General features: G+C 46.6%; 57 protein-coding genes, 1 riboswitch and 1 other annotated feature (1 of these 59 running past the window's edge). Of the genes, 2 read left to right on the top strand and 55 right to left on the bottom strand.

From position 1 onward, the window contains the following. The 23 genes from PAEAM_RS08630 to PAEAM_RS08525 all read right to left on the bottom strand — a co-directional run. On the bottom strand, window positions 1-196 hold the 5' portion of the coding sequence (locus PAEAM_RS08630; protein ID WP_024630670.1) for an HU family DNA-binding protein. 77 nt of this gene lie to the left of the window's left edge; 196 of the gene's 273 nt are visible here — the first part of the coding sequence; it begins with the start codon at window positions 194-196; the stop codon falls past the left edge of the window. Between the two features lie 217 nt (window positions 197-413). Then, on the bottom strand, window positions 414-1,400 hold the full coding sequence (locus PAEAM_RS08625; protein ID WP_100527223.1) for an ABC transporter permease: 987 nt from the start codon (window positions 1,398-1,400) through the stop codon (window positions 414-416). Beyond that, on the bottom strand, window positions 1,397-2,914 hold the full coding sequence (locus PAEAM_RS08620) for a sugar ABC transporter ATP-binding protein (protein WP_100527646.1): 1,518 nt from the start codon (window positions 2,912-2,914) through the stop codon (window positions 1,397-1,399). Before PAEAM_RS08620 ends, PAEAM_RS08625 begins: the two co-directional genes overlap by 4 nt. A 112-nt stretch (window positions 2,915-3,026) precedes the next feature. Continuing rightward, complete coding sequence (locus PAEAM_RS08615) at window positions 3,027-4,124, bottom strand: sugar ABC transporter substrate-binding protein (RefSeq protein WP_074095648.1); 1,098 nt, start codon at window positions 4,122-4,124, stop codon at window positions 3,027-3,029. A 217-nt stretch (window positions 4,125-4,341) separates the two neighbouring features. Then, window positions 4,342-5,820 carry a stage IV sporulation protein A gene (gene spoIVA / locus PAEAM_RS08610; protein ID WP_036607700.1) on the bottom strand — a complete coding sequence of 493 codons (1,479 nt, stop codon included), beginning with the start codon at window positions 5,818-5,820 and terminating at the stop codon, window positions 4,342-4,344. 455 nt (window positions 5,821-6,275) lie between these two features. Then, window positions 6,276-7,055, bottom strand: a complete 780-nt coding sequence (locus PAEAM_RS08605) for a hypothetical protein (RefSeq protein WP_100527222.1) — start codon at window positions 7,053-7,055, stop codon at window positions 6,276-6,278. A 46-nt stretch (window positions 7,056-7,101) separates the two neighbouring features. Further along, complete coding sequence (locus PAEAM_RS08600; RefSeq protein WP_076328301.1) at window positions 7,102-7,452, bottom strand: 2Fe-2S iron-sulfur cluster-binding protein; 351 nt, start codon at window positions 7,450-7,452, stop codon at window positions 7,102-7,104. A gap of 17 nt (window positions 7,453-7,469) precedes the next feature. Next, window positions 7,470-8,087 carry a hypothetical protein gene (locus PAEAM_RS08595; protein ID WP_100527221.1) on the bottom strand — a complete coding sequence of 206 codons (618 nt, stop codon included), beginning with the start codon at window positions 8,085-8,087 and terminating at the stop codon, window positions 7,470-7,472. Between the two features lie 83 nt (window positions 8,088-8,170). Next, a complete protein-coding gene (locus PAEAM_RS08590) occupies window positions 8,171-8,350 on the bottom strand; it encodes a DUF2768 family protein (RefSeq protein ID WP_017687688.1) in 180 nt (59 codons plus the stop codon). Between the two features lie 173 nt (window positions 8,351-8,523). After that, window positions 8,524-8,799: a stage VI sporulation protein F gene (locus PAEAM_RS08585; protein ID WP_017687687.1), complete on the bottom strand. Its 276-nt coding sequence runs from the start codon at window positions 8,797-8,799 to the stop codon at window positions 8,524-8,526. A 103-nt stretch (window positions 8,800-8,902) separates the two neighbouring features. Continuing rightward, window positions 8,903-9,943 (bottom strand): NAD(P)H-dependent glycerol-3-phosphate dehydrogenase, encoded by a 1,041-nt coding sequence (locus PAEAM_RS08580; protein WP_036607707.1) that lies wholly within the window; start codon window positions 9,941-9,943, stop codon window positions 8,903-8,905. Further along, on the bottom strand, window positions 9,936-10,559 hold the full coding sequence (plsY, locus tag PAEAM_RS08575; RefSeq protein WP_074095653.1) for a glycerol-3-phosphate 1-O-acyltransferase PlsY: 624 nt from the start codon (window positions 10,557-10,559) through the stop codon (window positions 9,936-9,938). The genes PAEAM_RS08580 and plsY overlap by 8 nt, the downstream gene beginning before the upstream one ends. Window positions 10,560-10,570: 11 nt before the next feature. Beyond that, window positions 10,571-11,893 carry a ribosome biogenesis GTPase Der gene (der, locus tag PAEAM_RS08570; protein WP_017687684.1) on the bottom strand — a complete coding sequence of 441 codons (1,323 nt, stop codon included), beginning with the start codon at window positions 11,891-11,893 and terminating at the stop codon, window positions 10,571-10,573. Between the two features lie 185 nt (window positions 11,894-12,078). After that, window positions 12,079-13,293, bottom strand: a complete 1,215-nt coding sequence (rpsA, locus tag PAEAM_RS08565; protein WP_036607712.1) for a 30S ribosomal protein S1 — start codon at window positions 13,291-13,293, stop codon at window positions 12,079-12,081. A gap of 142 nt (window positions 13,294-13,435) precedes the next feature. After that, the gene (locus PAEAM_RS08560) at window positions 13,436-14,023 is read right to left on the bottom strand and encodes a lysophospholipid acyltransferase family protein (RefSeq protein WP_036607713.1); all 588 of its coding nucleotides are present in this window, start codon (window positions 14,021-14,023) and stop codon (window positions 13,436-13,438) included. After that, window positions 14,020-14,724, bottom strand: a complete 705-nt coding sequence (gene cmk / locus PAEAM_RS08555; protein WP_036607714.1) for a (d)CMP kinase — start codon at window positions 14,722-14,724, stop codon at window positions 14,020-14,022. Before cmk ends, PAEAM_RS08560 begins: the two co-directional genes overlap by 4 nt. Window positions 14,725-14,827: 103 nt before the next feature. Further along, window positions 14,828-15,052, bottom strand: coding sequence for a hypothetical protein (locus tag PAEAM_RS08550; protein ID WP_100527220.1), 225 nt, complete (start codon window positions 15,050-15,052; stop codon window positions 14,828-14,830). A 63-nt stretch (window positions 15,053-15,115) separates the two neighbouring features. Continuing rightward, complete coding sequence (locus PAEAM_RS08545) at window positions 15,116-15,769, bottom strand: flagellar brake protein (protein WP_017687679.1); 654 nt, start codon at window positions 15,767-15,769, stop codon at window positions 15,116-15,118. Window positions 15,770-15,916: 147 nt separating this feature from the next. Beyond that, on the bottom strand, window positions 15,917-17,263 hold the full coding sequence (gene ypeB, locus PAEAM_RS08540) for a germination protein YpeB (protein WP_100527219.1): 1,347 nt from the start codon (window positions 17,261-17,263) through the stop codon (window positions 15,917-15,919). Between the two features lie 121 nt (window positions 17,264-17,384). Continuing rightward, on the bottom strand, window positions 17,385-17,555 hold the full coding sequence (locus PAEAM_RS31750; RefSeq protein WP_164783335.1) for a hypothetical protein: 171 nt from the start codon (window positions 17,553-17,555) through the stop codon (window positions 17,385-17,387). 114 nt (window positions 17,556-17,669) lie between these two features. Next, entirely contained in the window at window positions 17,670-18,365 is a 696-nt protein-coding gene (prsW, locus tag PAEAM_RS08535) for a glutamic-type intramembrane protease PrsW (protein ID WP_017687676.1), read from the bottom strand. Window positions 18,366-18,408: 43 nt separating this feature from the next. Further along, a complete protein-coding gene (locus PAEAM_RS08530) occupies window positions 18,409-19,023 on the bottom strand; it encodes a genetic competence negative regulator (protein ID WP_017687675.1) in 615 nt (204 codons plus the stop codon). 187 nt (window positions 19,024-19,210) lie between these two features. Next, window positions 19,211-19,564, bottom strand: coding sequence for a hypothetical protein (locus PAEAM_RS08525; protein WP_036607724.1), 354 nt, complete (start codon window positions 19,562-19,564; stop codon window positions 19,211-19,213). 94 nt (window positions 19,565-19,658) lie between these two features. Here PAEAM_RS08525 and PAEAM_RS08520 point away from each other — a divergent pair, with 94 nt between their 5' ends. Continuing rightward, on the top strand, window positions 19,659-20,555 hold the full coding sequence (locus PAEAM_RS08520; protein ID WP_100527218.1) for a polysaccharide deacetylase family protein: 897 nt from the start codon (window positions 19,659-19,661) through the stop codon (window positions 20,553-20,555). A 45-nt stretch (window positions 20,556-20,600) separates the two neighbouring features. On the opposite strand, the gene PAEAM_RS08515 is transcribed toward PAEAM_RS08520, so the two are convergent. From PAEAM_RS08515 to PAEAM_RS08505, 3 genes are read right to left on the bottom strand one after another with little or no spacing between them, the layout of a single operon-like run. After that, entirely contained in the window at window positions 20,601-21,374 is a 774-nt protein-coding gene (locus tag PAEAM_RS08515; RefSeq protein WP_165789862.1) for a metallophosphoesterase, read from the bottom strand. A gap of 53 nt (window positions 21,375-21,427) precedes the next feature. Next, on the bottom strand, window positions 21,428-21,880 hold the full coding sequence (locus PAEAM_RS08510; RefSeq protein ID WP_100527216.1) for a hypothetical protein: 453 nt from the start codon (window positions 21,878-21,880) through the stop codon (window positions 21,428-21,430). Then, entirely contained in the window at window positions 21,877-22,470 is a 594-nt protein-coding gene (locus tag PAEAM_RS08505; RefSeq protein WP_036607728.1) for a CPBP family intramembrane glutamic endopeptidase, read from the bottom strand. The genes PAEAM_RS08510 and PAEAM_RS08505 overlap by 4 nt, the downstream gene beginning before the upstream one ends. A 335-nt stretch (window positions 22,471-22,805) precedes the next feature. Beyond that, window positions 22,806-23,036, top strand: a binding site (T-box leader). 199 nt (window positions 23,037-23,235) lie between these two features. On the opposite strand from PAEAM_RS08505, the gene serA reads away from it, so the two are divergent. Beyond that, window positions 23,236-24,831, top strand: a complete 1,596-nt coding sequence (serA, locus tag PAEAM_RS08500) for a phosphoglycerate dehydrogenase (RefSeq protein WP_017687669.1) — start codon at window positions 23,236-23,238, stop codon at window positions 24,829-24,831. A 195-nt stretch (window positions 24,832-25,026) separates the two neighbouring features. On the opposite strand, the gene PAEAM_RS32470 is transcribed toward serA, so the two are convergent. The 29 genes from PAEAM_RS32470 to PAEAM_RS08355 all read right to left on the bottom strand — a co-directional run bounded on the left by PAEAM_RS32470 (window position 25,027) and on the right by PAEAM_RS08355 (window position 57,507). Then, window positions 25,027-29,685, bottom strand: coding sequence for a BclA C-terminal domain-containing protein (locus PAEAM_RS32470; RefSeq protein WP_100527215.1), 4,659 nt, complete (start codon window positions 29,683-29,685; stop codon window positions 25,027-25,029). 194 nt (window positions 29,686-29,879) lie between these two features. Then, a complete protein-coding gene (locus PAEAM_RS08490; RefSeq protein ID WP_017687665.1) occupies window positions 29,880-31,277 on the bottom strand; it encodes a HAMP domain-containing histidine kinase in 1,398 nt (465 codons plus the stop codon). Window positions 31,278-31,332: 55 nt separating this feature from the next. Further along, entirely contained in the window at window positions 31,333-32,049 is a 717-nt protein-coding gene (locus PAEAM_RS08485; RefSeq protein ID WP_036607918.1) for a response regulator transcription factor, read from the bottom strand. 139 nt (window positions 32,050-32,188) lie between these two features. Continuing rightward, the gene (gene ccsA / locus PAEAM_RS08480) at window positions 32,189-33,451 is read right to left on the bottom strand and encodes a cytochrome c biogenesis protein CcsA (RefSeq protein ID WP_100527214.1); all 1,263 of its coding nucleotides are present in this window, start codon (window positions 33,449-33,451) and stop codon (window positions 32,189-32,191) included. After that, the gene (gene resB / locus PAEAM_RS08475; RefSeq protein WP_100527213.1) at window positions 33,448-35,121 is read right to left on the bottom strand and encodes a cytochrome c biogenesis protein ResB; all 1,674 of its coding nucleotides are present in this window, start codon (window positions 35,119-35,121) and stop codon (window positions 33,448-33,450) included. The genes ccsA and resB overlap by 4 nt, the downstream gene beginning before the upstream one ends. Window positions 35,122-35,135: 14 nt before the next feature. Next, window positions 35,136-35,663, bottom strand: a complete 528-nt coding sequence (locus PAEAM_RS08470; protein ID WP_036607739.1) for a redoxin family protein — start codon at window positions 35,661-35,663, stop codon at window positions 35,136-35,138. A gap of 134 nt (window positions 35,664-35,797) precedes the next feature. Further along, window positions 35,798-36,547: a pseudouridine synthase gene (locus PAEAM_RS08465; protein WP_036607741.1), complete on the bottom strand. Its 750-nt coding sequence runs from the start codon at window positions 36,545-36,547 to the stop codon at window positions 35,798-35,800. A gap of 196 nt (window positions 36,548-36,743) precedes the next feature. Continuing rightward, entirely contained in the window at window positions 36,744-37,562 is an 819-nt protein-coding gene (locus PAEAM_RS08460) for a S1 family peptidase (protein ID WP_100527212.1), read from the bottom strand. A gap of 63 nt (window positions 37,563-37,625) precedes the next feature. After that, window positions 37,626-38,159 carry a spore maturation protein gene (locus PAEAM_RS08455; RefSeq protein ID WP_017687658.1) on the bottom strand — a complete coding sequence of 178 codons (534 nt, stop codon included), beginning with the start codon at window positions 38,157-38,159 and terminating at the stop codon, window positions 37,626-37,628. 6 nt (window positions 38,160-38,165) lie between these two features. Continuing rightward, entirely contained in the window at window positions 38,166-38,792 is a 627-nt protein-coding gene (locus PAEAM_RS08450) for a nucleoside recognition domain-containing protein (protein ID WP_100527211.1), read from the bottom strand. A gap of 31 nt (window positions 38,793-38,823) precedes the next feature. After that, window positions 38,824-40,011 carry a D-alanyl-D-alanine carboxypeptidase family protein gene (locus PAEAM_RS08445; RefSeq protein WP_100527210.1) on the bottom strand — a complete coding sequence of 396 codons (1,188 nt, stop codon included), beginning with the start codon at window positions 40,009-40,011 and terminating at the stop codon, window positions 38,824-38,826. Between the two features lie 130 nt (window positions 40,012-40,141). Next, window positions 40,142-40,624: a GerW family sporulation protein gene (gene ytfJ, locus PAEAM_RS08440; RefSeq protein ID WP_036607830.1), complete on the bottom strand. Its 483-nt coding sequence runs from the start codon at window positions 40,622-40,624 to the stop codon at window positions 40,142-40,144. 147 nt (window positions 40,625-40,771) lie between these two features. Continuing rightward, a complete protein-coding gene (locus PAEAM_RS08435) occupies window positions 40,772-41,503 on the bottom strand; it encodes a DUF2953 domain-containing protein (protein WP_076251141.1) in 732 nt (243 codons plus the stop codon). A gap of 188 nt (window positions 41,504-41,691) precedes the next feature. Continuing rightward, entirely contained in the window at window positions 41,692-42,348 is a 657-nt protein-coding gene (gene scpB, locus PAEAM_RS08430; protein ID WP_100527209.1) for an SMC-Scp complex subunit ScpB, read from the bottom strand. Then, complete coding sequence (locus PAEAM_RS08425) at window positions 42,317-43,117, bottom strand: segregation and condensation protein A (RefSeq protein ID WP_076328266.1); 801 nt, start codon at window positions 43,115-43,117, stop codon at window positions 42,317-42,319. Before PAEAM_RS08425 ends, scpB begins: the two co-directional genes overlap by 32 nt. Before the next feature lie 104 nt (window positions 43,118-43,221). After that, window positions 43,222-43,689, bottom strand: coding sequence for a 6,7-dimethyl-8-ribityllumazine synthase (ribH, locus tag PAEAM_RS08420; protein ID WP_017687651.1), 468 nt, complete (start codon window positions 43,687-43,689; stop codon window positions 43,222-43,224). A gap of 102 nt (window positions 43,690-43,791) precedes the next feature. Beyond that, window positions 43,792-45,024: a bifunctional 3,4-dihydroxy-2-butanone-4-phosphate synthase/GTP cyclohydrolase II gene (locus tag PAEAM_RS08415; protein WP_076318983.1), complete on the bottom strand. Its 1,233-nt coding sequence runs from the start codon at window positions 45,022-45,024 to the stop codon at window positions 43,792-43,794. 32 nt (window positions 45,025-45,056) lie between these two features. Beyond that, a complete protein-coding gene (gene ribE / locus PAEAM_RS08410) occupies window positions 45,057-45,725 on the bottom strand; it encodes a riboflavin synthase (protein ID WP_100527208.1) in 669 nt (222 codons plus the stop codon). A gap of 61 nt (window positions 45,726-45,786) precedes the next feature. Beyond that, window positions 45,787-46,890, bottom strand: a complete 1,104-nt coding sequence (gene ribD, locus PAEAM_RS08405) for a bifunctional diaminohydroxyphosphoribosylaminopyrimidine deaminase/5-amino-6-(5-phosphoribosylamino)uracil reductase RibD (RefSeq protein WP_036672313.1) — start codon at window positions 46,888-46,890, stop codon at window positions 45,787-45,789. Window positions 46,891-47,214: 324 nt separating this feature from the next. Continuing rightward, window positions 47,215-47,383, bottom strand: a riboswitch (FMN riboswitch). A gap of 166 nt (window positions 47,384-47,549) precedes the next feature. After that, entirely contained in the window at window positions 47,550-48,857 is a 1,308-nt protein-coding gene (locus PAEAM_RS08400) for a hypothetical protein (protein ID WP_243391320.1), read from the bottom strand. A gap of 119 nt (window positions 48,858-48,976) precedes the next feature. Further along, entirely contained in the window at window positions 48,977-49,408 is a 432-nt protein-coding gene (locus PAEAM_RS08395; RefSeq protein ID WP_017687646.1) for a peptidylprolyl isomerase, read from the bottom strand. 248 nt (window positions 49,409-49,656) lie between these two features. Beyond that, complete coding sequence (lysA, locus tag PAEAM_RS08390; RefSeq protein ID WP_100527206.1) at window positions 49,657-50,988, bottom strand: diaminopimelate decarboxylase; 1,332 nt, start codon at window positions 50,986-50,988, stop codon at window positions 49,657-49,659. Window positions 50,989-51,091: 103 nt separating this feature from the next. Continuing rightward, window positions 51,092-52,759, bottom strand: a complete 1,668-nt coding sequence (locus tag PAEAM_RS08385) for a spore germination protein (protein ID WP_017687644.1) — start codon at window positions 52,757-52,759, stop codon at window positions 51,092-51,094. Window positions 52,760-52,783: 24 nt separating this feature from the next. Beyond that, complete coding sequence (locus tag PAEAM_RS08380; RefSeq protein ID WP_026080996.1) at window positions 52,784-53,212, bottom strand: stage V sporulation protein AB; 429 nt, start codon at window positions 53,210-53,212, stop codon at window positions 52,784-52,786. Next, on the bottom strand, window positions 53,193-53,849 hold the full coding sequence (locus PAEAM_RS08375) for a stage V sporulation protein AA (RefSeq protein ID WP_076328261.1): 657 nt from the start codon (window positions 53,847-53,849) through the stop codon (window positions 53,193-53,195). The genes PAEAM_RS08380 and PAEAM_RS08375 overlap by 20 nt, the downstream gene beginning before the upstream one ends. A gap of 816 nt (window positions 53,850-54,665) precedes the next feature. Further along, window positions 54,666-55,421: an RNA polymerase sporulation sigma factor SigF gene (gene sigF, locus PAEAM_RS08370; RefSeq protein ID WP_036607856.1), complete on the bottom strand. Its 756-nt coding sequence runs from the start codon at window positions 55,419-55,421 to the stop codon at window positions 54,666-54,668. A 14-nt stretch (window positions 55,422-55,435) separates the two neighbouring features. Then, on the bottom strand, window positions 55,436-55,891 hold the full coding sequence (gene spoIIAB, locus PAEAM_RS08365) for an anti-sigma F factor (RefSeq protein ID WP_036672324.1): 456 nt from the start codon (window positions 55,889-55,891) through the stop codon (window positions 55,436-55,438). Then, entirely contained in the window at window positions 55,888-56,241 is a 354-nt protein-coding gene (gene spoIIAA / locus PAEAM_RS08360; RefSeq protein ID WP_017687636.1) for an anti-sigma F factor antagonist, read from the bottom strand. The genes spoIIAB and spoIIAA overlap by 4 nt, the downstream gene beginning before the upstream one ends. A gap of 144 nt (window positions 56,242-56,385) precedes the next feature. Beyond that, on the bottom strand, window positions 56,386-57,507 hold the full coding sequence (locus PAEAM_RS08355; protein WP_241230734.1) for a D-alanyl-D-alanine carboxypeptidase family protein: 1,122 nt from the start codon (window positions 57,505-57,507) through the stop codon (window positions 56,386-56,388). Between the last annotated feature and the right edge of the window lie 164 nt (window positions 57,508-57,671).

Raw genomic sequence — 57,671 nt, 5'->3', positions numbered from 1 at the left:
CTGTTTGCGGGTTGCGTCCTTTACGTGCAGAGCGCTCGCGAACTTCGAAGTTCCCAAAACCAACCAATTGTACTTTATCTCCGCTTTGAAGAGCCTCAGAGATTGCTTCGAATACGGCATCAACCGCTTTCGTTACATCTTTCTTGGACAATTCAGTCGCTTCAGATACGTGTGTAATCAAGTCTGATTTGTTCATTTGTTTTTCACCTCCTGTATCAATGTCCTGAATGTTATACTGTGTTTCCGTTTTATAGCGAAATATACGTTCATACGCAAAAAATCTACGTACATCTTGAGCGCTGAACACAAATCTCCGCCTGCGGTCAACAGTCATTTTCGGCAGAATGTCGTCTGAAACCACTGGCATTTCAGACGCCGAACAAATTTCATACTAATACAGACAGCCCACAATTTCAAGTCCGGTTGCGGTTTAAGACGTAAAATGTAACCGCCAGGGCAAGCACGAGAACCCCACCTTTTACAATATCATGTGTGAAATACTGTACGTTCATCATCGTTAAACCGTTCACAAGTACACCAATCAGAACCGAACCAATGAAGGTTCCGATGACATTTGGTTTACCCGCACCAAACACAGAGAAACCGACAAATACTGCAGCTACGGATTCCATTAACAACGGTGATCCCGCATCAATTTGCCCGGATCCTACTTTGGAAGCATAGATGATACCCCCGATTGCTGCAAACACTCCAGCGGCTACATAGGCGAGTGTACGCACCTTTTTCACCTTGATTCCAGACAACCGTGCAGCTTCCTCATTACCACCTGTAATGTACATCTGGCGCCCATATTTCGTATACGTCAAAAAGATATGCACACCTATTACCGCAATAAGTAGCATGATAACCGATATCGGCATACCAAGCCATTTACCCTGCCCTATTAGCAGGAATGTCGGGTCCATCTCTCCCGCAGCTTTGCTCCCATCAGGGAACTGCATGTGATTGTAAATGGTATAGCCCTGTGCATACGTTTTGTGAATACCTCCGATGATGTACATCGTGGCAAGGGTTGCGAGCAAATCCGGAATACGCATTTTTACAATGAGCAAAGCGTTCAGTAAACCAATAACAGCCCCGATAATCAGTGGCACGATAATGACGATCGCCAGTGGTTGTTGATACCAAATCATTAACGAAGCAGTAACAACGGTAGTTAATGAGACAGTCGCACCAACCGAGAGATCAAATCCATCAACAATGAGAGATAACGTAACACCGATCGCTACAAACGTAACGATAGAGATCGAGCCCAAAATATCGGTCAAGTTACTGTACGTAAAGAAATAAGGCAATTTAATGCCGAAAAATGCGATAACACCTATGATGACTATAATCGCCCCGTAACGGAACGCAAAATCCAGTGATTTATCCTTCATGATTGCACCTCTTGTCCACCGCTTGCATAGTATAGCAGCTGTTCTTGGTTAGTCTCGCCTCGTTTGAACTCTTTTACGATAACACCCTCACACATGACAGCGATTCGGTCACCAATTCCCATGCCTTCATCCAGTTCACAGGTGAAATAGATTACACCCTTGCCCGCCAAAGCCAGTTCATTAATGATGCGGAAAATGTCACTTTTTGCCCCAATATCTACGCCTTTGGTTGGCTCATCAAATATAAATACATCCGCATCCGCATTAAGCCATTTACCAATGGCTACCTTTTGCTGATTACCACCGCTTAGATATTTCACTTCCTGTTTCACGGACGATGTTTTAATTCCAAGCTGTTTCACCAATGACTCTGCATTCAGACGTTCCCGCTTGCGGCTTACGAAACCTAATGTACTAAGACGGCTTAGCAAAGGCAGACTTAAATTCCGTTCCACGTTCTCCTGAATCAGGATTCCTTGTTTACGTCGCTCCTCCGGTACAGAAACAATCCCCAGAGCCGCCGCATCCGCAGGCTGAGACAGGCGGAGGTTGCGGTTGTTAAGCCGGATCTCGCCTCCCTCCAGCCGATCTGCACCAATCAGCAAACGAGAGCTTTCCGTTTTACCCGCGCCTACCAGACCCACCACAGCGAGGACTTCACCTCGGCGTACAGAGAGGTTAACACCTTTAACCTTCACTCCACGACGAAGCCCACGTGCCTCCAACAGCAACTCCCCCACGGGCGCTTCCGTCTTTGGAAATTCTTCTTCGAATGGTTTGCCCAGCATCTGTGTAACCAAATCGTTGATCGTCAGTCCTTTTGCTTCACCGGTAAATACATGTTGTCCATCTCTCATGACCGTAACGCGATCACAGTGACCCGTCACTTCAGCAAGACGATGGGTAATGAAAATACAGGCAACGCCCCGATCCTTCAGGAGATGAACAATCCGGAAAAATGCATCCGTTTCTTCCTGGCTCAGCGGTGCAGTCGGTTCATCAAAAATGATGACTTTGGCATCCTGGATCAAAATTCGTGCCAGCAGTATCATCTGTTTTTCTGCAAGTGTCAGATCGGCCACTTTTTGGTGAACGGATATGTCCGCCCCTAATTGCTTCAACGCCTCAACCGCACGCTGTTGCAGTTTTCGTGGACTTTTCCACCAACCTCCAGCAGATGAAGCCAACTGATCCAACATAATGTTCTCCGCAGCCGTCAGCTGTGGCACCAGTGCCGCATCCACTTCCTGATAGACACAGTGAATCCCACTTGCCTTCGCGTCTCCCGGAGAACTTAAATGAAGCGCTTGTCCACTCAACTGAATCGTACCCTGATCCATTGGATAGGCACCGGACAGAATTTTCATTAACGTGCTTTTACCGGCACCATTGGCACCCAGCAGCGCATGAATCTCCCCACCTTTTACAGAGAAATCCACATCCTTCAGTGCAGGAATACCTGAAAACTGCTTGTGGATATGTTCCATTTGAAGCAGAATCGGTGCAGTGCTCATGATGTTAACCTCCAATCGTTCCCATACGGGAGTATCCCATTTCTCATCCATACTCGCACATCTTCATTATGGTAGAAAAAGCGCGCCTTGCGGCGCGCTTCCCATACGCTGCTTATTTAGCAGTAATTCCGTATTCACTCATCCAGTCCTTGATTCCTTGTGTGCTGCCACCCCAACCTTCAACGAACTCTGACAGCTCAGAAGTGGAGATTTGTTTATCTGGCAGAGCTTCACGTTGAACATAGACCGGGTTAAGAACAACTGCATCTTCTGTCTCGTCCCCGTTCAGTTTTTGATAAGCATAACGTACCTGGACGCGACCAATATCCGTTGGATCAACAGCGGCTGAAGCTACCCAAGGATTTTTCGGGTCCTGAATCATTTGCAGGTCCTCATCACTCATATCAATACCATACACTTTGATCTCATCACGTCCAGCTTGTTGAATCGCACGCGCTGCACCTTTGGCGAACTCATCCCATGCAGTCCATACAGCTGTAATCTCACCTTTTGGATACTGCTTGAGAATAGCTTCCATTTTGGCTTGAGTATCCAGCGCCGGGTTCTGTGCAGAACCGAATGTAGCTATTTCCTTGATGTCCGGATTTGCTTTCATGAATTCACCGTATGCAATCTGACGGCGTTCCATCGGTGCGAAACCAGCTACCCATACTTTGACAATATTGCCTTGTCCATTGATATCTTTTTTCATTTGCTCCAGCGTCAGTTCAGCCATCTTCTGGTCATCCTGCGACAGGACTGTAGCTCCTGGAACACTGATAGCTGCGTCAAACACGACCACTGGAATATTCTGTTCTACTGCCTTCTTCACGCCTGGCTCTAATAGGGAATCCCCATGATCCGTGAGAATGGCATCAAATTTCTGGTTAATAGCACTATCAAGCAAGGATACCATCTTTGCCTTGTCATTATCGGCAACAAACGTTGTCAGTTCTCCACCGAATTTTTCGATTTCTTCTTTTACACCTTGTACATATTGCTGCGAGAAAGTACCTGTATTGAATTCCATAATAAGTGCAATCCGCTTGCCGCTAAGTGGGCCTGTGACCGCTTCCGTTTTTGGTGTATCATCTGATGCACCTGAAGCCGGAGTGGCTGCCGGTTCTTTTTTGATTCCGCAAGCGGACAGCGCCAATGTAAATACTAATAACACACTCAACCATAGCCATTTTGTCTCTCTTCTTTTCATCTCTGTATCCCCCTGTCCAATCTCTGTGATCTCGATCACAATAGTTGAATATTAATATAACGGCTAATCCCTAGTATGTAAATGGGTTTTAGCAATTTAAAGCTAAAACTCGCTAAGTTTTTTCGAAAGTACTATTCTTCCTATCCATTTCATCCAAAATAAAGAAATCACGTAAAAAAGACCGCGAGGGGATGCCCCCTTACGGTCTTTTGATGTCTTACAGAATGATAGCGATCAAGCCGCCCGAACCTTCGTTAATGATTCTTCCGAGCGTCTCTTGCAATTTGTATCTTGCATTATCCGGCATCATGGCAATCTTGCCCTGGATCCCTTCTCGCACGATGGAGTGCAGCGAACGACCAAACATGTCTGAATCCCATACCTTGATCGGGTCGTTCTCGAAGTCCTGCATCAGGTATCTCACCAGTTCCTCACTTTGTTTCTCCGTACCGATGATTGGAGCGAACTCCGATTCCACATCAACCCGGATCATGTGAATGGACGGTGCCGTTGCTTTCAGACGTACGCCAAATTTGGTGCCCTGACGAATGAGCTCAGGTTCATCCAGAGCCATCTCGGCGAGAGATGGAGCAGCAATGCCATATCCGGTCGTTTTGACCATCTCCAGCGCTTCTGCGAAGCGGTCGTATTCTCTCTTCGCATGCGAGAATTCCTGCATCAATTGCAGCAGATGATCCTTACCGCGAATCTCGATGCCAACCACTTCCACGAGAATCTGATCATACAGTTCATCCGGCGCGTACAGATCAATTTCGGCTACACCCTGCCCCATATTCATGCCACTCAGGCCTGCGCGATCAATGAATTCATATTCCATGAACTGTGCGACAACCCGATCCACGTCACGAAGTCTGCGAATGTCCTTAACGGTATCCCGTACGGAATTTTCGTAGTTGCTACGCAGCCAGTGAGTCTCATTGAGTACCATAACCCAGCTCGGCAAGTTTACATTCACTTCATGCACAGGGAACTCATAGAGCACTTCACGAAGTACACCCGTCACATCATCTTCCGTCATGGTCGCTGCACTGAGTGTCATCACCGGAATGTCGTATTTGGCAGCAAGCTCACTGCGCAATTGCAGGGCTTCTTCACTGCGAGGACGAGTAGAGTTGATGACCAGGACAAACGGTTTACCCACTTCTTTTAATTCCGCAATGACCCGTTCTTCGGATTCCACATAGGAACTGCGGGCAATTTCGGCGATTGTGCCGTCTGTTGTTACCACAACACCCAGTGTGGAATGCTCCTGAATGACTTTGCGAGTACCAATCTCGGCGGCTTCCTGGAACGGAATTGGTTCCTCGAACCAAGGCGTGGAGATCATGCGTGGACCATTCTCATCCTCGTATCCCTTGGCTCCTTCCACCGCGTAACCTACACAATCCACAAGGCGCACATTGACATCGAGTCCTTCTGCCACCTTAATCTGGACTGCGTTATTTGGTACAAATTTTGGTTCGGTAGTCATGATGGTTTTACCTGCTGCACTCTGTGGAAGTTCATCCACCGCTCGACCACGGTCAGCCTCGTTAGTGATGTTTGGCAACACAATGGTTTCCATGAATCGTTTAATAAATGTTGATTTTCCCGTCCGGACTGCGCCGACAACCCCGAGATAAATATCCCCTCCGGTCCGCTCAGCTATGTCCTTAAAAATGTCCACTTTCTCCAATGAAATCCCCTCCCTAAATTACTCCGAAGGAAAAATGCTAAAGAGCATCCGCTTCGTTTTTTCAATCAGAAGACTGAAATCCCTGCAACGGTAGAGCCGCCTTTGTGAGTGCCCGGAAGTCGTCCGCCGCCGAACGTTGCATTCTGATGAAACCGGCGAGAGCGGCGTTAACTCGTACATGCAATTGGACTAGTATCATCTTATGTATCCGTATGCGGCAATATGACGCGTATTTTTGTTTTTTTTATCTTAAGGTGATGACATTAGGAGAATCCCCCGATCTCGGACTGCGCGTCTTTATTTCAATCTACTTTATGTGATCCGCGAAGCTTTTATGACGGTTATTGCTCATACTGACAAAAGAAAAAAGAGATATCCCTTATTTGGAATATCTCTTTTTGAACCATTAGAGCCATGGTGGTCATACAGCTAAATCATTTGAATTGCAACCATGCTTATTTTATGGGTTGGGCAACCGGCACATTATTTTTCCAAGCGTAGAAAACCGATTTTACAGGTACGAAATAGGAGTGTTCCACCAGCAAATCCCGAACATCTTCAGTCTCTGCTGGAGACATGTCAGACTTTTCCACTGCCTGCATAATGTCAAAAGCATAATCTACATAGACCTTGCCTTCGTCATCCATCATAAAAGGTAACGCCTGACCTGAATATACACTATTCAACGTTATGGAAGGTGTACCCGCCTGAGCAGCCTGCTCCATATCCACAGCATATAACCCCGGATACAGTTCTTCCCCGCTTGGCAGCTTATTGTTATGTACGGATTTATATTGATTAACCATTCGTTGCACATCGTTTACTTTCTGTACGGTCAGAAGATCCATCACTTTAACGGTCGGATTCACTTCTTCGTCCTGAATAAGGAAGTAAGCGCTCCCACCACTTTCAAAAGCAGTCCCTGGTATTTCATCCAGATACCCCAGTTGTTTCAACTTGGGCAGATCCACTCTGAACTTTTCATATTTTGGCGTTTCCATATCTGCATTGATGATTGGCAAAATCCCCTCATCTTGCTGGAATGCCTCGACCGCACTCTGGATACGGCTCACGCTTTCCCGATAGGCTATCTTAGGGTCCGAATTACTCTGGGATGGATACATACAACCAGTTGCTGTAAAAGCAAACAACAGGAATAACAGCAGACCGCCCGTCTGATGTTTCAGACGCTGCCGTCCGCTTCCTTCCACACATTTTGGCTTGTTCCTAATCATTCGTGTCCTCCTTGAATAACTCATTAGAGAATCAATTTCATAACGCTCAGAACCAGTCGTCTTCCTGTTGTTGACGTTCCAGTTGTTTCCGAATAGCTGCCTTCAGCGGGTCCTCTGGAACATGAACCGATAGAGATCCACACACCTTGGCCTGACAGGACAGTCGTGTACCTGCTTCCAACAGTGAACCCAGCTTGCGCTTTTCTGCATCTGTTGGTGGATACAGTTCCGCCCGATATTCTTCATCCACATTCACTTTGCACATCAGGCAAGCCGCTTTACCATCACATCGAGTCGTAATCTTGACTCCAGCACGTCGTGCTGCATGCAGAAGTGTTGCCCCTGGTTTGAGCGCTATCGATTTGTTCATAGGTAAAAAAGTAACTTTATAGTCCATCATTTTCCTCCCTCAACCTACTGGGGCCATGTAAAGCCAACAAGCTCTTCCACTTCGGCTCTGAAGCGGTTTGTCCATACATTCTGTTGACTTAAAAGCTTCATTATAGGTTGATGTGCATCTGGCTGCTCGCGCATCTGTGTCGCAATGGGGACATAACGATCTTCACGACCTCGCAGCAGATTAAACAACAGCTCATGCGCAAGCGGCATCAGTCGCAGGGTATATGAACCCACTTGTGCTACTGGTGCATGCGGAGCAAGTACATGTTCAATCTCAATACGGTACCAACTTTTGCGAGCCCATATTTCGAAACCACCCACCAGTTCCAGCGCACATTCACCCACCTGATAGTGGCTCAGCAGAGAAGCATATGGTCCTGTCTTGTCCACTGTAGGCTCGTCAAGCATTTCCCCCGGAGCGCTACGGTGAAGTTCCTTAGCAGCAGCAACATCCGCATAGATATCAATATCTCTCGGAGCCTGTTGCAACTCCACCCCTTGAAGCAGCAACCCACAACTTCCTCCAAGTAACCATGTCTGCGGCTGTGTGTTCCAGGCTTTGGCCGTTTCCAGCAAAGCCGCGTGTAATTCCGGATAACGCTCTGTCCGACCCTCCGTATCATGCGACCTCATAGGCTCACACTCCCCTCATCCGTGTTCATTGTGTCAGTTCTTATGATGTGCTTATGCGGATGTTATCTTTCAGGCATGGGAAATCAGGTCAGAGAAGCGATTCCACCGAAAAAGCCAATCAGCATAATCAAAAATGCAATCAGAGAAAGAATCCCCCGTACAATACCTTTTGTTTTGGCACGAGCAAACGTAATCAGGAATACAGATAGTCCCATAATGAGGATGGCCACCAATGACAGCCACATCTTGTCCATTGCGCTCATAATCCAGCAGTCTCCCCTTCAGTCCGATATTCATCACTGACACTGTGACAATTGCAACCATTATAACACGAAATTCAGCTCAACTTTCCAAAAAAAAGACAAAAAAGCAAGCCGGCAGAAGCCGACTCGTCTTTTTGTCTTACTGGATCACCTGCACAAGCAGGTGTGATCTATTATTTTTTCATCATCATTTTCATTAACGATTCCATACTGCTCGGATTCAATCCGCTTTTCTTGACCGCACTCACAATATCCTTAACCGTATCCTCAGATACCGGAACTTTCGCCATGGCGGATACTTGTTTGATCAATTGGCGCAACTGAGCTTCATTCTGAATCGTCGTTGGTTTCACCGTGCTTGCCAATTTCTTAACGGCACCTTCCGTTATCGTTTTACCCGTTTTCTTATTGATTGCATTCAGTGCATCTTTGGAAATGTTGTTACCCATTCGTCTCCCCTCCTCCGGCAATACTCATGTGTATAGTATGAGTCTGCTACAGAAAAGGTGAATAAGCTTCTTATTTCACAAGGTACGTTTAAGCTGATTACAATCAGGAATGCCACTGCTCCCAGGTTTCAAGCTTCATGACTTCCATTTCAGTCTTCGGGTCACGTCCCATCAAGGCTTCAACCGCATCACGCGGCTGTCTCTCCTGGAATAAAACGTGATATAACTGATCCGCAATTGGCATTTGTACACCGTATTTTTGTGAGATGAAATAGGCAGCTTGCGTAGTTCGAATGCCTTCTACCACCATGCCCATGGACTTCAGAACATCATCCAGCTTCTGTCCCTGGCCCAACATGGAACCTGCTCTCCAGTTCCGACTGTGCTGACTTGTAGCCGTTACAACCAGATCCCCGATTCCGGCAAGTCCCGAAAACGTTAGCGGATTTGCTCCCATCTCAACACCAATACGTGTGATCTCTGCCAGACCGCGTGTTAGCAAAGCGGCTTTGGCATTATCACCAAATTGAAGACCATCCGACATACCTGCACCAAGAGCAATGATATTTTTGAATGCACCCGCCAGCTCAACACCGATCATATCCCGATTCGTGTAAACCCGGAAATAAGCATTCATAAACAAAGCTTGGGCAGACTCGGCAGATGCCTTATCCAGTGAAGCTACAACCACTGTCGTTGGACAACGCTTCACCACTTCTTCCGCATGGCTTGGGCCAGAAAGAACAACCACACGTCCTTCTTCACATTCAAGCTCTTCTGAAATGACTGTGGACATCCGTTTGAGGCTTTCTGTCTCAAAACCTTTGGTTGCATGAATGACTAACATCTCAGGCTTGTAATAAGCCTTAAGCTGATTCGTAACTGCACGCATGGCTGATGAAGGCGCAACAATTAACACAGCTATAGCACCTTCCACCGCAGCTTCCATATCAGTTGTTGCTTGAATCCGTGGTGAAAGCTCCGCATCCGGAAGATAGCGAGTATTAGTGTGCTTGTTATTGATTTCGTTAGCCTGGTCTTCACCACGTGTCCACATCATCACATCCAACTGATTGGCGGCGAGTACACTGGCCAGAGCTGTTCCCCAGCTCCCAGCGACTAGAACAGCAACTTTTTTAGACAACTCGTTTACCCCCTCCAGGGTTTTTCGATCCCAATTTATTTTCCTGTCCTTTGGCGAGCTTCGCAATATTGGTACGATGTCTCCAGAACGCAAACAGACAAATAATCAGACTCCCCCAGAAGATATTCATTGAATATCCGGGTAATACCATGATAAAGATGGGTGTAAATGCTACAAAAATCAGAGACCCCAATGAAACATAGCGTGTCAATACAATAGACAGAATGGCGATCACCCCAGCACATAACGCAGGCAGGAAAGCAAGACTCACCAGAACACCAATGGCTGTGGCAACGCCTTTTCCTCCACGAAAATGGAAGTAAAGCGGCCAGTTATGTCCTGCAATGGCTGCTATACCACTGAGTGCAGGAATCCAGGCAGAACCGTCGCTCAGCCAGATTCCAATCCATACAGCTGCAACACCCTTAAGTACATCAAGCAACAGAACAGCAATTGCCGGTCCTTTACCCAAAATACGCAATGTATTGGTAGCTCCCGCGTTTCCACTTCCGTGCTGACGAATATCGATCCCCCGTATCGCTTTGGCAAGGAGGACACTAAAGCTGATCGAACCGAGCAGATAACTCAGTACAATCGCTGCGATTTGTAAAATCACACACTTCTCCCCTAACTTTCGTCGGACTTCTTCCGAGTAAATATGCGAATTGGTGTTCCTTCGAAGTCAAACGCTGCACGGATTTTATTCTCCAGGTAGCGCTCATATGAGAAGTGCATCAATTCCGGATCGTTCACAAAAACAACCATGGTCGGTGGCTTAACGGCAACCTGAGTCACATAGTTAATTCTCATTCTCCGTCCTTTATCCGTTGGCGGAGGGTTAATTGCAACCGCATCAGACACCACATCGTTAAGTAGATGTGTTTGTACACGTAACGAGTGTTGATCTGCTACCCTTTTCACAACCGGTAACAATTTTTGTAAGCGTTGTTTTGTGAGGGCTGACAAGAATACGACTGGAGCATAAGTCATAAACAGGAAGTGATCCCGAATTTTTCTCTCAAACTCTTTCATCGTTTTGTCATGCTTCTCTACCACGTCCCATTTGTTCACAACAAACAATGACGCTTTACCAGCTTCGAATGCATATCCTGCAATATGCTTGTCCTGTTCAATAATGCCTTCTTCACCATTAATGACAATCAGAACAACATCTGCACGCTCAATCGCACGCATCGCACGCATTACACTGTATTTCTCAGTTGTTTCATATACTTTACCACGCTTACGCATACCTGCTGTATCAATCAGCACGTAACGTTGGCCGTCTTTTTCAAAAGGTGTATCAATTGCATCCCGGGTCGTTCCAGCCACGTCACTTACAATGACACGCTCTTCACCCAGAATAGCGTTCACCAGTGAAGATTTACCCACATTAGGACGTCCGATCAGAGCTACACGAATGACATCTTCATCGTAAGTCTCTTCCTCAAGTTCTGGCAACTTCTCCACTATTGCATCAAGCAAATCACCTACACCTGTACCGTGACTTCCGGATACGCCAATAGGATCACCGAAACCAAATCCATAAAACTCATAAATGAGCTCACTTCGTCCGATATTATCCACTTTGTTAACGGCTACAACAATAGGCTTGCCTGAGCGGTAGAGCATCTCTGCTACCTCTTCATCCGATTGCGTAATACCTGCTTTTGCATCACACATGAATACAATAACATCCGCTTCTTCAATAGCGAGCTCTGCTTGCATCCGAATCGATTTTAAGATTACATCTTCACCATCAATTTCGATACCACCTGTATCAATGATACTAAATGGTTTACCGTTCCATTCACCGATTCCATATATACGGTCACGGGTAATGCCCGGCTTGTCTTCCACAATGGCCAGTCTGTCGCCGATGATCCGATTGAAAATGGTGGATTTACCCACGTTCGGTCGTCCGACAATTGCCACAACGGGTCTTGCCATACATTCCACTCCTCCTGTCCATACTTACGATACTCATCATAGCAAAAAAGATATATCTTGGCTAACGTTTCATGCCAAATTACTCGCAATAAAAACAATCGGCGAACCCGCCTTGGGCTCGCCGATCTTGCTCTTGTTATTCAGCAAAATATGCAGTATATAACTTAGAACCATGCATTGTTAACTTATTTGAATTTGCTGAGTTTGTCTCCAAACAGTTCGCCAAGCGTAGTGCTCATACCTTGATTGTTCAAGGAAACGTTTGGATTGTTGATTTCTTCACGCGGAGCGTTGTTTCTTGAAGGTCTTTCTGATTTTTGTGGTTGAGCTGGAGCTTCTTCTGTTTCTTTGATGCTCAAGCTTACACGTTGCTCAGAAGGGTTCATGTCCAAGATTTTAACTTGAACTTCTTGTCCTTCTTTCAGCACTTCATGAGGAGTGCCGATGTGTTTGTGGGAGATTTGCGAGATATGCACAAGTCCCTCAACACCAGGAGCGATTTCAACAAATGCACCGAAGTCTACCAGACGTTTTACAACACCTGTTACGATATCGCTGGAATTGAATTTTTCGCTTGCTGTTTCCCAAGGACCTGGTTGAACAGCTTTCATGCTCAGGCTGATTTTGCCTTTTTCAGGGTCAACTTTCAGCACTTTCACACTAACTTTATCACCTTCAGACAGTACGTCAGATGGTTTTTCAACGTGTGTCCAAGCCAGCTCGGATACGTGAACCAAACCGTCAACTCCGCCCACATCAACAAATGCACCGAATTGAGTCAAACGTTGTACTGTACCTTCGATCACTTGACCTTCTTGCAAACCAGCCATTACTGTAGCTTTGTTTGCTTCGAATTCTTGCTCCAGTACGTCTTTTTGGGAAAGGATCACTTTGTTGTTCTCACGGTCGATCTCTTTCACTTTAACACGCAGTGTGCGTCCTTTGTAGTCGCTGAAGTCTTCAACGAAATGGCGTTCAACCATGGAAGCCGGGATAAATCCACGTACGCCCACGTCTGCTACCAGACCGCCTTTAACAACATCACCTACAACAACTTCGAATACGTCTTGGTCTTCAAAATGCTTTTGCAATTGATCCCATGCGTTTTCGCTGTCGATTGCACGTTTGGACAGAACGAGTTTTTCTTTCTCGTCGTCGATGCTAAGAACTTTAGCTTCAACTTCTTGTCCAACTTCTACTGCGTCAGACGCGCTGTCAACATGTAATGAAGACAGTTCACGAATTGGAATGACACCGTCATATTTATATCCAATGCTCACATAGGCTTGGTTATCTTCCAATTTGACGATGGTTCCTTTTACGGTATCTCCTTTTTTCAAGGAAACGAATTGATCCAACTCATCTTGGGTTGCTTCTTGATTTTTCATTTCTTCCGACATGTCAAATACCCTCCTCAATTCAAAAACCCCATTATATTCAAACCTGCCTGTAGCAGAGTTCAAAACACTTTCATCACTGAGTGCTCAAACTTTAGTCTCCCTCAAAAATATGGAAACATGCACTCAGCTACCGACGAAGCCATTACTTGCTTGGCACGCCCGTTTGCACCATCTCGTTAATCTTGGACATAATCTTTTCAGTCGCCTTCTCCAGAGCTTCTCCAGATGGGTCTTCCTTGAACTCGTCCAAACTTACTGGTGCTCCATATACAACTTTCATCTTACGAAAAACTTTGTAGTTACCGATAATAGCAGTAGGAATAACTGTAGCGCCACTGCGGAGAGCAAAACTCGCTGCCCCTTTTTTGCCGATACCTCCATCATTGTGACGGCTTCCCGAGGGGAAGATTCCAAGCACTTGACCATCACGCAAAATATTGAGTGAGGTTTTGATGGATTCCTTGCTGACACCTCCACGTTTAACGGGGAAAGCGCCCACGGCTTTAATAATTCGGCCGAGTACCGGAATTTCAAACAATTCGCTTTTGGCCATGAAACGTACCTGACGGCGAAGTTTGATACCAACGGTTGGAGGATCGAAGTTACTAATATGATTGGAACATAAAAGTACGCCGCCTTCTTTCGGAATATTCTCCCGTCCAACGGCCTCCAAGCGGAAAAGAATGGTATAAATGATCCGCAGTAATGTGCTGCAAAATGTGTAAATCATAGACCGATCTCTCCTCTGACCATTGTGCAATAAGATACGATTTTGTCAACCACTTCATGAATGTTCATCTCCGTTGTATCAAGGACAATAGCATCCTCAGCACAACGCAATGGGGAAATTTCCCGATTCTCATCCAATCTGTCACGGGTGGCAATGTCTCGCTCCAGCTGTTGCAACGTCAGTCCTTCAGAGGGGTCCAGTTCTTTGAAGCGGCGAAGCGCACGCTCTTCCACACTGGCAGTCATGAAGATTTTCACTTCCGCATCGGGCAGTACTGTCGTTCCGATATCGCGTCCATCCATGACGACGCCCTTGCGCAAAGCCATTTGCCGCTGAGTATCCACTAATTGCGTACGCAGCCCCTCGATTTGCGCATATCGGGACACGATTCCCGTCACTTCACGGGAGCGGATTTCCGAGGTTACTTCTTCCCCATTACAGAACACTTTCTGTCCGTCGGGATCCGGTTGTAAATCAATGACCAGCTTTTGGGCTTCCTGAAGTACCTGTGTCACATCTTCCGGTGTAATACCTTTCCGAAGCATATGCAAGGTTACCGCACGGTACATTGCGCCTGTGTCGACGTATACATACGCGAGCGCCTCTGCAACCAATCGGGCCACCGTGCTTTTCCCGGCACCGGCAGGTCCGTCAATTGCAACGTTCATTTTCCCGTTCTCTGATGTGTTCTGGCTTGCCAACGGGGCATTCCTCCTCAAACGATAAACCTCAATAAAAAAACAGGCATTGCCTGCATCGTGAAAATTATACCACACTCTACACATGGATGCAAAAACAGACAAATCAACGACGTTTGTAATCATTCATCGTTTGGACTTCAATTGGCGTTCCTTCCAGGCGGTCAATGGTGGTCAAATTCTTTTTGAAGCCTGGTACCAACAGCAGCAATTGATATACTACAAGCAGGATTAGAAGGACTGTAATCAGAGTCGTAACCTTTCGTTCCATTCGCCTGGAGAAAACATAATAAAGTCGTTCATATCTGCGGGTTGCATGACGACGATTCAAGGCAATACCTCCGTTTTTTTCATTACGGTACCCGCAGTTTCTTCTTTTTATGCCACAACATTCCTATTTCGTGCGATAGTCAAGTTGCCGTTCAAAACAAAACTTGATAATTTTCTGGCGCTCCGAATCTGAAATCTGCACAAATTTCAGCATGCATAGCTGTCTGCCGGTTTCCAGGGTTTTGATCCGCACAACTTCAGCTTCAAAATTCACATGTTCGATGGTTGAATTCCGATAGGGAACCAGCAACCAGCATTTCAATTTTTGACCTTCAGCTATTGAAAAACCTGTTTCGCCGTAGATGGACAATCCACCGCCACCAATATCTTCAGTCAATCCGACGGCACGGGTCAGGTCTTCACTCTGGATGGCCAATTCAAGGTTTGCATGAACACGAAGAAAGCTGCGCCGTTGTATTTTGGATATATCGCTCGGAAGCGGTTTGCGGATACGGACAAGACGGACCACATCTTCCTCAAATCCCGTGACATAGGTATTAAAATAATGCCGGACCCCATCCTCCGTAATATATGAAATGGACAATTCCTCTCCGAAAAAGAGCCTTTTCAGACGGCTGCTTCCTTGTTGCATCGGGACCTCAATCAGAAAACTGCTGTCATCCATATCTGCAATGCGTGATTTGTACTCTTTGTGTTCCTCTTTTTCATCTGCAGAAGCAATCTGGATGTATAAAATTTCATTTATTTTCGGAAACAAGCTGTTCACCGCCACTTTATGTATTTATCTTCGTATGTACAAGGACTATTATACCATGACCTTTCTCACATTGAACAAGAAAAAACAGACCACATCGTGGTCTGCCGCAGTTATTCGCTCAACTTCAAATTCAAATTATCCATCTTTTTATGAGGTTGCATTGACCGGTTTGATCTCTTCAACCGCTTCTTCTATTCCTGTATTCGCATTAATGTATATCCGGTAACGAGAACCGTTAATTTTCCCTCCGAATTCATAACACAATACTTCTTTGCTGTAATCATTCTCAATCAGAGATTTGCGAACATAATTTTCTTCGAACTCCGAATTAAGCTTTTTCCGCGCCTGTTGCTCCGTAAGAGTTGCTTTCGGAATTTTGCGCATGTCATTATGTTCGTAAACAAAGTCACTCGCCTGGAAGCCGGTTACTTCGCCTGTATCCAAACCTACACGAACTGACATTTTCTCGGGATAGATCAAGGTGTCCCCTTGCTTACGCACATAAGTAAGGTTACCCAGATTACCATATTCATCATAGTTTACAGCTTTCATATCCTTATAGCCTTTGTTCATTAGAAATTGATCTGCTTTAGCCATGGCATTCTGACGAGACACTTTTTTGGTTCCGATTGGACGCGTATCACTGTAAGAGATCAGCATTCCGCCATTACGGGTGAAATCCATCATCAGTTTGCCATTGTTGGCATGATCAATCGTGGCAGTGTAGGACTCCCAGTCTGTTCCTTTGCCGTTCTCCTGCACTTGGATTTTGCTACGATCCGCATCAGAGAATTTTGCAGCCTTGCTCTGGATCTGTTCTTTGGTCACCGGCAAGCCGCCCAGTTTCTTGACTGATCGTTTGGCATAGATATTGGATACGGAAGGACCCCAATCAAGCTCCGGGTATTCCTGTACCTTTTTGTTCACTGTACGAAAACCATCAACGATCGTGTTGTCCATGGTTTGCTCTTGTGTTGCCATGGCAGTCTCTGCATCCATCCAGCGCAATCGGTCCGTCAGCACTTTCTGCTGCACATCCTGCAGATTCTTGGTAATCTCGGATGAATTCTGATACAGCTTTTTCAGGTTGCCCATTTCCTTTTCACTTAGCGGTTCGTTCGTCAAGTCACGCATCGACGCCCGATAGGCAAAGTTGGAAATACGCGAGAGAAACTCCTCTGTCTCGTTAAATGGCAGCATGGTGAGTGGCAGTTGGTTGATCTCATTCTGCGCTTCACTGGTGAGTCGCCATACATTCATCAAACCTTTGCGATGCATCCCCTGTGATGTAGAGTGAACCGCCAAGGTGTTCCCAATCTCCGAATGCAATTTGTCCATATGAAAAGATAAATCGTGAAATGCACGCTGATATTGATTCTCTGCCTTGATCAGAATTGCATTCTTCTCCTGATTCTCCTGATAGCCCCACACGAGCGCACCGACCAGCAGAACTGCAAATAGCGGAAACATAACTGAACTTAATCGTTTATACATCGGTAGAGTCTCCTTTCTTCTAAACCACTACCTCTATTGTGGATCGAAGAAAGATCTCTTATGCATGCGATTTCCAGTCCTTACACAAGCAGTCTGCTAAAGTAGCGTTTGGGTCCTCCTTTTAATTCAGCTGAATCCCAGTTGCCATGCCCTCTTCTTCAATTTCGAACTGGTCTCTGTTATCACATAGGCACTGCTTGAATCCCGTCTCAATCCGGCCCCGATCTTTCTTGCCTCGTAATGTAAATCGTTCACCGCATTGTTTGCATCTGATTTTAATTTTAATTCTCATCACAACGATCTCCGTTTCTGTCGGTCATTCCCCGGGAGTTTATCTGTAAAAATAAAAACACACCGGAGTCATAGGCGCAATATGCGCTTTATGTCCACCAGTGTGTCCGTATTTTTATAATTTAACCTCTTCCTCCCGCTTCACAAAACGAAAAGGAGAACGGTTATTAGCTCGTGTGATTTTACCCATTGCCCCATACCACAGGCCCGCCATTAGCGGCGCTATAAACCACAACCAATGATTCACCATGGTGTTCATGATGACATCGTACAATGCATGCCAGAAAAAAGGTAACACCAGAGAAAGAACCAGATACCACCGCTTTTTCTTACCACCGATAAACTTGGCTTTACCCATATAATAACCCATGATTACCGCAAACATAGCGTGCCCTGAAACAGGGAGCAGTGCCCGAAGGAACATGGCTGAGACGGATGCATTCCCCGCAAAGGCATACAACACATTCTCAACAGTGGCAAATCCAAGTGAAACAGCGACTGCATATAAGATCCCGTCATACGGCTCATCAAATTCGGTGTGATTATAGATGATATGATAAAGTACGAACCATTTAACGAATTCCTCCACACCACCTGAGATCATAATGGCCTCAAGATAAGGATTATCCCCGAGCCACATCATCATGCCACGCTGAATAATCATCACAGGCAGTACCATCAGAATCCCCATGAGGAAAACCCGCAATACCATATGAAGTGGCTCATAATCATAACGGTCTTTCAGGTAAAAGTATGTTAACAAGGCGAGACCCGGAGCAACTGCTGCCGCTAAGACCGAAAACAAAAGCACCGAAATTCCCTCCTCTGACTAAAGACGCGATTACAACTAGAGATTAATCCTGGCGTTTGAAGTGGGTGCAGATAACATCAATCGCTTGTGCAGGAATAACAACCTTACCATACTCTTCCATGACTGCTGGAGTAACTGAGGAGCCTTCGCCAAATTCAGCAAGCAAGGCAATCAATGCCGCATGTTTGGTGGAATCTACCTCATCTGGCTCCAAATGCAAGAACCACTTGTCTTTATAGGAATAAAGTCTCCCAGCATCCGTAACATGCTGACGCAACATATGTGCAGCTTCAATGAGCACTTCAAAGTCCTTGAATGCATAAACAATGGAATCGCTTTGCTCGAGTGTAACTTCCATTTCATATACTTCTTCAGGAAGATCATCTTCATGACCTAAACCATATTGTTGCGGATCATATTTTCCACGTGTGACAATGACAACCATCCCTTGAGCGGGAAGTGCGAATACTTCGACAGCGAGTGGACCTGTGGCATCAAATCCAAGTTCGGAATAGGCCTGATCCATCATTTCAGTGAACAGTTCATGAACCTTAGGTATTTCCTGCCACATATCTTCTTTTTGTATTCCGCGCTCGCTCAGATCGTCAAAGGTCAGGAAAATCCGTATCTTATCGTGACTTAGTCGTTCTATTTTCATACAGGATCTCCCCTTTATAAGCAAGTCTTATAACAGATTATGAAGCACAAAACAATATGTGCTGAAAATAAATCTATGTAGTTATGTTATCATTTTATACCTCTAAATGCACGAAGTAAAATCGACAAAAAAAGAATCATTCCACAGCAAATCAAGACTGTGGATGATTCTAATTGGAGGTTTTGGTTTATAAACCCGGTACTGTTGTGTTTGTTTGGCTTAAAATTTGCTCAACTTCATGCTTCACATCGGGATTGGTGCGAATAAAATCTTTGAGCATGCTCATATTCGCTTCTTTTTCCTGCGGTGTGATTGCTCTTGCGGTCTTTGCTGCCGGATTTTTGTGGGATTCACCATGTTGATTTTGCTTGCTTGTGAACCCGTCCATACCCGGGAAAGTCATTTCCATCATCTTATGTTTTGCCTGATCCATCATATTTCTTGATGAACCCGATGACATCATGGGCAATTTGCCTTTGGACAGCCATGAACTGGCTGCAACACCAATGACAATGCCCCAAAAAAAGGATGAAGCCTTCATTACACCAACCTCCTTCAAGTGTTAAAATCATATTTAGTGTTTGCGGTAGTGAGCGATCTCATTCCGTATAATTACAGGAAAGCGAGTTGAAATCATGTTTAGACATACCGCCGCATTGATCATTGCTGCAAGTTTGCTGTTGTCAGCTTGTGGGACAGCGGAAGAAAAAACATCTGATAATTCCACACCAGCGGGCGAATCAACTACCACGGTTCAAGAAGAGCAAGGTAACTCTAACCCAACTGAAACAGGAGAACCCGGAACTGGTGTGCCCGAGTCTTCAACGGAAGATTCAACTGTGACAGAAGAAGAACCTGAATCTTCGGAGAAGGTTTCTACAGAAGAGAAAGTGGAAAAGACGTATCATATGAATGAAAATTATTATATTAAACCAAACGATGAAGCGAGCCCAAGCAAAGTGGTCTTGTTAACTTTTGATGATGGACCCAAAGAAGAAAAAATGATTACTTCACTGATCGACACTTTAGATAAACATAACGCTAAAGCGATATTTTTCGTCAATGGATATCGGGTGAAAAGTCATCCGGAATTACTCAAACTCATACATGATCGGGGTCAGATTGTAGGCAATCATGCCTGGGATCATGAGGATCTCAAAAAAATGTCCACCGCTGAGGCGGCAAAACAGGTTACAGATGTCCAAAAAATAGTGAAGGATACCATTGGTGAGGAACCGCAATTCTTCCGTCCACCTTTTGGTTCGGGAAATGATGCACTGAAGGCTGCTGTGAAGAAAAATGGCATGTTATATATGACTTGGTCTAATGGTTCTCTCGATTGGGATAAAAGCACCAAAGACAACCCGGAAAAAGTCATCCAAAATGTACTCGATCAGTTAAATCCCGGAAGCAATATTTTGATGCATGAGTTGCCATGGACGGTTGAAGCATTGGATGAGTTGCTGACCAAGCTCGAAAAGAAAGGTTATTCCTTTGTTGATCCGCGTGCAATTGAATTGGAAGCTCGTTAAATTGTAATTTTGCGCATTAAAATAAAACAGCCTTGATCCAATGGATCAAGGCTGTTTCTCTGTGAGTGCTTTTTCCGCGGGCACTCTTAACGTGATGATATGCATCTCCGCAGGACAACTTAGTCGGAGAGGAAGATGATTTGTACCGTATCCTCTGCTAACAAGCATTTTGCCTTCTTGGTGAATGTCCTCCGGACTTCGCTTCAGGGAGTACCACCCGTTCGATACGGGACGATACGCTTTGCTCAGGAACACAGGTCCGAAAAATGGTAAAACCAATTGTCCGCCATGTGTATGACCGCTTAAAATAAGATCTGCATTTTCTTCCAAGCGAAGGGCCTGCAAAGGATCATGAACGATAGCAATTTTGCAAAAACGGTTACCGATCTGCTGTAGTAATACATCGCCCTGTTTGGAACGATAGTCTATGCCGATCAGGCTCAATCTGTCGTTGCCCCTTTGCAGATATTCTACATTATCCTGCAGGAGCCTAACGTCCGATTCCCGAAGGATTCGCGCAAGTTGAGCGGTACCAGCCCTCTTGTCATGGTTGCCATACACCGTAAATGAAGGAGCAATGTTCGATAAAATTTTCATGTTATGTCTAACTAAAGACCATGAGATTCCTTTTTCCGCAACATCCCCGCCGATGAGAACCCAGTCCACCTTGTTTTTAACGTTTGCCAGATCCTTCTGCTTCAGCTTGCGCTTGTGCGTGTCGGATACATACAAAATCATGGCCCCGTCAAAGGATATTGGCAGATGAGGCACTTCAACCTCTTCTTCAATCATTTGATGAATATGGGCTTCACGCCACATATGAAAAAGTAGTAAAACTCCCATCAAAATGATTAAACCTGCGAGTAAAAGCATTACCACGGCAAGGGAAGGAACGTATTCAGAGCGGGTGCCCCTTCAACCCCCCACCAAACCAAACTAATCGTTAACATGACAAAAATAAAAATGAGTGAATTGACAAACCTCTTGCTCAATTTTAACCGACGTGAAGGATGTAATTCTGTCCGTGTAGGAAGCGAACCCGCTTCGGGGATCGATTCTTCCGTTGAATTTGGCGTTTTTTTGGAGCGTGATGGTGCCCTTTGAGGAAGTACTGGACTTTCCAGTTTTTCTGTATAAGGCTTGGGCTGTGATCTAGGTAAAGAAACGGAAGTAATTGGTGTGATTCCGCCAACCTCAGCAGCTGCTGCCGTTTCAGCAACGATGCTTACTTGAGAAGCCACCTGACGCTCGGATTTCTCTTTTTTATCCGATTGACGATGGCGCTGACTGCCATATGTCTTCATTCTACTTAATGGCTGATTCATGATCCCCTCCGAAAACGTATCGCTAATCCGGACACCAAATCAATTATAAAGTGACATAATATTGGCGCCCATAATGTGCCGGACTGCAAGTAAATCCAACCTAATCCATAACTTGAGACAAACACCCAGCCTGTTGGAATCCAGTGGCGCAAATAACGAATATGGATAACTGCAAATAAAATACTTGTCCAGTAAGGACCGATGGCATGTTGGATGGCTCCACGGAATAATAATTCCTCACACACAGCAACAATGGCTGCTATACATACAATGTGCCAGATCGGACGCCCACGGAACAGCATCTCGTTAATTCCACCGTCATCCATGCTTTCCTGAGGTATAACATACGACAGTACCAAGTCCATAACAAGCATTATTCCTGCAAGACCAAGACCCCACCATATAAATTGGTAATTGTCAGGCCATGCGAGTACATCTAACAAGTTTCGTTTCTGCAATAAGATCCATACAACTCCGATAATCAGTGTCAGACCTTGTGTAAAGTATAGATTGATTAAAAGCAAACGCTCGGTAAGCTGCTGTGGCTCAGCCTTCTGAATCTTGAACTTGGGAAACTTGAATTTTTTCATCGGATGCGTCTGTCCTCTTGAGTTAAATTTGATGGATAACAATTACGTTGTCCAATCGGATAGTATACTAAATGATAGCCAAAAAACCAATTAGGTTCAAGGCCTGCCCCAAGTCCTGGTTAGATGTCCGTGCCATTACTTCATTAAAGCAGTAAAATTCAGTTCACCAAACAGCTTACTTTCCATCTTCTTGTGGTAGGTATATTAACTATTGTATTACTTATGGTGACTCTGTTTATGTGTGAATCTAAAGACATCTGCAAAACATTTTAAAACATTTAAGCCTATTGACATGCTCATGTCAGCCATGATACATTATGAAAAAATTAGTCACGTTAAACACGATGATGGAAAAAAGACGTTGCTTCGTCTTACAGAGAGCCGATGGTAGGTGTGAATCGGTGGCAGGCAAATGGTCTTGAGCGCTCCTGAGTTATTGCATTGAAATTGGAGTAGGTGCAATCGGTTTAGACCCGTTATCCTCTTCGGTCTTCATTGACCGCTAAGACTGTCGTTGCGAAACGGCGGTGAATTAGGGTGGTACCACGACAACTCTCGTCCCTTATTGCGCAAGCAGTATGTGGATTGAGAGTTTTTTGATTTATTTTAAAGGATATCTGTGGGATCACTCTATTTGCTTCACCTTCCCCCTCTGTTGCGACACCGCGTTGTTGGGCGGAAGAATCAACCTGGTTTTAAGGAATACCTCTTCGCTGAGGTCAGACCTTGACGATATAGATACACATACCTAAGGAGGAAGAAACCATGTACAAAGTGTTAGTGTCGGACCCAATCAGTGATCTGGGGATCCAGCAACTGGTGGATGCAAATGATGTTGTTGTTGAGAAGAAAACCGGTCTTAGTGAAGATGAACTTGTTGCCATTATTGGTGAATATGATGCCCTCTTGGTTCGCAGCCAGACTCGTGTTACAGATCGTATTATGACGGCTGGTACCAACCTTAAGGTGATCGGACGTGCAGGTGTTGGTGTAGATAACATTGATCTGGAAGCTGCTACTCAGCGCGGTATCATCGTTATTAATGCACCTGATGGCAATACCATCACAACCTGTGAGCATACGTTTGCCATGATGATGGCATTGGCACGACACATTCCTCAGGCATACGCCAAGACAATTCAGGGTACGTGGGATCGTAAAACCTTCCTGGGTGTGGAATTAAGAAATAAAACGCTCGGTGTACTGGGTATGGGACGGATCGGTAGTGAAGTTGCCAAGCGCGCCAAAGCATTCGGAATGGACATTCTTGCTTACGACCCGTTCCTCACGGAGGAGCGTGCCGAGAAGCTGCAAGTGAAGCTGGCTAGTGTAGATGATATCATTCGCAATGCGGACTTCATGACCGTTCACACACCATTAACACCGGAAACACGGCACATGATTTCACGTCCACAATTCGAAGTGATGAAAAAAGGCATGCGTATCATCAACTGTGCTCGTGGTGGTGTAGTTGACGAGATGGCACTTGTCGAAGCCATTGATCAAGGTATTGTGGCTGGTGCAGCATTTGACGTATTCGAAAGCGAGCCGCCAGCCGCTGATCACCCGTTCCTGAATCACCCAAGCATTATCGTTACGCCTCACCTTGGTGCGTCCACAGTAGAAGCGCAAGAGAACGTGGCTATCGATGTGTCGGAACAGGTGCTTCACATTTTGCGTAACGAACCGTTCAAGAACGCAGTTAACATGCCGGCTGTTGCACCAACCGTGATGAACAAATTGCAACCGTATTTCAAACTGGGTGAAACGTTGGGTAGTTTTGCAGCACAGATTACACAAAATGCAGTGCAGGAGATTCGGATCGACTATGCTGGTGAACTTTCTGAAGTAGATACTTCTCCTCTCACTCGTTACATTGTGAAAGGGATTCTCGCCAGACATTTGGGTGGGGAAGCCAACATCGTTAACTCCATGCATCTGGCCAAAATCCGTGATCTGAATGTGGTTGTAAGCCAAACCTCAACAACTAAAGGATTTACTAACCTGATTACCGTAACATTGGTTACAACTCAGGATGCTGAGGAACGTCGTGTAGCAGGTACATTGCTTGCAGGTTATGGAGAACGTATTGTTCGTCTGGACAAATTCCCGGTAGATATCGCTCCGGAAAGTCATCAAATTTTGATCTCCCACAACGATAAACCAGGTATTATCGGACGTGTAGGAACGCTGCTTGGACAAAACGATGTCAACATCGCATCCATGCAGGTTGGACGTAAAATTATTGGTGGTGCAGCGATCATGATTCTGACCGTAGATAAAGCTGTTCCAAAAGATGTGCTTGTGCAGCTTGCTGCGCTGCCTGAAATCAATACTGCTGTTGAAATTGTTCTGGAATAATCAAACTTATTTCTATATGTAAAAGGAAAGACGGGACCCTAGTGGTTCCCGTCTTTTTTCATGTACTCGCTGAAATATCGGTGAAGAAGTTTGCAAACAAAATATTTGTGGAATTGGAAAAGGGGTGCCCATCAACCCCATATGAACTCCGCTTCTCTTGGTCAATGGAAATAGTCTTAATACGTTATCGAACTATTAACTTAACTGAATAATGTTTAGTGTAGACCCCGGAGGAGAAAGAACGGCTGCGCCAACAAGCCCGAATAATTGTAACTGTATTGTAGAACCAGCGGTAACGGTAACCATAAAGTCAGACTGCAGCTGACTGAGAGAAAGTACTGGAGATACTACACTCGCTGGAATTGCTGCGCCGTTAAGTAAAACCCGAGATTGGATAGCAAGTGCAGCTGTCAGATTTATTTTGTATGAGATATAGTAACGACCTGCGTTGGTCAGTGTGAAGGTGTCATTTGTCCCATTGACGGTTATACCTGTGCCAATATTTTGGTTATTCGGTAATGGAACGAGTGTACCACCCAATATTACAACAATCGTACCATTAGTGTTCTCAGCAAAAGCCGAATTAGATGTTACAGATGTTCCGGTTGCACCTGTTGCTCCAGTAACTCCTGTACTTCCGGTACTTCCGGTACTTCCGGTTACACCGACTCCCGTGGCTCCCGTTATACCTGTGGCTCCTGTTCCACCAGTCGCGCCTGTTACTCCGGTACTTCCCGTTATGCCAACTCCTGTGGCTCCCGTTATACCTGTGGCTCCGGTTTCACCAGTGACACCAGTTACTCCAGTACTTCCCGTTACGCCAACTCCCGTTGCTCCTGTTATACCTGTGGCTCCTGTTCCTCCAGTCGCACCAGTTACTCCAGTACTTCCTGTTATGCCCACTCCCGTGGCTCCAGTTACACCTGTCGCTCCTGTTCCCCCAGTCGCACCAGTTGCTCCGGTACTTCCTGTTATGCCCACTCCCGTGGCTCCAGTTACACCTGTCGCTCCTGTTCCCCCAGTCGCACCAGTTGCTCCAGTACTTCCTGTTATGCCCACTCCCGTTACACCTGTCGCTCCGGTTTCACCAGTCGCACCAGTAACTCCAGTACTTCCCGTTATGCCGACTCCGGTTGCCCCGGTTATACCTGTCGCTCCGGTTTCACCAGTGACACCAGTAAACCCAGTGCTTCCCGTTATGCCGACTCCTGTTGCTCCCGTTATACCTGTCGCTCCGGTTTCACCAGTGACACCAGTTGCTCCGGTGCTTCCCGTTACGCCGACTCCCGTGGCTCCTGTTACACCTGTGACTCCGGTTTCACCAGTCGCACCAGTTGCTCCGGTACTTCCCGTTACACCGACTCCCGTGGCTCCGGTTATACCTGTCGCTCCTGTTCCTCCAGTCGCACCAGTTGCTCCGGTTTCCCCGGTGACACCAGTTACTCCAGTACTTCCTGTTATGCCCACTCCCGTGGCTCCTGTTACACCTGTCGCTCCTGTTCCCCCAGTCGCACCAGTAACTCCGGTACTTCCTGTTACGCCGACTCCTGTGGCTCCTGTTATACCTGTGACTCCTGTTCCACCCGTCACACCAGTTGCTCCGGTACTTCCCGTTACGCCCACTCCCGTTGCACCGGTTATACCTGTGACTCCGGTCTCCCCCGTGACACCAGTTGCTCCGGTACTTCCGGTTATGCCGACTCCCGTTGCTCCTGTCACACCTGTTACGCTTACTCCCGTTGCGCCAGTCAATCCCGTTACGCCTGTTGCTCCTGTTTCCCCTGTAGCACCAGTACTACCTGTTACACTTACTCCTGTGGCTCCTGTGATCCCCCTCGCCCCAGTCAACCCTGCAACACCAGTCGCTCCTGTTTCACCAGTTGCCCCGGTTCCTCCAGTTACTCCTGTTGATCCTGTTACGCTTAGTCCCGTGGCTCCTGTAATTCCCGTCGCCCCGGTCAACCCTGTAAGACCAGTCGTTCCTGTTTCACCAGTACTTCCCGTTACTCCAACTCCAGTTGCACCCGTCACACCTGTCGCTCCTGCTCCAGCGATCAACGTGTAATCTGGTGAAGTCCCCGGCGTTCCGGTTGGTGATGCTACATTTGCAATATACGTACTGCCATTGAACGTTACAACCTGACCCGCTGGATACGTCGGGGCTACGGCTGGATCGAATGATACAATACCACTTAAACCTACACCAGTCGCTCCTGTTACGCCCGATGCTCCTGTAGCTCCGGTACTTCCCGTTCCACCAATGCCGGTTGCTCCTGTCACTCCCGTTGCTCCTGCGCCAGCAATCAACGTGTAATCTGGTGAAGTCCCCGGTGTTCCGGTTGGTGATGCCACATTTGCAATATACGTACTGCCGTTAAACGTTACGACTTGACCCGCTGGATACGTCGGGGCTACGGCTGGATCGAATGGCACGATACCACTTAAACCTACCCCTGTTGCTCCTGTTACTCCAACTCCAGTTGCACCGGTCACACCAGTCGCTCCTGTTACGCCCGATGCTCCTGTAGCTCCGGTACTTCCCGTTCCACCAATGCCGGTTGCTCCTGTAACTCCCGTTGCTCCTGCGCCCGCAAGCAATGTGTAATCCGGTGAAGTCCCCGGCGTTCCGGTTGGCGATGCCACATTTGCAATATACGTACTACCGTTAAACGTTACGACTTGACCTGTAGGATACGTCGGGGCTACGGCTGGATCGAATGGTACAATGCCACTTAAACCTACACCTGTCGCTCCCGTGACCCCTGATGCCCCTGTCACTCCGGTACTTCCCGTTACTCCAACTCCAGTTGCACCCGTCACACCAGTCGCTCCTGTTACGCCCGATGCTCCTGTTACTCCGGTACTTCCTGTTACTCCAACTCCAGTTGCTCCTGTCACACCCGTTGCTCCTGCGCCCGCAAGCAACGTGTAATCTGGTGAAGTCCCCGGCGTTCCCGTTGGTGATGCCACATTCGCAATATACGCACTACCGTTAAACGTTACAACCTGGCCGGCTGGATACGTCGGGGCTACGGCTGGATCAAATGGTACGATACCACTTAAACCTACGCCTGTTGCTCCCGTTACCCCTGATGCTCCTGTAGCTCCGGTACTTCCCGTTCCACCAATGCCGGTTGCTCCTGTAACTCCCGTTGCTCCTGCGCCCGCAAGCAATGTGTAATCCGGTGAAGTCCCCGGCGTTCCGGTTGGTGACGCGACATTAGTTATATACGTACTGCCGTTAAACGTTACAACCTGACCCGCTGGATACGTTGGGGCTACGGCTGGATCGAATGGCACGATACCACTTAAACCTACGCCTGTTGCTCCCGTTACTCCTGATGCCCCTGTCACTCCGGTACTTCCCGTTACTCCAACTCCAGTTGCACCGGTCACACCAGTCGCTCCTGTTACGCCCGATGCTCCTGTAGCTCCGGTACTTCCCGTTCCACCAATGCCGGTTGCTCCTGTAACTCCCGTTGCTCCTGCGCCCGCAAGCAATGTGTAATCCGGTGAAGTCCCCGGAGTTCCGGTTGGTGACGCCACATTCGCGATATACGTACTGCCGTTGAACGTTACAACTTGACCCGCTGGATACGTTGGGGCTACGGCTGGATCAAATGGCACTAGGCCTGTCAATCCCGCCCCGGTTGCTCCTGTGGCTCCTGTAGGTCCTGCACCTGCAAGCAATGTATAATCTGGCGAACTTCCTGGCGTACCCGTTGGCGAAGCGACATTTGTAATGTAAGTACTGCCACCAAACGTGACGATCTGTCCAGCTGGATATGTTGGGGCTAATGCGGGATCGAATGGCACGATGCCACTTAATCCTGCACCTGTGGCTCCAGTTGCACCAGTCGCCCCCGCAGCAGCGATTAATGTGTAATCCGATGAAGATCCTGGTGTTCCTAGAGGACCAGCTACACTCGTAATGTAAGTACTACCGTTATACGTAATTACTTGACCTGCTGGATAACCCGGGGCGAGCGCTGGATTAAATGCCACGGCTCCTGTCAAACCAGCTCCGGTTGCTCCCGTTGCTCCAGTCGTCCCACCCGACAGCAAAAGAGTGTAGTCTGGAGAACTTCCGGGTGTACCCAAGGGGCCATTTACATTAGCAACATAAAGACTACCCTCGTAGCTTACTACTTGACCTTGAGCATAAGTTGGTCCCAGTGCAGGATCAAATGCAGTAATATTGTTCAAACCCACACCAGGTGCTCCTGCCGGACCCTGTGCTCCCTGTGGGCCAACTGGGCCAACCGGTCCTACTGGTCCAATTCCTCCTGGTGTGCCAGTAGCCCCTTTCACTCCAGGGACTCCTGGGACACCTGGTACCCCCGGGACTCCTGGCACTCCCTGTGGCCCGGCTGGTCCGGTAATTCCTCCAGTTCCAAGAGTTGTCGTCGCCCGGCTTAACGATATGGAGATCGATCGAATTAATCCCACAAGTTTATCTTTTTCTGCAGGTGGTACTTCCAGAAGCAGCGTCACACTTAACAAGTCATCCAGTAAGTTTTGCAAGTTACCTGCGAGATTAATAAGAGGAACAGGGACAACCTCTGAACCTGCAATCGTTAATTCCAGTACGGCTTGTAATTCAGCCTTTACTCCGGCACGAAATCCAGATTGATTTACAAAAGTAAGTAACTGGCGTAATCCATTCTGTAATGACAGTATATTGGCTGAAGTCGGCTGACTAATTGCAGCAGGAATAGCCACAGCCAAAGAACGCAGTATGGATTCAAACTGCTCCAGTTCGCTTGTGGTTATTGGAATAAACGGAGAGCCTGCTCTAAAAGATCTGCCTTCCAGGAAAGCTTTAATATTGACCCTTTTTCGATCATCGGACATGCTTAACTCAATCCTCCTCTATCTTGCTTGCTTTTCAAGCTTATGTCACATAGGAAGGAAAATTATCTTGGACACTCTTTTTAGTCAAAAAAAGACCATTCTTGTTCCACGTTGAACAAGATTAAACGGTAGTCTTCAACAAAAAAACACCCTCCATAAGAGGGTGTTTCCGCACTTTTTGTATGAAATTCAGGCTATTTCGATGAATCCAAGGGAAATTGCAAAATAAACTCTGTTCCTTCGCCAAGCACACTATTGACGGTAATCATGCCTTGATGCGCATCAACAATATTTTTCACAATCGCTAAACCAAGCCCCGTACCTACACTTTCTCCCCGAACACGAGCCTTGTCTGCTTTGTAGAATCGTTCGAAAATAAATGGCAAGTCGGATGAAGGGATACCTACACCCTGATCCTTCACAGAAACTCTGACAAATGGAGCACGAAGATAAGTGACCCGCTCGGCTGAGATCATTACATTTTTGCCAGTAGGTGTATGTCTGAACGCATTATCCAGCAGATTCGTAAATACTTGCTCAAGTCGATCCTCATCTGCCTGTTGAAGTTCAATGGTTGGTTGTTCGAACTTAAATTGCAGTTGAATTCCCTGTTCTTTTGAACGCACAGAGAACTTCCGATATACACGTTCAAGTAGTTCTCCGAGGTCAACTTCCTTCATCACCATGTCCGTGTGTCCAGCTTCCATCCGCGCAAGATCAAGCAAGTCTTTAACCAATCTGCCCATCCGTAGAGACTCATCATGAATGACTTGGATCAGTTCTTCGCTCTCTTCCGGTGAGGTTGCCATACCGTCCAAAAGGGCTTCACTGTAGCCTTGCATCATGGATAGCGGAGTTCGTATCTCATGAGATACGTTAGCCACGAAATCACGCCGCATTTTCTCCAGACGCACTTCTTCTGTTACATCTCTTAAAACAGCCACAGCCCCTCTGACAACACTGTCAGCGTACAACGGTGCCATCTGAACAGACCAGACACCTTGCTGTACGTGAACATTGGAGTTCTGGTCCCCGCCTTGCTCCATCACCATTCTGAACAAAGGAAGAAGGGGCTCAGGTACATCCCGCGAAGTCTTGTCAGACTGCTCGGATTCTTGTCCTTCGTCCATTTTCGCCCAATCGAGATCATACCATGTCTGCATGATCTTCTCTCCAGGCGGATTCGTCAGAATAACTTTGCCTTCACCATCAAATGTAACAACAGCATCAGTCATGCTGCGAAGCACACTCGCCAAATGTTCCTTCTCATGGTTAAGGTTTCGAATATTATCTTCCAGTTGGGCAGCCATATGATTAAATGTGTTGGCAAGTTCACCAATCTCATCACTCGTTACCAGGGAGAGACGTGTTCCGTAGTTCCCTTTGCGAATCGCATTGGCTGCCTGAATCAATTGCTGCATAGGCTGCGTTATTTTGGTGAATAGAAACAATGCAAAAAACGTGGTTAAACTGAATCCGATAATACAGATATAGGTGAACAACCGCTTAATATCTCTGGATTCGGATTCTGCAAAGTTCGTATCAATGTAGGGCAGCAAAAAGAGACCCAGCGCTATAAGTACACAACCCACAAGGCAGATAATAGTGATCCATAACTTCCCGACCAGTGATCTCCAGAAACTAAAACTACTTCGGTACTTCCAGTTTATAACCCACACCCCACACCGTCGTAATCATGGCCGCCGATTCAGGCGATACCTTGTTAAGTTTCTCGCGAAGACGCTTCACGTGCGTATCCACGGTACGAAGATCGCCAAAGAATTCGTAATTCCATACATCTTTGAGCAATTCTTCTCTGGAGAAAACTTTGTCGGGAGATGTTGCCAGGTAGTGCAGCAATTCATATTCTTTTGGTGTAAGACTAATCTCTTCGCCACCAGCGGTTACCCGGTGGGCATCATGCTCAATAACCAGATGCGGGAACACGATGTTGTTACTCGAATTGCTCTCCTTGGAGAGATAAGCTGTCGCGGAAGCTCGACGCAAAATCGCTTTGACACGATAAATCACTTCACGCGGGCTGAATGGTTTTACAACATAATCATCAGCGCCAACTTCGAAGCCTTGAACCCGGTTAATCTCTTCACCTTTTGCAGTGAGCATCAAAACCGGCGTTGATTTCACCTGACGAAGACGGGTACACACTTCAACTCCATCCATACCCGGCAACATCACATCAAGCAAAATCAGACCGTAGTCCCCTGCTGTTGCTTTACGCAGCGCAGTTTCCCCATCCTCAGCTTCATCGATTTCATAACCTTCTTTTTCAAGATACATTTTCAAAAGCCTGCGGATTCTCTCTTCGTCATCCACGACCAGTATTCGATTCTCATGTTCAGCCATGCCTCTCCAGCCCCTTTGCAATAACTCCTCATCACTTCTATTATGTTCGATCTGGCGAACAATATTTGAATACCCTTCAATAAAAAGGTACATTTGTGTTTCCCGCTTCTAAACTCAACCTTTGCAATACGAGTCTGTCCTAGTCAGCTCCAGCATAAGAATGTAATCCGGCAATGATCAGATTCACTCCAACCAGCGTAAACATAACCACCAGGAAGCCAAGAACTGCAAGCCATGCAGACTTCTGACCTTGCCAACCTCTGGATAAACGCAAATGCAGATACACACTATAATATAGCCATGTAATCAATGCCCACACCTCTTTGGGGTCCCAACCCCAAAAGCGACTCCAGGCAATCTGAGCCCAGATCATGGCAAAAATTAATGCTCCCAGCGTAAATATCGGAAAACCAATGGCAATCGCGCGATAACTTATCTCATCCAGATCATCAGCATCGATTCCATCCATCATTGGCTGTAACGCTTGTCCAAGTGGTCTGCGCACAAGAAGTCGTACAATTCCATACAGGATCAGACCTACAATAAGTGACCAAACCACCGTATTCAGCTTGCGCCCGGCATTTACCCCGTTCATCCAGGAAGGCGTCTCAAGTAAAGGTTTTTTCATGCCAAGAAACGGTGTCATGCTCTCCACTTCGCTATTATATGGTGCAAAAATCGGAGGCATGCGATAAATCACTTTCTCTATTGTACTATTTTCCTGTACCTCTGTGTCAATGCTGACCGTTTTCTGTACAAAAACCGCCTCGTAACCAGCTGTACGAAAGGCAAATACCGTTCCGATGAATCCGATGACTACAACGATCGTAACTAGGGTGAATTCAACCCATCCTCGTTGACGTCTTGAAGACTTGTCTTTACCACTGAAATCAACAGTACGGAGCAAATACATGAACCCTGCGGCAAAACCCACGGCGAAGAATGCTTCACCAAGCGCGGCCAACGTCACGTGAATTTTCAGCCAGATGGACTGAAGCGCCGGGATTAATGGCTGTACCTCCTGAGGAAATACAGCGGCATACGCCATAATAATAATGGTAAGTGGTAACGCAAACAAACCCAGTAATGACTTGCGGTATATGGCATATACAACAATAAATGCAACCATAATCATCATGGACAGAAAAGACATGAACTCATACATGTTACTAACCGGGATATGTCCTGCCCCAGCCCATCGGGTTACAAAAAATACGAAATGCGCCGCCAAGGCGACAGTCGAAGCGATGAAAGCTCTTTTACCCCAGCGATTCATATGGTCCAGAGGATCACGATTACTCCATTTTTTGCCCATGACCGCGACAGCATATAACAAGAATGCAGCACAATAGAGAAAGAAAGATACGATAAATGCGTCGCTGCTGAAATCCAATAAATTCATGCCTGGTTCCCCCCGTTATCCAACGACTTCTCTTCCACTTCCAGATTCATCTGTTTCAAGACGGCCGCAACTTCACGCCTGAAGCCAAACCAGTTTTTGTTGGTATGTCCACCCAAGGTGAGCTGTTTATCATCAAAACGAATCCAGATGCGGCGATGATGCCAATAAAAACCCATGACCAAACCCAACATAACAATACCGGCTCCTACCCAGACAAAAGGCATTGCCTTATCCACTCTTATATTGAGATAACTTACGGACTGAATAATATCGACCTTGTCCATGCTGTCTACTTCCAGCTGTAAAGGAATCTCAGCTCCAATCAGCTGTTGGTTAATTGCATCCTGTTGAAACCGTTGTTTATCAATCTGCTTCGCAAAGTACAGATATTGTATCCCCTCTTCGGGCAGATCCGGTCCCTTGATGAGAAAGAGAAAAGCAGGTGCATTAGGTGAAGGCGATTTTGATTTGGGCTGACCATTCTCATCTAATCCAAAGTCCATAAACTTTTCTTTTACGGTAAGCTTATAAGGACCAGCTTCAAATGTTCTTTGGGTATCTACCATATCGATCTTAATTGGCCCATATACTTCACCCGTCTCTGTATTGACCAGATCAGGCGTTACGGAACGAATGGTGGGTGTTAGATCATAATCAAACTGATATGCTTTCAGACCGTTATAATTCAATGGATGATTCACGCGTACATCATGTCTGGCTACCTCAGCTAACTGAGGTTTCTTCGAGAGATCCGAACAATCTGCTGTACATTCATACAAAACAACTTTTGTTTCGAACAGTTTTGGAACGGTCTTGTTCAGGTTACGGAATTGCTCTGGTACTTCTTCCTCACTGTAGAATTCAACATTAAACTGTTCATTTTGCAGATACATCGATGTATTCGGGATCTTTTTGATCTCCCCTTCCGGAAAAGCAACGTGCTCGTCCAGATTCAGACCAGGAAGTCCTCGTGCGAGTACCGCCAGCAAAAATATAATGAGTCCAATATGGATGACATATGGGCCCCATCGACTGAATCGTTGTTTCTCGGCGAGTAATGCATCCCCCTGGGTGTGCACACGGTATCCTTTCTTTTTCAACGGCGTAACCGCTTTCTTAATCCAGTCTTCTGGTGCCTCTTCGATGGTACCTTGGTACACCAGACGCTGTCTTGTCAAAAATTGTGTATGCTTACGTATTCTCTGTTTATTCAGTGCTTTGTAGAGCGGTAGGACGCGATCCAGACTGCATATCACCAATGATGCCCCAATCAGCACCAGCAGTAGAATAAACCACCAGGATTCGTATGTATGGGATAAACCCAACAGATAATAGATATGACCCAATTGACCGTATGTTTCTTTGTAATACACGGAAGGATCAATATTCAAGAACGTACTTTCTTGCGGATAGATTGTACCAAGCATAGAACCTACAAGCGTGAAAACAATCATATAGACGGCAATTTTAACGGAAGAAAAAAAGTTCCATATGCGGTCAATGATATTAGGATTACTACGCTGTGAACGGCGCGCCATGCCATCATAACGCATTTCCAGCACTTCATCCGATTTAGCTTCAGACTCCAGCAGCGGTTTCCCACATGCTTCACATAGTACAGTGCCTACCGGATTCTGGTGTCCGCACTCACATTTGGTATTTTGGAACACGAATAGACCTCCTGTCAGGGCTGCTTCGCCAGTTGCGAAATTTGAGCGTCAAGTGTGTCCAAATCAAGTTGCCCGATATGAATGGTAGAGATTTTGCCCGTGTCGGATACAAAAAATGTCGTTGGCATGGGAGAGATCCCAAAATCACGAACCGAGTTTTTGTCCCGGTCAAGCATGATTGGAAACGTAACGCCAACCTGCCGTACAAAATTATCCACGGTCATCTGGTCTTCTCCAACATTAATCCCGACAAATTGTACTCCCTGGTCCTTCCATTTGTCAGCTTGCGCCTGAAGTGCAGGCATTTCTTTAACACAAGGTTCACACCATGTGCCCCAGAAATTGATCACCATCGCTTTTCCTTTGTACTCATCAGACGTATGAACTTGACCATCCAGGCCCAGCAGTTCAAAAGAAGGAGATTTGTCCCCTTCCTTTGGCTTGCCATTCGAGCCGGATACCGATGTGGTAATCGCATATCCGCCCAACACCAGGATCAATAACAAAATGACGATTTGCACCGTTCTTCTTGATTTCCCCATGTGCTGCTCCCCTTTTAAGTGACTGTAGCATTCGCATCTTATTGGTATAAGACAACTGTGAACATCCTATGAACAATTATAGCGAATTTCGTCACAAAACTGCGGCGGTTTTATGAAAATTATGTGTCCTCACATTACCTTTTTTTCATTTTTTTGGCTGGCTCTGATTGTGCGAGGGTAATCAGGTTGTTGACTTCCTCTTTGGTCAGATGACGTGTCAGACCACGTTTCAGGTTTTGTAGCAAAATACCACCAAACGAAATCCGTTTCAGACGGGTTACCGGATGATTGATTGCCTCGAACATACGTCTAACCTGACGGTTACGTCCTTCATAGATCGTAATGGAAATGACCGACTCATTGGCCGCTGTATCCACATCTTTGTACTCTACCTCTGCAGGAGCAGTCATACCGTCATCCAGCATAATGCCTGTCTTTAATTTCTCCAGAGCTGTACCATGTGGCACACCTTTAACCGTTGCATGATACGTTTTGGGTACGTGATGCTTCGGATGCGTCAGCAAATGTGCAAACTCACCATCATTGGTGAGAATTAATAAGCCCTCTGTGTCATAATCCAGACGACCTACAGGATATACGCGTTCCTTGACACCTTTCAGGTAGTCGGATACAATTTTCCGACCTTCCGGGTCAGATGCACTTGTGATTACGCCTTTTGGCTTGTTCAACATCAAGTACACTTTTTTCTCACTGCGGATCGGTTTTCCATTAACCGTAATCATATCCTCTTCGGGGTTCGCTTTTGTACCCAGTTCGGTTACGACCTCCCCGTTAACTTCTACTTTGCCGGACAGGATTAGTTCCTCGCTCTTGCGGCGGGATGCAATGCCTGCCTGTGCGATAATTTTTTGTAATCTTTCCATGTTTGTCATGTCACCTCACACTAATGATACCCATCACGCAGGGAAATCACAAGGATAATCCAAGGATTTTGTAAACTGGCGACACGAATATGCATTTTAGACTACCTTCCCTTTTGAGATTGACGCAAAAAAAGCCTGCCTTTACACGACCTGTTGAACACAGATGGCGTAAAGATAAGCCTTTTCCTCAAATCATTTAATTGGAAACTTTGCCGGCAACTGCAACCTGTTTTTTGGCAGGGTTAGTGCTCTCTTTAATGAAAGTCTGCAATGTCTTGGAAGTAATATAATAGGTACGTCCACCGTACACAAATGTCATCATACCAATGACCCGGTTGTTCTGATCCAGAACAGGGCCACCTGAATTACCTTGGGCCATGGATTTCACAATACTGCCGATTCCCTTTTTACCTGGGACGTCCAAAGCTTGGGAACTAAACACTCTGCTTTTGGCTATCGTATTGAAGGTTGAAGGAAAATCTTCATCCAGGATGACAAGATCACCAGCAGGATTTTTGGGGAATCCAATCGTATAGACAACCTGGTTATCCCTTGCATTTGCAAATGCGACCGGTTGGGCGTCTATTTCCTTGTCCAGCTTCAGCAGTGCCATGTCTGTGACCGGATCTGTCTTAATAATCTTCGCCTTTACAGGCTTGCTAAGGGAACCCGGACTTGCAACAGTCAGTGTACCTTCATCACCATCAGACAGTTCAGCAAAACTCTGAACGACATGATAATTCGTGAGCACTTCATCCTTTGAGATCAATATTGAGGTACCAACATCATAATATACCATATCGGGTTCATCCTGCTTGACCAAACGTACATTCACGACTGGAAAAGAATCCGCTGTGACTGCCATTTGTGCACGCAGCTGTTTATCGAAGTAACCTGTAAAATGTATCGTCTGAACGGCTTGAGCTGCCGCCAGCCCCGTTGACCCTGCGAGCATTGCAATAGCAAGCACGCCTGACATTCCGACACGGAGCATTCGTTTCCAACTCTTCTGCATGTCTCACTCTCCTCCGCTATTATTCTAGCATATCTAATATATCGGAAGGAAAGGAGATATCTTTTAACCAAAAACGAGCAAACAAATGGCGAGCGCAGCAATAAAACCAACAACATCGGAAAACAACCCTACTTTGAGTGCATATCGACCGTTCCGTATACCTACAGCCCCAAAATAAACAGTCAGCACATATAACGTGGTGTCTGTACTCCCCTGAATCGTAGATGCCATACGTCCAATCATGGAATCAGGGCCATGGGTTTTGATTAGATCGGTTGTAAACGCCAGAGAGCCTGTCCCCGTTAAAGGACGCAGTATTCCGAGTGGCAACACTTCGCCTGGAACACCCATCCAAGACACCAGCGGAGCGAACAGGCTAATCACAAAATCCAGTGCACCCGAGGCACGAAATACGCTGATTGCGACCATCATGCCCACGAGATGCGGAATAATACTGATTGCAGTAGAGAAACCATCCTTGGCCCCATCAACAAAGGATTCGTAAACCGGGACCTTTTTGGTAAACGCATATAATGGAACAAACGCGATAATAACCGGGATGGCCCAGACGGAGATCCAGTTGATGAAGGTTAACAAAGGTGCTCATCCTTTCATGCCGGGATTGCCACTTTTCTGTATGCGCGGCGGTTTGTGTAAAGCCCTGTTTCGATACCAGCGATCGGCGATTATAGCAGCAAGTGTAGCGATAATGGTAGCCATCAATGTTGTTCCCACAATCTCTGTAGCATTGGCGGAATGATAGTTTAAGCGGATGGCGATCAGCGTTGTCGGAATAATGGTAATACTGGCTGTATTCAGAGCCAGTAAGGTGCACATGGCAGGAGAAGCGGTTTGTTTGTCCGGATTAAGCTCCTGCAGCTGTTGCATGGCTTTTATTCCCATCGGTGTAGCCGCATTTCCTAGTCCCAGCAAATTGGCACTCATATTGGAGAGAATATAACCCATCGCCGGATGATTTTTGGGCACATCGGGGAACAGGAAGCCCACAACCGGGCCGAGCAGCTTGGCAATCCGGGCCAGGAGGCCCGCATCTTCAGCCAATTTCATCATACCCATCCAGAACACAAGCACACTAATCAGTCCAAAACAGACCGTGACTCCCGTTGCCGCCCCATCAAAAGCAGCTTGCGTGACCACTTCGATATTACCGTTGACGGCTGCAAAAGCAAATCCGATTAAAATCATGAGCAGCCAAATTAGATTAATCATGGATTATATCCTCCCTTCAATGGCGATTTAGCTAAGGAGACAACAGGTGGCTTAACACGGCACGCCATGCAGCTGCCCAGGAAGAGACATCACCGATACCACCTAGCGTTGCATCTTCTGTCTTCGGTTCAGGAGGAATATAACTGCCTTTGCGATACACGGGAATTGAGCCCACAAGTTTGCCGTCAAGCTGCATATCAATGCGACCTGCCAATCCGAACGAAGGATCTGTCGATTGTTCCTTGCCTTCCGTTTCCGACTGTCCTCGATTTTCGTGTAGGATTAATTTCTTAGTCAATGAGCCTTGTTCACTTTTAGCCAGTGGGTACCAGAATCCCCGACCCGTAACGACATCTGTATTTTGCACAGGCTGTTCTTGCTTCGCGACCTCTACCAACGGGAAGTATTCAAACCCAAAATCAAGCATCCGAGCATGATCGTTCCAATCGTTTCCGTCGTTCAGCGTTACTGCGGCGAGCTGCTGTCCGTTACGTGTAGCGGAACTGACCAAACATCTGAAAGCTTTTTTTGTGTAGCCGGTTTTCACTCCATCCGCACCTTCATACATCCGCAACATTTTATTTTTATTGTGCCAAGAGTATTCCCAGCTTTCATTGGGGTTCGGTGCAGATTTGTCCTCCGTGGCTACGATGCGTTTGAACACCGGATTGTGCAATGCATATGCCGTTAATCGTGCCAAGTCATTAGCTGTTGAATAGTGACCTTCTGCATCCAGTCCATGAGGGTTCATAAAATGAGAATGCGTCAGACCGATTTGCTCCGCCTTTTTGTTCATTAACAGGACAAAGCCTTCTTCCGATCCACCGACATGTTCTGCGATCGCAGAGGCCGCGTCATTGCCTGAACGGAGCATGAGCCCGTACAACATGTTTTCAAGCGTCATCTCTTCACCTAACTTGAGATAGAGAGAAGATCCTTCTTTGGCAAAAGCCGAGGGAGACACTTTCACTTTATCATCCAGCTTGCTGTGTTCGATTGCTACGATCGCTGTCATGATTTTGGTCAAGCTGGCAATTCGCAGTTCTTTATCCCCATCCTTGCTGTATAAGATCCGGCCTGATGTGACATCAATGAGAGCAGCGCTTTGCGCATGTGTAGACGGACCTTGAATCGTTGCCTGGGCTTGAGTAGCCCCTAATGAAGACAGCAAGAAGACAGGGATAAGCATACATGCAATGACTTTCGTTATTTTTCGCATCAATTCATTCCTCCGGGTCACTTGGAATCTTGTACTATCTTATGTCCGGACAACTTGGAGTATGTCCCATCGGGCAAAAACAGCAAAAATCCCTCACGCTGGGATGCGGGAGGGATCATGACGAAATGATTCAGCTATAGGTTGATGGATCTGGTGTAACTGGTACACCTGTTGTATTCGTTGGTGTTGTATTCCGTTGGAACATGCCTTGAATTCGGTCCAAAACATAAGGGGTGGAGTCAATGAGTTTCTCAAAAAGATGTGTGGAGTTATCGAGTGGTACAATGTGTACCCCCTGTTTACCTACCACCAGGAACGCAATGGGACGTATGGATACACCCCCGCCACTACCGCCACCAAACGGAGAAGCAACTTTAGCTGAACTCGCATGTTCAGCAGAGGTACCCGTAGCACCACTTTTGCCACTACTTTCTCCATTAACGTGAAAATCACTACCACCGGCAGCAAAACCGAATCCCACCTTACTGATTGGCAGAATCACGGTACCATCTGGTGTTTCGACTGCATCGCCAACAATTGTATTGACATCCACCATGGCCTTGATATTTTCCATTGCGGTTTCCATTAAGCCTTGAATTGGATGATCTGACATTTAAATTCCCTCCAGTTTCAATGTAAGCTAGGTTTGATCTAACCATATCATCCCCAAACTTGAAGGGACTTATGTAATAAGCATTTTAAATACACTCACCAAATCCCAACCTTACATTCCCAAAAACAGACCGACTATGATGGGTTTTTATACTGTTGTCCCACTAAGTTTCTTCTTTTGCTTCTCCTTATGCCTGCGGCGCTGTTCCTGAAGAAGCTTGAACCACATCCGCCATCCGCCTTCGACTTGAAACACACGGGTGAGTAGTGTAACTCCAGCGATCAGAACGGCTGTAATCCGAATTTTCACTCTGAAATCAAGTTCCGTTCTAAATTCCATTTCATCGGACCATACCGGCATAACCTGAAGCACAGGTGTTTCATCAAAGCGGATCTGATAGGTGAGAAAACCTATAATAATGGACTTGATACTCCACACCCAACCCGTCAGCACCGCTGTATATGCTGCATCACCAACCCCAATGTGGGTAGCCCAGGACAGTTGAGTCATATGTACGCGTGTGAGTGTTTGCTTCAGCCACAGCTTGAGCGCGTCCGTTGCCCTAAGCATAATTTTCACATCTTTAGCCCACTTCTTGACTTTGCGTTTGTTGACCCGTTCACTTCCCTGGGCCTCGCCTCTCGAATGATTCATGGATTGTTCGGTCTTGACCAGAAAACCTTCCTTCATATTGCGAAAAACAATACTCGGGATCTCATAGTTAATCCGCACAATTCCATAGAGAAGACGAACATTAATATTGGCGTAATCATCACTTTTATGTTTACTGAATGTAAAATGTACATGAACATTTGAGATGAGGACTGCGGCAATCAGCAATGCGAACAACAAACCGATTCCTCCAAGCCAAATCCACACAGGCCTTACCTCCAAGCCCTCAATTCTTTTCTCGTCTAGTATGGCACTCTGGATAGGAAAAAATTCACGTTTGACCTAAAAATCCCATTATATATTTGTTTGGAAACTGTTCTATTCACCATTTATCTAAAACAATGCACAAAAAAACCGACTCCACTGATGGGTGTCGGTTAGTATGAGCTTGCAAATTAGAGTGAAGAATTGTTATTATCGTCTTCGTTGTCGATATGACTTAGATCATCCGCCGGATCAGCACTTTCCGGTTCCAGTTGTTGCAAATCCAGTTTGTTGAATAACAGTTGTGTCTCTTCTTCCAGGTTTTCCGAATCTTCGAACAAACCTGGTTCCGGAAGGTCTTTAATTGAAGCCAGTCCGAAATAATCCAGGAATGACTTGGTCGTTCCATACAGAATTGGTCGTCCGATCGCCTCGGCTCGTCCCACTTCAATAATTAGATCCTTATTCACAAGCGTATGGATGGCCCGTTCCGATTTTACACCGCGGATTTCCTCAATCTCTACCCGTGTAATGGGCTGCCGGTACGCTACAATAGCCAGCGTCTCCAGAGCCGCTTGGGATAAGGACGTACGCGCGGGAGAGTATGCCAGTTTCTCGAAATATACAGCGTGGTCAGGCAAGGTGCCCAACTGAACTACACCAGCGATCTTGAGAATCTGTACACCTCGTCCCTGCTGTGAAAATTCATGAATCATCTCCTCAATCGCGTCCGTTACAAGCTCCACTCGCTGGTCGACGATCTCGGCGATTTGTTTGATACTCAGACCTTCTTCTCCGGACAAAAACAGCAGGCCTTCAATAATCGATTTCAATTTCGGAAAATCCATGATTCTTTGTTTCCCCTCTCCACTCCATAACGATATCCTCAAACATCCGTTCCTGATAACAGACAATCTGCTTCATCTTCATCAGTTCCAGCACCGCCAGAAAAGTGACAACAATCTCATGGCGATAGATATGCTCATCCATCAACTTGGAGAATAATAGTCTGCCTCCCGGCCCCATACTTTCCAAAGCGCCGATGACATCCCGTATCCGATCCTTAACCGATATTTCATCCCGTTTGATCCGGGTTACGGTTGTGCGCTTCTCAGCCTTGCGTAGCGCCTTCTGAAATGCTGCAATCAGGTCAGAGGTGTGTAAACCCTCAACCGGGTTCGATTGGGCTTCTACGGGCATATAGGGGCGCAGATCCTCGGGCTCTTTGGAAAATATAAGGCTGCGTTCCCACTCCCGTTCATGAAGATGACGCGCAATTCCCTTGTACTTGCGATATTCTATCAGACGTGCAATCAGCTCTGCACGTGGATCATAATCTTCTTCTTCCATAAAATCATAATCCTCGAAGTCCTCAATGACCGGTGGTTTGGGCAATAAAAGTTTGCTCTTGATCGACAGCAATGTTGCTGCCATGACCAGAAATTCACTCGTAATATCCAGTTCCAGTTCCTGCATCGAATGCAAATACGCCATGTATTGATCGGTAATATCGCTGATGGGAATATCCTGGATATGAATTTCAGCCTTATCAATCAGATGAAGCAGCAGATCCAAAGGCCCTTCAAAAGTCTCCAGTTTGTATGTAACTACCGTCACTAGACGAATCCTCCCGCCAGAAAAATACAAAACCCTGCTAAGCCGTCCGAATCCGGTTTCCCGTGTTCGTCTGCGCAAAGCAGGGCACTACTATTAAATAAGCACTATTTTAGCTGTTTCGTCAAGTTTGCCATCTCAATTGCCGCCGTAGCTGCATCCCAACCTTTGTTACCCGCTTTGGTTCCGGCACGTTCAATCGCTTGTTCAATATTTTCTGTTGTAACCAGTCCAAAGATCGTAGGCACGCCAGTTTTCAGGTTAATTGCTGCTACCCCTTTAGCCATCTCGTTGCACACATAATCGTAATGCGTAGTTGATCCACGAATAACGGTTCCCAGGGTAATCACCGCATCATACTTGCCGCTCTCCGCCATTTTCTGCGCAATCAAAGGGATTTCGAACGCACCTGGGACCCAGGCTACATCCACTTCATCATCCTGCACGCCGTGGCGTTTGAATGCATCGAGTGCTGCGCTAAGCAATTTACTGGTAATGAATTCGTTAAAACGTCCAACGACAACTCCATATCTGGATCCTTCTGATACTAAATGTCCTTCAAAAAATTGTGGCATTCAAGTCATCTCCCTAACGGTATAATGTAATGTAAGTAACGGAAATCCCTAAGTAATCTCTTCCATAAATTACATGGTGAACGTTATTCATCTAAAATATATTTACTGTTCGTTCTGCTCGATATCATCAAACTTGAGCATATGCCCCAGCTTGGCTTGCTTGGTATGAAGATACACCGTATTGTCCTCGTTCTCCTCCATCTGGATCGCGACACGCTCTACGACTTCAAGTCCATACCCTTCAAGGCCTTTAATTTTACGAGGATTGTTAGTTAGCAGTCTGATCTGACGAACCCCAAGGTCTTTCAGAATTTGAGCGCCAATTCCGTAATCACGCAAGTCAGCAGCAAAACCCAAACTCAGGTTTGCATCAACAGTATCCATACCTTCCTCTTGCAGCTTATAGGCTTTGAGTTTGTTGATTAGCCCAATACCCCGACCTTCCTGTCTCATATAGAGCAGTACGCCATTGCCTTCCTCATGGATCTGTTTGAGTGCCGCATCAAACTGCGGACCACAGTCACAACGATGCGAATGGAATACATCACCTGTCAAACATTCAGAGTGCACACGTACAAGCACAGGTTTCGAACCATCAATTTCTCCTTTGACCAGAGCCACATGTTCCTTATTGTCCACAGCATTTGTATAAGCCACCGCTTGAAACTCACCAAAGTCCGTTGGCATACGCACAGCCACTTCACGTTGAACCAGCTGCTCTTTTTCGTTACGGTAACGAATCATGTCCTGAATACTGATCAGCTTCAGATCATGCTTGCGGGCAATCTCCTGCAGATCCGGAAGTCTGGCCATCGTGCCATCTTCCTTAATCACTTCACAAATAACGCCAGCAGGGTAGGAACCACACATGATAGCGAGATCTACAGCCGCTTCCGTATGTCCGGCACGACGAAGTACACCGCCGTCTTTTGCAATCAGAGGGAACATGTGACCAGGCTTACGGAAGTCCCCGGCTTTCGCCTCAGGATCGATTAGACCTTTCACGGTAATAGAGCGTTCATGTGCCGAGATACCTGTTGTTGTATCTTTGTGATCCACAGAGACGGTGAAGGCTGTTCCATGGAAATCCGTATTTTGTTGAACCATCGGTTTCAGGTTAAGTTCGTCCGCACGTTGTTGTGTAATCGGAACACAGACCAGACCTCTACCTTCAGTAATCATGAAATTAATGACTTCAGGCGTCGCCTTTTCGGCCAAAGCGATAAAATCGCCTTCATTCTCCCGATCTTCATCATCCACAACAATGACGGGTTTACCACGCATGAGATCATATATGGCTTCTTCTATTGTGTCCAGAATGGATTGTTCTGACATTGGTCCACCTCCAGTTAATTTCTGTTCTCTATTTATGCAAATCCGTGATTGGAGAGAAAATCTTCACTGATACTGCGCGGCTTGCCAGCACCCGTCTCCCGATGTCCTCTCCCATACTGGAGCAGATGATCCACATATTTGCCCAAAATATCGCATTCGATATTAATGGTATCCCCTGTCTTTTTCACATTTAGTACAGTTTCACCAATGGTATGCGGGATAATGGAAACCGTGAATGCGGTATCCGATGTATGGACAACGGTCAAGCTAATGCCATCCAGTGTAACTGATCCTTTGGGGATCAGATATTTGAACAACTGGTGATCATCAGGCTTGATCTCAAACACAATTGCATTCTGATCACGTGTTATACTGCCGATCACTCCAGTACCATCAACATGGCCCTGAACGATATGGCCGCCAAAACGACCGCCTGATTGCATGGCCCGCTCCAGATTAACTTTACTGCCAGATTGCAGCTGACTGAGATTGGTATGGCGATAGGTTTCAGGCATTACATCGGCGGTAAAACCTCCACCTTCGAGCGTTGTCGCAGTTAAGCACACGCCGTTCACTGCTACACTATCACCAATCTTCAGATCGTCCATGATGGCGGAAGCTCCGATATTCAGGACCATCGCTTCGCCTTTCCGACCAATACCCCGGATCTGACCGACTTCTTCCACCAAACCGGTAAACATGCTGCCGCCTCCCTTTTTCAAGTTATAAAGAACCTAACTTTCTACTTTCAAATCCATTTATTTATTCAGGCCACACCGGAATACCGCCAATGCTGATATTATCTCCAACTTGTTCGATCTCCAACTGATTCAATTGAATCGCCTGATTCATACGTTCCACACCCTCGAAGCGGAAGCTTCCAGGTGTATCATAACCGCCTACAATCTTCGGAGCGATAAACATGAGCAGTCGATCGACCAACCTTGCCTCCAGCATGGCTCCATTCAAGGTGCCTCCACCTTCAAGCAAAATTGAACCAATGTCACGCTCACCCAACTTGCTAAGACCGTTTAACAGATCCACACGTGGTCCAGGACCACAGCGTATAATCTCGACGCCGTAGGCTTCCAAACGTTCAGCAACTTCAGGACTGGCTTCGTCTGTTGTCAGCACCCATGTTGGAGCAAGACCATCCTTAACCATTTTGGCACCTACGGGGAGACGTAACTTGGAATCCACTACAATGCGCACTGGACTAATGCCTTCGACTTGCAAACGGGTTGTAAGTTCCGGATTATCGGCAATTACCGTGTCGACGCCAACCATAATTCCCTGGTGACGATGACGAAGGGCATGTACAATCTCACGAGCGGGCTCGTTAGAGATCCACTTGCTGTCTCCGCTGCGAGTAGCAATTTTGCCATCCAAAGTAGTAGCCGTTTTCAGTGTCACAAAAGGTAGACCCGTTGTAATAAACTTAATGAATTTTTCATTCATGCGTCTTCCTCGCTCACGCAGTACGCCAACTTCAACTTCAATGCCTTGTTGACGAAGCATGCTTATACCCCTGCCGGATACTTGCGGATTTGGATCTTCACAACATACCACAACACGTTTCACCTTTTCATGAATCAGACGTTCACTACAAGGTGGCGTCTTGCCATAATGACTACAAGGCTCAAGTGTAACGTATACCGTACTTCCCTCTGCATCACTGCCTGCCATGTTAAGTGCATGCACCTCTGCATGACCGGTTCCACGTTTCAGATGGCTCCCCAGGCCTACAATACGGCCTTCTTTCACAACTACACATCCAACAACCGGATTAATCCCCGTCTGTCCCTGTGCTCGTTCCGCCATATCCAATGCCAGTGCCATATAAAATTCATCATTGATCATTTCCAAATCCGTTCACCCCGCGGTTTAAAGTCTTGTTTATTAAAAAATCCCCGTCGAACAATCAGTTCGATGGGGATGATGAGAGACAAATGTCACCAGCAGGAGTGAAATGGATACAGCACGCCAACACTTTGCCCAAAACTTCATTTCGGGCAAGTGAAAATAGACACATACCTTAATGAACATCATTTACAGGTAAAGAGCTTTTATAGTGCGGCATATGTATGGAACTGTCCGGCGTATCCGGATCTTCCCTGCACAGTGCAAGACATCATAAAATCGTGACTGTGCAGCAATACTCCTGCTGAATGCAAACCTGTTAGGTCTGCACCTCTCCTTCTCCCATCCAGACTATACTGTCGGTTCTGGAATTACACCAGATCAGCCATCTGCCAATGGCAGACAGGTCACGGACTTTGCATCAAGTGCTGGACACATAGGTCCTTACACTTCCTGCATCACCGCCGGTAGGGAATTGCACCCTGCCCTGAAGGATTGCTTTCGTTATTACTTGGATGTTAGCACTTTAATGCCAAAAAATCAATTGTTTTTTGTTCCTTTTTGTCACATACTAACTTTTAATAAGTCAATAAACAACAAAAAACCGCTTCCTCTCAAGGAGGCACGGTTTTTCTTTGAAAGCATTTCACATCCATCGTAACATTCTACATATCAGGAAAACACCAGCTCGCCATATGCTTTAATTCTTTGGCATTATGGAATGGAGTGCGGTCAGGTTCTTGCAGGGGCGAAGTCGGAAGCGGGAACTCTCTTGCCACCCTTCTGACCCAACTTGTTGAATCGATCGCAATAGCCGAGCATTTCCAGCGTCCATTCGCTCTCGGTCGAAACGTCCCATGCAAATCTGCTTTTCCCGGCATCTCTGGGAAGACTCCATCCAGATATTCGACGATGACGCGCTTGTCTCTGACTTCATGACAATATACAGTCACCCATACACCTTCCCGGACCCGAACAGCATACACATCTCCAGACTGTACCTCCCCGGTACCTGCATCAGGTGATGCCTTTGGTACTTTTCCGCGAACACTTCTCTTCTTCTCCAATGCCCCTAAGATCGTGTCCTTTACAGCTGGACTCTCATCAGGCTTATCCGCAAGTGATATGTTATTCAGATCAAAATCATGAAATATCTTGTTCAGGTTGTTCTCATTAATTCCGACAGATGAGTCCCACCACGCCAGAGGGGCCTGCACTTCAACCCGCACATTGGGGCGTGCGTCACGCTGCATGTAAGAGGTGAATTCCGTGATCATTCCAGGATGTTCCGGCGTATCCAGTATGCCAATCAGAGCTAACGTCTCAAGCAAATCACGGTAAGCATATTCCTTCTGTGTGGGCAAAAGACGTTCCTTCTTGAGCGCTACTGCTGCCTTGCTGTAACGTGTTTTGGGAGGTAATTCGCGTAGCACCGTTAACACCGCACGGAATGTCCAGCGGTCGTACTCATTGGGTATTGGAAGCTCCTGTGCGGCAGCCAGCTCTCGAAGTGCCAACACGCATCCAAAAGGATCACCGTCCAACGGGGTTCCATTGGTCATCCGCCAATACCATTGCAGCGTTGTGTCGGTTGCTTGATCTACACTTAATCCGCATATCTTACAAGTGTTCGAAGATGGATATGGCGTATGTTCATGGCTTGGCATACTGCTCCCAATAAGCTTGCCCGTAAGCAACGAGCGCCAGATCATGGGTGCTGACCACAAAGAGGATACAAAGGCCTGCGCTGCATCATTGATCGTCCATTGATTCGCAACTTTTTTCAGCTCAGTAATGGTTTCATCATGTTGCGGACGTACAAATCGATTCGGTTCATGCTCGTCTGCCTCAAGCGCTTCTCGATCCTTTACCGATAGACTATCCGGAACGACATGGCGCGATGCCTGCAGTTCTTCATCCCACAACGTGCGCTCACTATAAATTTGTTTTAACAAGCTTAGCTGAGTAACCATATCCAAGGTTTTATTCATCCTTTCTAATTATGGATCTCGAATACGTGACATATGAAAAATAAAAAAAGTGCTTCTATAAAAGAAGCACTTCATGTTTGGATCCAGTTAAGGTGAAGGTATTAAGCTTCTACAACTTCAACAGTTTCCATTTTGTCTTTACCTTCTAAAGCGTCCACGAACTCCATACCTTTAGTTACTTTACCAAATACAGTATGTTGTCCATCCAAATGTGGTTGCGGTTGGTAGCAGATGTAGAACTGGCTTCCACCTGTGTTACGGCCAGCATGTGCCATAGCAAGTGTTCCGCGCTCATGTTTGTTTGGGTTAATTTCACAGTTGATTGTGTAACCTGGGCCACCTGCACCGGAACCGTTAGGGCATCCGCCTTGAGCTACAAAGCCAGGGATAACGCGGTGGAATGTAAGACCATTGTAGAAACCGGAGTTAGCCAGTTTCTCAAAGTTTGCTACTGTGTTTGGAGCTTCTTGATCGAACAGATCGATCAGAACTTCTCCGCCGTTTGCCAATTTAATTTTCGCTTGTTTCGCCATATGTAAATGACTCCTTTCGTATTGACCATCGTTAATGGTGCCAGAACGCATGACCCTGGGCCAAGCATTACAGCACTTTTCTTAGTGTACACCGAAAATGTCTGGATCGCAAAAAAAACGGCAACTTTTTTCATGATTTAGCTCAAATACGCAAAAAGCAGACGAAAAAGGAAGGTCCCTTTTCATCTGCTTCAACTGCAAAATCCCTATATCTTGAATAATGCAGAAACGCATTATCTTTTGACGAATTAGCGAGTTACTGGCTGTTTTCCAATGCGCGCAGGTACCAGGTCATTCTGGATGATATCCTGATACGTCTCACGGCGTACCACGACATCTCCTTGACCGTCTTTGACAAATACAACGGCCGGACGACGAATCCGGTTGTAGTTGCTCGCCATGGAGTAGTTATACGCACCTGTGCAAGCTACAGCGAGCAGGTCGCCACTTTCCACTTTTGGCAGGTCCAGATCCCAGATCAACATATCGCCACTCTCGCAACATTTACCCGCAACGGATACCGTTTCCTGAGCAGCCTCATTCGCACGGTTGGCAAGCACAGCTTCATACTTGGATTCATACAAAGCAGGACGTGGGTTATCAGTCATACCACCATCAACGGCAACATATTTACGCACGCCTGGAATGTCTTTGCTTGTTCCAACGGTATACAGTGTTGTTCCCGCTTCACCCACGATGCTGCGGCCTGGCTCAACCCAGATCTCAGGTACGGCATAGCCGATTTGAGCAAAATGATTTTTAACGGCGTCTGTAATAGCCTTCACGTATTGTGCAACTTCAAGTGGCGTATCTCCATCGATATAACGGATTCCGAATCCACCACCAAGGTTAACCACTTTGAAAGCAACATTAAGACGCTCATATACACTTGCTGCAAATTCAGCAACACGTTGAACCGCCATCTGGAAGCCTTCAACTTCGAAGATCTGGGAACCGATGTGGGAATGCACACCGAGCAATACCAGATTAGACTGCTTGGAAGCCAAGTCAATCGCTTCAAATGCTGTACCATTACCGATATCGAATCCAAATTTCGAATCCGTCTGACCTGTGGAAATATATTCATGCGTATGTGCCTCAACACCAGGCGTCACACGAAGCAAAATGTTTACTTTACGATTTTTGTCCGCTGCTACAGCCTGCAACAGATGCAATTCATTGAAGTTATCAACAACAAAACATCCAATCTCTGCATCAAGAGCCATTTCGATCTCTTCCAGCGTTTTGTTGTTACCGTGGAAGTGAATGCGCTCAGCCGGGAATCCTGCTTGCAGTGCAGTAAACAGTTCACCGTCAGATACGACATCCAAGGAAAGTCCTTCTTCAGCTGCAAGGGCACACATCGCCATTACACAGAATGCTTTACTTGCGTAAGCAACCTGGAAGCCCAGTCCGGAAGCACGGAATGCTTCCATGTACTCTCTGCAACGCTCACGAACCAATTGCTCGTCCACAACGTACAGGGGAGTTCCAAATTGTTCTTTCAGATCTGTTGTATCAACTCCGCCAATCTCCAGATGCCCTTGCGCATTTATTTTACTTGTACCATGTAAATACATAATCTGCATTCCTCACTTTTTATATACTGGAACAATTGATATTCCAATGATTTTACACCAGTATATCAAATTAGGCAGCGAGATGAATGGATTTTTCGGAAGATCATTTGTGTTTTTTACTTTTTTGCAGTTCCCCGTCCGGATCATCGGACATTTTGGTGTTGTCACGGGTTTTATTGAATGATGGACGTTTTTTATTTTCCAGCAGCGGAAGCCGGAATAAAAAGTTGCCCAAGGCCTTTGCATTAAACGGTATAAAAGGCCAGAGATACGAAGAATTGTACGACCGGTGAACGGTGAGCGCCAATATGAGTAATGTACAGCCCACGACCAATCCCGGAACCTTGAATATCGCAACAGCGACTAGCAGAACCAGCCTGACCAACCTGTTGGCGAGACCCAATTCGTAACTTGGCGTGGCAAACATACCGATGGCTGCGATGGCCATATAGAGTACAACTTCATTGACAAAATATCCTGTTTTGACGGCGATATCCCCAACTAGAATGGCCGCGATCAAGCCCATGGCCGATGCCAGAGGTGTAGGCGTATGAACCGCTGCCATCCGTAATAAATCGACGCCCAGTTCGATCAAGAGAAACTGTAGAATTAACGGCAGCTTTACATTTTCCTGCGGACCAATGAAGTCAAGTCCCATCGGTTTAATCGAAGGGTCAATAACCATGAGAAGCCATAATGGTAGCAAAAACAACGAGATGAGAATCCCTGCAAAACGCACCCATCGTAAATACGTCCCCATCAAGGCGGTCTGTCTGTTCTCCTCCGCATGTTCACACAGGTCGAAGAAGGTCGTAGGTAGAATCATCACACTCGGAGAAGTGTCTACGAAAATGACGACTCGTCCTTCCAGCAAATGAGAAGCTGTAACATCTGGTCGTTCCGAATAACGAACGAGTGGGAACGGATTCCATCCCTTGTTGATAATCGCTTCTTCCAGCTGTTTATCGGCGGCGGGAATACCATCGATATCCACTCGTTGAATTTTTTCCCGGACTGAATCTACCTGCACTTTATCCACAATATCGTCAATGTACACCACGCAGACATCCGTTTGTGTTCTCCGACCCACCTGCATGATCTCAAACTTCAGTCCAGGGTCGCGTATTCTGCGACGCACTAAGGTCACGTTGGTCAGGAGCGTTTCGGTAAAGCCGTCTCTGGAACCGCGGACCACCCTTTCCAATGAAGGTTCTTCTGGTGAACGAACCGGGTAACTCCGTGTATCCATAATTAAGACCGAGCGATCTCCTTCAACGAACATTGCGCTCATACCGGTAAGGACCTTGTTGATGACAGCACTCATCTTCTCGACTTTTTCCACCTGAATGTGGGGAATGTAACATTCAAAATAGGATTTGAGTGCATGTCCTGACACGTCATCCGGCGTGAGATAGGTTAATCTTTTCAAGACTTCAAGCAAAATCTCATCCTTGGCGAAGCCGGTGATCATCAGCAATCCAACGTGCTTACCACCTAGGACCATTTCCCTCATATTCACGTCGAACGATTCTCCAAGCCCCAGTACCTGTTGCAGTGTATATCTATTCTCACTCATGCGTGGGGAGATATCATCGTTTTCCTGCCAATATTGTACGGATTCCTCAATGCTGTCGGACATCTCATTTTGTTTTTTCTTATTGTACGCTTTCTCCTCTTCTTCCTTCTGAATCTCATAAGCAGACTTGTGTAACATCTCTTCCGTTATACCTTCACTATTTTCCTGGCCTGTGTGCTCCGTTCGTTCATCCATCTTCCATCCTCCTATGGCCACGAGTTACCGCTGATATATAAAAAAATCAAACAGGGAACCTGTCATTTTGCCCAAAATCATGGCGAGCAGTAATCCAAATAAATAAGGTTTCATGCCCAATCGTTTGGCTAGCACGGGCAGTACATTGAGTACCTCAGTGAGCGCTGCGGCCAGCAGACCGATGAACACGCCACAGAACAAACCAACGATTGGGCTGAGCAGTAGCACCCCATGCATTTTCCAGTGCCAGAAATCCGCCACCGTTCCGAGCAGTGAACCACCAATTAGCGCCCCTTCGTACCAGTGAGTCTTGTCATACGATTGCGTAAGTTGAGCCAACCTGGGAATCATATCGAGCACCAGAATGAGTGCAATTACGCCGCTCCCTACGGCAATTCCCCCTGCAATACCCAATACAATGCTGATTGCTCCATTAAGAACGCTCATCCGCATTCATCTCCCTGCGTTCCTGCTCGTGCATCCGTTCACTTTCTTCAATCACCACATATTTATCTACATTTTGCTGGTATAGGAACATCTCTACTTCCAGCGGGGTAGGTTCCTCATTCCATTTTTTCTTGAACAAATGATTAAAAAATACTGCCATTCCGAATCCAATGCCAATGGAATACGCCACTTGGAACAGATAGGGATGTTCGTCCCGATGCCCAGTAAGCATCTCCACAATACGAATCTGTACTTCCTGCATGTTCACATCGGCATGAAAATTCATAATGGTTAAGGCCGATCCGAAGAACAGCAGCAGCCAAACCAATATGAACAGAGACTTGGAAGGTTGACCATTTCCCGCAATGACTTCAACCAACGTATGGCCTGATCCAATCAGTTCCACACTTACCTCCGGCAAGATGTTCCGAATTCGGGGAATAATCTGCAATATATCAATGAGGATCAGATTGCCATCCTCCGGTCCAGGGCGCAGCAGTTCAAGCTCCAGTAGCCTGCCCTCCTGGTCTTCAGAAGAGGTCAGTACATGTGCAATATCTCCAAGCTTGACTGCTCTGCCCCTCTGGATGCGAATACGGCTGCGCAGACGAATATAGACCATTGGAGTGGGTGTCTGGGACATCCATAGCACTCCTTTACTGCGTAATTTAGGTTAGTATTTGAAGAATGTGCAAATTTATTACAGTCTGGTTGGAAAAAGATTGTGAGGTGGGTGGACGCTGCGGGATGGATCGGTCATTGGTCGCTGTTGCTCTGGGGAGGATACACGCAGACACTCCGACGGCAGACCAACCTTCTGATCGCTGTTGTCTCCAAATTCTTTTGATTGATTTCTAAGTGTTAGAAATTTGGAGACAAAGGCGCACGCTTCGCTTCTTCAGGTCTAATCTGCCGCCTGCGTTGCTTATGTATCCTTAGATGAACCCTCACGCTTCGCTCCTTTTGACCGATTCCATCCCTCCGCTGCCCATCGTCCTCCCGTTTCCAAACGTTTGAAATAAATATGCTGGGGAGGTGGCAGGAAGGGATTTAAAAGAAGAGTTTTAGGGGGTTATTTTGCTCAGAATTTCATGACTCTTGAAGTTATTTATTGGAACCGTCTTAGAATATAGTTGTGTAGAGATTTGGAGCCGAAGGCGCACGCTTCCGCTTCTTCAGGTCTAATCTGCCGCCTGTGTTGCTTATATATCCCCTTAGATGAACCCTCACGCTTCGCTCATTTTTACCGATTCCATCCCTCCGTTACCAATTGTCCTCCCGTTTCCTAACGTTTGTAATAAATATGCTGGGTGGTGGCAGGGAGGGATTTAAAAGAGAGGGGAGGTTATTTGTTTATCTAACAACAAATAACCTCCCTCGCCATAATGCGCGATAGAAGGTTGTTAGTTGTCGTATATTGGTGTATATGCACCAATATTGTTGTTGCAACCCATCGAAATCACTGCGCGATCTGGTCGCGGATGGATTGCAGTATTTTTTTCTCCAGACGTGATACCTGTACCTGAGATATTCCCAGCCTGCTGGCAACCTCGGACTGGGTCTGATCCCGGTAATACCGAAGATAAACGATTAACCGCTCCCGCTCACTGAGACCACCGATGGCTTCGTTTAGCGCCAGTTTGTCAAACCAACGTTCCTGAGACTCGTCGGCAATCTGATCCATTAACGTAATGGGATCACCGTCATTCTCAAATACCGTCTCATGGATGGAGGTCGGTGGTTTGTTCGCTTCCTGGGCAAATACAACTTCCTCCGGGGTTACCCCCAGCTCTGCGGCAACTTCCTTAATCGTTGGTAAACGATCCAGATGTTTGGACAGTTCGTCCCTTTTTTTGCGGACTTTATTCGCCATCTCTTTCAGTGAACGACTGACCTTCAGGGTACCGTCATCCCGCAGGAATCGCTGGATTTCTCCGATGATCATCGGTACCGCGTAGGTTGAGAACTTCACGTCATAACTGAGATCGAATTTGTCCACTGACTTGAGCAGACCGATACAACCAATCTGGAACAGATCTTCCGGATCATATCCCCTGTTCATAAAACGCTGTACGACGGACCAGACGAGTCTGATGTTGCAGTTCACCAGCGTATCCCGTGAGACATGGTCACCCGACTGACTGAGCGCAATCAGCCGTTTGACCTCGGCATCGTCCAAATAGGTCTGTGAAGATGGTTTCACTTCAGCATCCATAAGAACACCAACCCCTAATTATACAATGCTTTCTTGGATTCAATCCTTTTTTTCATCTTGATGGAGGTGCCTCTGCCGGGCTCACTGCTGACTTCGAATTCATCCATAAAGTTTTCCATAATGGTGAAGCCCATGCCCGACCGCTCAAGTTCGGGTTTGGACGTATATAGCGGCTGCTTGGCCAGTTCAAGATCTTCGATTCCTTCACCACGGTCTTCCACGATGATCGTGATCATGTCTTCCCGAATCTCGGCCTGGATAGACACAACACCTTCGGAGTTGTTGTTGTATCCGTGGATGATGCTGTTGGTCACGGCTTCCGAAATGACCGTCTTCAGGTCACTGAGCTCGTCCATCGTTGGATCAAGCTGGGAGATAAACGCAGCAACGGTTACCCGTGCAAACGACTCATTCTCTGACTTGGCCGCGAATTGCAGATTCATGAAATTTGTCCCTGTTCCTTCATTCATGAGACGACCTCCAGACCTGAGAGAGCAGTTCCCTCATTTTCGTATATCGGCATAATCTTGAACAGACCCGACATTTCCAGCAAACGGTACACTGGCGAATTGACGTCACAGACCACCATCTTGCCACCTTTATTCTTAATGAGCTTGTATCTTCCCAAAATGACACCCAGACCCGAACTGTCCATAAATTGCAGATCTTTCAGGCTGAGTACGAGATGCTCGCTTTGTCTCCGCTGGATGGCTTCATCCATCTGCATCCGTACCATGTCAGCTGTATGGTGATCCAGCTCCCCGGATAATCGTACAATCAGAATCCCGCGATGGTGTTCCATTTCCACATGCAAGTTCACGTTTGCTCACTCTCCTCCCTGTCTTAGAACAAGGATTTCTACGCTTCCGAAGGCTTTTCCTGCCCCCCGACAAAACTAGAAGAAAACCCCTATTTAACTACAAAATATGTTCGAAGGATGTGTGCAACTCGCGGAAATCGCCGTTTAGTCAAACAGATTGGACGTTGTCCGCTTGAACAGCTTCCACCAGCCAGCCTTATTCACATCCTGCGGAGCCTGAATGTCGAACTCCTTAATGACGTCGTTGCCCTGGTAAACAACCAGTTTACCTATACTTTGCCCGGCTTTGATCGGAGCTTTCAATTCTTTGGCAACCAGCAATTCATGCCGGATGTCGTTGGATTTGGCTCCTTTGCGCATCAGCACACTATAATTTTGCGTGGCATTCAGAGGCAATTCGGCAACTTCACCTTTTTCGATCTTCAGACTACCCAGCAGATCCCCTGCCTTATAGAGAGCCTTCATCGTATATTGACTGAACGCATAGTCAAACATCGAAGATACTTCGCTGTTCCGTGTTTTAGTATTTGGTTCACCAAGTACCACGGAAACGACACGCAGTCCATCTTTGGACGCTGTTGCGGACAAGCAGAATTTCGCTTCGGATGTGTAACCTGTTTTCAAACCGTCTGCCCCTTGATAAAAACGAACCAGCTTGTTTGTGTTCACCAGCCAGAATGGCTTTTCCGTATCTTTGCGAAGGTAATCCTGATATGCACCGGTGTACTTCGTAATCCCGGAATGTTTCAGCAGTTCACGGCTCATGACGGCAATGTCATGGGCGGAAGAATAATGATTATCGACCGGGAGGCCGTTACAGTTGGCAAAATGAGTATCCTTCATGCCAAGCTCCTTCGCACGCTCATTCATCAGCTGTACAAAGGCTTCTTCCGAGCCAGCGATCTTCTCAGCCATCGCTACCGAGGCATCATTGCCCGAAGCCATCGCGATCCCTTTTAACATATCATCAACTGTCATTTCTTCCCCAGGCTCCAGAAAGATCTGCGAACCGCCCATGGAAGCTGCGTATTCGCTTGTTCTTACTTTGTCCGTCAGCTTCAGCTTGCCCGAGTCGATCGCTTCGATCGTAAGCAGCATGGTCATAATCTTTGTAATGCTCGCTGGAGGCAGCTGATCATGACTGTTTTTCTCATAAATGACCGTTCCCGTGTCTGCATCCATTAAGATCGCAGAGCGCGCCGACGGGGCCAGATCAGTTCCTCCCGCTGCCTTCGGTGTTTCTTCAGCCAATGCCGTTGATGCCATAAGGGACAGCAGGATACAAAGGGTCATGAACGATGCCATTATTCTTTTCTTCACAAGGTTACCTCCTCAAATGACTTGCTTACTGCATGTTCCATGCATGTACTGCTAATCATTGTCGGCCCGTTTCCAGTAAATTATTCCATGTAAAGCATGATTTCCCGAAC

The sequence above is a fragment of the Paenibacillus sp. GM1FR genome (assembly GCF_002803315.1).
Taxonomy (GTDB): domain Bacteria; phylum Bacillota; class Bacilli; order Paenibacillales; family Paenibacillaceae; genus Paenibacillus; species Paenibacillus amylolyticus.
The sequence above is the reverse complement of the archived record's forward strand: the minus strand, read 5'-3'. Positions and strand labels throughout refer to the sequence as shown.

Bases quoted from the DNA above. Each gene is read 5' to 3' on its own strand.
- PAEAM_RS08625 (WP_100527223.1), bottom strand. From the start codon at position 1,400: ATGAAGGATAAATCACTGGATTTTGCGTTCCGTTACGGGGCGATTATA.
- PAEAM_RS08620 (WP_100527646.1), bottom strand. From the start codon at position 2,914: ATGAGCACTGCACCGATTCTGCTTCAAATGGAACATATCCACAAGCAG.
- PAEAM_RS08615 (WP_074095648.1), bottom strand. From the start codon at position 4,124: ATGAAAAGAAGAGAGACAAAATGGCTATGGTTGAGTGTGTTATTAGTA.
- PAEAM_RS08605 (WP_100527222.1), bottom strand. From the start codon at position 7,055: ATGATTAGGAACAAGCCAAAATGTGTGGAAGGAAGCGGACGGCAGCGT.
- PAEAM_RS08600 (WP_076328301.1), bottom strand. From the start codon at position 7,452: ATGGACTATAAAGTTACTTTTTTACCTATGAACAAATCGATAGCGCTC.
- PAEAM_RS08595 (WP_100527221.1), bottom strand. From the start codon at position 8,087: ATGAGGTCGCATGATACGGAGGGTCGGACAGAGCGTTATCCGGAATTA.
- PAEAM_RS08590 (WP_017687688.1), bottom strand. From the start codon at position 8,350: ATGAGCGCAATGGACAAGATGTGGCTGTCATTGGTGGCCATCCTCATT.
- PAEAM_RS08585 (WP_017687687.1), bottom strand. From the start codon at position 8,799: ATGGGTAACAACATTTCCAAAGATGCACTGAATGCAATCAATAAGAAA.
- der (WP_017687684.1), bottom strand. From the start codon at position 11,893: ATGGCAAGACCCGTTGTGGCAATTGTCGGACGACCGAACGTGGGTAAA.
- rpsA (WP_036607712.1), bottom strand. From the start codon at position 13,293: ATGTCGGAAGAAATGAAAAATCAAGAAGCAACCCAAGATGAGTTGGAT.
- PAEAM_RS08560 (WP_036607713.1), bottom strand. From the start codon at position 14,023: ATGATTTACACATTTTGCAGCACATTACTGCGGATCATTTATACCATT.
- ypeB (WP_100527219.1), bottom strand. From the start codon at position 17,263: ATGTATAAACGATTAAGTTCAGTTATGTTTCCGCTATTTGCAGTTCTG.
- PAEAM_RS31750 (WP_164783335.1), bottom strand. From the start codon at position 17,555: ATGAGAATTAAAATTAAAATCAGATGCAAACAATGCGGTGAACGATTT.
- PAEAM_RS08530 (WP_017687675.1), bottom strand. From the start codon at position 19,023: ATGAAAATAGAACGACTAAGTCACGATAAGATACGGATTTTCCTGACC.
- PAEAM_RS08525 (WP_036607724.1), bottom strand. From the start codon at position 19,564: ATGAAGGCTTCATCCTTTTTTTGGGGCATTGTCATTGGTGTTGCAGCC.
- PAEAM_RS08520 (WP_100527218.1), top strand. From the start codon at position 19,659: ATGTTTAGACATACCGCCGCATTGATCATTGCTGCAAGTTTGCTGTTG.
- PAEAM_RS08515 (WP_165789862.1), bottom strand. From the start codon at position 21,374: ATGTGGCGTGAAGCCCATATTCATCAAATGATTGAAGAAGAGGTTGAA.
- PAEAM_RS08510 (WP_100527216.1), bottom strand. From the start codon at position 21,880: ATGAATCAGCCATTAAGTAGAATGAAGACATATGGCAGTCAGCGCCAT.
- PAEAM_RS08505 (WP_036607728.1), bottom strand. From the start codon at position 22,470: ATGAAAAAATTCAAGTTTCCCAAGTTCAAGATTCAGAAGGCTGAGCCA.
- serA (WP_017687669.1), top strand. From the start codon at position 23,236: ATGTACAAAGTGTTAGTGTCGGACCCAATCAGTGATCTGGGGATCCAG.
- PAEAM_RS32470 (WP_100527215.1), bottom strand. From the start codon at position 29,685: ATGTCCGATGATCGAAAAAGGGTCAATATTAAAGCTTTCCTGGAAGGC.
- PAEAM_RS08485 (WP_036607918.1), bottom strand. From the start codon at position 32,049: ATGGCTGAACATGAGAATCGAATACTGGTCGTGGATGACGAAGAGAGA.
- ccsA (WP_100527214.1), bottom strand. From the start codon at position 33,451: ATGAATTTATTGGATTTCAGCAGCGACGCATTTATCGTATCTTTCTTT.
- PAEAM_RS08470 (WP_036607739.1), bottom strand. From the start codon at position 35,663: ATGGGGAAATCAAGAAGAACGGTGCAAATCGTCATTTTGTTATTGATC.
- PAEAM_RS08465 (WP_036607741.1), bottom strand. From the start codon at position 36,547: ATGGAAAGATTACAAAAAATTATCGCACAGGCAGGCATTGCATCCCGC.
- PAEAM_RS08460 (WP_100527212.1), bottom strand. From the start codon at position 37,562: ATGCAGAAGAGTTGGAAACGAATGCTCCGTGTCGGAATGTCAGGCGTG.
- PAEAM_RS08450 (WP_100527211.1), bottom strand. From the start codon at position 38,792: ATGATTAATCTAATTTGGCTGCTCATGATTTTAATCGGATTTGCTTTT.
- PAEAM_RS08445 (WP_100527210.1), bottom strand. From the start codon at position 40,011: ATGCGAAAAATAACGAAAGTCATTGCATGTATGCTTATCCCTGTCTTC.
- ytfJ (WP_036607830.1), bottom strand. From the start codon at position 40,624: ATGTCAGATCATCCAATTCAAGGCTTAATGGAAACCGCAATGGAAAAT.
- scpB (WP_100527209.1), bottom strand. From the start codon at position 42,348: ATGGATTTTCCGAAATTGAAATCGATTATTGAAGGCCTGCTGTTTTTG.
- ribH (WP_017687651.1), bottom strand. From the start codon at position 43,689: ATGCCACAATTTTTTGAAGGACATTTAGTATCAGAAGGATCCAGATAT.
- PAEAM_RS08415 (WP_076318983.1), bottom strand. From the start codon at position 45,024: ATGTCAGAACAATCCATTCTGGACACAATAGAAGAAGCCATATATGAT.
- ribE (WP_100527208.1), bottom strand. From the start codon at position 45,725: ATGTTTACCGGTTTGGTGGAAGAAGTCGGTCAGATCCGGGGTATTGGT.
- PAEAM_RS08400 (WP_243391320.1), bottom strand. From the start codon at position 48,857: ATGGTTACTCAGCTAAGCTTGTTAAAACAAATTTATAGTGAGCGCACG.
- PAEAM_RS08395 (WP_017687646.1), bottom strand. From the start codon at position 49,408: ATGGCGAAACAAGCGAAAATTAAATTGGCAAACGGCGGAGAAGTTCTG.
- lysA (WP_100527206.1), bottom strand. From the start codon at position 50,988: ATGTATTTACATGGTACAAGTAAAATAAATGCGCAAGGGCATCTGGAG.
- PAEAM_RS08385 (WP_017687644.1), bottom strand. From the start codon at position 52,759: ATGGATGAACGAACGGAGCACACAGGCCAGGAAAATAGTGAAGGTATA.
- PAEAM_RS08380 (WP_026080996.1), bottom strand. From the start codon at position 53,212: ATGCGGATGAGCGTTCTTAATGGAGCAATCAGCATTGTATTGGGTATT.
- PAEAM_RS08375 (WP_076328261.1), bottom strand. From the start codon at position 53,849: ATGTCCCAGACACCCACTCCAATGGTCTATATTCGTCTGCGCAGCCGT.
- sigF (WP_036607856.1), bottom strand. From the start codon at position 55,421: ATGGATGCTGAAGTGAAACCATCTTCACAGACCTATTTGGACGATGCC.
- spoIIAB (WP_036672324.1), bottom strand. From the start codon at position 55,891: ATGAATGAAGGAACAGGGACAAATTTCATGAATCTGCAATTCGCGGCC.
- PAEAM_RS08355 (WP_241230734.1), bottom strand. From the start codon at position 57,507: ATGGCATCAACGGCATTGGCTGAAGAAACACCGAAGGCAGCGGGAGGA.